51 protein-coding genes and 14 pseudogenes are annotated in these 57671 nt (G+C 39.4%); 32 read left to right on the top strand and 33 right to left on the bottom strand.

What is annotated here, in order from left to right:
• Window positions 1–278: 278 nt before the first annotated feature.
• Complete coding sequence (locus tag D2C78_00325; protein QEF34584.1) at window positions 279–710, top strand: DUF1104 domain-containing protein; 432 nt, start codon at window positions 279–281, stop codon at window positions 708–710.
• Window positions 711–713: 3 nt separating this feature from the next.
• Here the strand turns inward: D2C78_00325 and D2C78_00320 are convergent, their stop codons facing one another.
• Complete coding sequence (locus tag D2C78_00320; protein QEF34583.1) at window positions 714–905, bottom strand: hypothetical protein; 192 nt, start codon at window positions 903–905, stop codon at window positions 714–716.
• 100 nt (window positions 906–1005) lie between these two features.
• A pseudogene (locus D2C78_00315) lies at window positions 1006–1199 on the bottom strand (hypothetical protein).
• On the opposite strand from D2C78_00315, the gene D2C78_00310 reads away from it, so the two are divergent.
• Window positions 1123–1983: a hypothetical protein gene (locus tag D2C78_00310; protein QEF34582.1), complete on the top strand. Its 861-nt coding sequence runs from the start codon at window positions 1123–1125 to the stop codon at window positions 1981–1983. The pseudogene D2C78_00315 and the gene D2C78_00310 sit on opposite strands and share 77 nt — an antisense overlap.
• A 282-nt stretch (window positions 1984–2265) precedes the next feature.
• Here D2C78_00310 and D2C78_00305 read toward each other — a convergent pair.
• The 3 genes and pseudogenes from D2C78_00305 to D2C78_00295 all read right to left on the bottom strand — a co-directional run bounded on the left by D2C78_00305 (window position 2266) and on the right by D2C78_00295 (window position 5518).
• A pseudogene (locus tag D2C78_00305) lies at window positions 2266–2467 on the bottom strand (hypothetical protein).
• Window positions 2468–2909: 442 nt separating this feature from the next.
• On the bottom strand, window positions 2910–4277 hold the full coding sequence (locus D2C78_00300) for an L-serine ammonia-lyase (GenBank protein ID QEF34581.1): 1368 nt from the start codon (window positions 4275–4277) through the stop codon (window positions 2910–2912).
• Window positions 4277–5518, bottom strand: coding sequence for an HAAAP family serine/threonine permease (locus tag D2C78_00295; protein QEF34580.1), 1242 nt, complete (start codon window positions 5516–5518; stop codon window positions 4277–4279). The genes D2C78_00300 and D2C78_00295 overlap by 1 nt, the downstream gene beginning before the upstream one ends.
• Before the next feature lie 180 nt (window positions 5519–5698).
• On the opposite strand from D2C78_00295, the gene D2C78_00290 reads away from it, so the two are divergent.
• A complete protein-coding gene (locus D2C78_00290; protein QEF34579.1) occupies window positions 5699–7048 on the top strand; it encodes a 3-deoxy-7-phosphoheptulonate synthase class II in 1350 nt (449 codons plus the stop codon).
• Window positions 7049–7336: 288 nt separating this feature from the next.
• Complete coding sequence (locus D2C78_00285; protein ID QEF34578.1) at window positions 7337–7471, top strand: hypothetical protein; 135 nt, start codon at window positions 7337–7339, stop codon at window positions 7469–7471.
• A 225-nt stretch (window positions 7472–7696) separates the two neighbouring features.
• Here D2C78_00285 and D2C78_00280 read toward each other — a convergent pair whose 3' ends face one another.
• The 4 genes from D2C78_00280 to D2C78_00265 are packed head-to-tail and all read right to left on the bottom strand — an operon-like array spanning window position 7697 to window position 10995.
• Window positions 7697–8155, bottom strand: coding sequence for a peroxiredoxin (locus D2C78_00280; GenBank protein ID QEF34577.1), 459 nt, complete (start codon window positions 8153–8155; stop codon window positions 7697–7699).
• Between the two features lie 9 nt (window positions 8156–8164).
• Window positions 8165–8800: a lactate utilization protein C gene (locus tag D2C78_00275; GenBank protein ID QEF34576.1), complete on the bottom strand. Its 636-nt coding sequence runs from the start codon at window positions 8798–8800 to the stop codon at window positions 8165–8167.
• Window positions 8793–10238: an iron-sulfur cluster-binding protein gene (locus tag D2C78_00270; protein QEF34575.1), complete on the bottom strand. Its 1446-nt coding sequence runs from the start codon at window positions 10236–10238 to the stop codon at window positions 8793–8795. Before D2C78_00270 ends, D2C78_00275 begins: the two co-directional genes overlap by 8 nt.
• Before the next feature lie 28 nt (window positions 10239–10266).
• Entirely contained in the window at window positions 10267–10995 is a 729-nt protein-coding gene (locus D2C78_00265) for a (Fe-S)-binding protein (GenBank protein QEF35786.1), read from the bottom strand.
• On the opposite strand from D2C78_00265, the pseudogene D2C78_00260 reads away from it, so the two are divergent.
• From D2C78_00260 to D2C78_00250, 3 genes and pseudogenes are all read left to right on the top strand, one after another.
• Window positions 10925–11155, top strand: a pseudogene (locus D2C78_00260) (2-hydroxy-acid oxidase). The gene D2C78_00265 and the pseudogene D2C78_00260 overlap by 71 nt on opposite strands.
• Before the next feature lie 59 nt (window positions 11156–11214).
• On the top strand, window positions 11215–12864 hold the full coding sequence (locus tag D2C78_00255; protein QEF34574.1) for an L-lactate permease: 1650 nt from the start codon (window positions 11215–11217) through the stop codon (window positions 12862–12864).
• A gap of 56 nt (window positions 12865–12920) precedes the next feature.
• Window positions 12921–14576, top strand: coding sequence for an L-lactate permease (locus tag D2C78_00250; GenBank protein QEF34573.1), 1656 nt, complete (start codon window positions 12921–12923; stop codon window positions 14574–14576).
• 23 nt (window positions 14577–14599) lie between these two features.
• Here D2C78_00250 and D2C78_00245 read toward each other — a convergent pair whose 3' ends face one another.
• Window positions 14600–15586 (bottom strand): adenine-specific DNA glycosylase, encoded by a 987-nt coding sequence (locus tag D2C78_00245; GenBank protein ID QEF34572.1) that lies wholly within the window; start codon window positions 15584–15586, stop codon window positions 14600–14602.
• A complete protein-coding gene (locus D2C78_00240; GenBank protein QEF34571.1) occupies window positions 15587–17035 on the bottom strand; it encodes a DASS family sodium-coupled anion symporter in 1449 nt (482 codons plus the stop codon).
• Window positions 17036–17204: 169 nt separating this feature from the next.
• On the opposite strand from D2C78_00240, the gene ccoN reads away from it, so the two are divergent.
• From ccoN to D2C78_00200, 8 genes are all read left to right on the top strand, one after another.
• The gene (gene ccoN / locus D2C78_00235) at window positions 17205–18671 is read left to right on the top strand and encodes a cytochrome-c oxidase, cbb3-type subunit I (GenBank protein ID QEF34570.1); all 1467 of its coding nucleotides are present in this window, start codon (window positions 17205–17207) and stop codon (window positions 18669–18671) included.
• A 12-nt stretch (window positions 18672–18683) separates the two neighbouring features.
• On the top strand, window positions 18684–19382 hold the full coding sequence (ccoO, locus tag D2C78_00230) for a cytochrome-c oxidase, cbb3-type subunit II (GenBank protein QEF34569.1): 699 nt from the start codon (window positions 18684–18686) through the stop codon (window positions 19380–19382).
• Between the two features lie 7 nt (window positions 19383–19389).
• Window positions 19390–19611 (top strand): cytochrome c oxidase, cbb3-type, CcoQ subunit, encoded by a 222-nt coding sequence (locus D2C78_00225; protein ID QEF34568.1) that lies wholly within the window; start codon window positions 19390–19392, stop codon window positions 19609–19611.
• A gap of 1 nt (window position 19612) precedes the next feature.
• Entirely contained in the window at window positions 19613–20491 is an 879-nt protein-coding gene (gene ccoP / locus D2C78_00220) for a cytochrome-c oxidase, cbb3-type subunit III (protein ID QEF34567.1), read from the top strand.
• A gap of 10 nt (window positions 20492–20501) precedes the next feature.
• Window positions 20502–20708, top strand: a complete 207-nt coding sequence (locus D2C78_00215) for a DUF4006 family protein (GenBank protein ID QEF34566.1) — start codon at window positions 20502–20504, stop codon at window positions 20706–20708.
• A 100-nt stretch (window positions 20709–20808) separates the two neighbouring features.
• Entirely contained in the window at window positions 20809–21393 is a 585-nt protein-coding gene (locus tag D2C78_00210; protein QEF34565.1) for a hypothetical protein, read from the top strand.
• Between the two features lie 11 nt (window positions 21394–21404).
• Window positions 21405–21986, top strand: a complete 582-nt coding sequence (locus tag D2C78_00205; protein QEF34564.1) for a hypothetical protein — start codon at window positions 21405–21407, stop codon at window positions 21984–21986.
• 88 nt (window positions 21987–22074) lie between these two features.
• On the top strand, window positions 22075–22842 hold the full coding sequence (locus D2C78_00200) for a hypothetical protein (GenBank protein QEF34563.1): 768 nt from the start codon (window positions 22075–22077) through the stop codon (window positions 22840–22842).
• Here the strand turns inward: D2C78_00200 and D2C78_00195 are convergent.
• A complete protein-coding gene (locus D2C78_00195) occupies window positions 22839–23702 on the bottom strand; it encodes a succinate--CoA ligase (GenBank protein ID QEF34562.1) in 864 nt (287 codons plus the stop codon). The genes D2C78_00200 and D2C78_00195 overlap by 4 nt on opposite strands.
• A gap of 98 nt (window positions 23703–23800) precedes the next feature.
• Between D2C78_00195 and D2C78_00190 the strand changes: the two genes are divergently transcribed.
• The 6 genes and pseudogenes from D2C78_00190 to D2C78_00165 all read left to right on the top strand — a co-directional run bounded on the left by D2C78_00190 (window position 23801) and on the right by D2C78_00165 (window position 28485).
• A complete protein-coding gene (locus D2C78_00190) occupies window positions 23801–24844 on the top strand; it encodes a DNA recombination/repair protein RecA (protein QEF34561.1) in 1044 nt (347 codons plus the stop codon).
• Between the two features lie 11 nt (window positions 24845–24855).
• Window positions 24856–26135, top strand: a pseudogene (gene eno / locus D2C78_00185) (phosphopyruvate hydratase).
• A pseudogene (locus D2C78_00180) lies at window positions 26128–26402 on the top strand (hypothetical protein). The pseudogenes eno and D2C78_00180 overlap by 8 nt, the downstream one beginning before the upstream one ends.
• A 10-nt stretch (window positions 26403–26412) precedes the next feature.
• The gene (locus tag D2C78_00175) at window positions 26413–27015 is read left to right on the top strand and encodes an AMIN domain-containing protein (GenBank protein ID QEF34560.1); all 603 of its coding nucleotides are present in this window, start codon (window positions 26413–26415) and stop codon (window positions 27013–27015) included.
• Between the two features lie 4 nt (window positions 27016–27019).
• Complete coding sequence (locus D2C78_00170) at window positions 27020–27508, top strand: shikimate kinase (GenBank protein ID QEF34559.1); 489 nt, start codon at window positions 27020–27022, stop codon at window positions 27506–27508.
• Between the two features lie 21 nt (window positions 27509–27529).
• Window positions 27530–28485, top strand: a pseudogene (locus D2C78_00165) (hypothetical protein).
• Here the strand turns inward: D2C78_00165 and D2C78_00160 are convergent.
• Entirely contained in the window at window positions 28482–29594 is a 1113-nt protein-coding gene (locus tag D2C78_00160; protein ID QEF34558.1) for a glycosyltransferase family 8 protein, read from the bottom strand. The pseudogene D2C78_00165 and the gene D2C78_00160 sit on opposite strands and share 4 nt — an antisense overlap.
• Before the next feature lie 149 nt (window positions 29595–29743).
• On the opposite strand from D2C78_00160, the gene D2C78_00155 reads away from it, so the two are divergent.
• Complete coding sequence (locus D2C78_00155) at window positions 29744–30664, top strand: sel1 repeat family protein (protein QEF34557.1); 921 nt, start codon at window positions 29744–29746, stop codon at window positions 30662–30664.
• An 89-nt stretch (window positions 30665–30753) separates the two neighbouring features.
• Window positions 30754–30935: pseudogene (locus tag D2C78_00150) on the top strand (hypothetical protein).
• 481 nt (window positions 30936–31416) lie between these two features.
• Here the strand turns inward: D2C78_00150 and D2C78_00145 are convergent.
• From D2C78_00145 to D2C78_00085, 13 genes and pseudogenes are all read right to left on the bottom strand, one after another.
• A complete protein-coding gene (locus D2C78_00145; GenBank protein QEF34556.1) occupies window positions 31417–32139 on the bottom strand; it encodes a YebC/PmpR family DNA-binding transcriptional regulator in 723 nt (240 codons plus the stop codon).
• On the bottom strand, window positions 32140–33111 hold the full coding sequence (locus D2C78_00140) for a porphobilinogen synthase (GenBank protein ID QEF34555.1): 972 nt from the start codon (window positions 33109–33111) through the stop codon (window positions 32140–32142).
• A gap of 22 nt (window positions 33112–33133) precedes the next feature.
• Window positions 33134–34463: pseudogene (locus D2C78_00135) on the bottom strand (sensor histidine kinase).
• Window positions 34464–34486: 23 nt separating this feature from the next.
• Window positions 34487–35164 carry a DNA-binding response regulator gene (locus tag D2C78_00130; GenBank protein ID QEF34554.1) on the bottom strand — a complete coding sequence of 226 codons (678 nt, stop codon included), beginning with the start codon at window positions 35162–35164 and terminating at the stop codon, window positions 34487–34489.
• Between the two features lie 235 nt (window positions 35165–35399).
• Window positions 35400–35885 carry a hypothetical protein gene (locus D2C78_00125; GenBank protein QEF34553.1) on the bottom strand — a complete coding sequence of 162 codons (486 nt, stop codon included), beginning with the start codon at window positions 35883–35885 and terminating at the stop codon, window positions 35400–35402.
• Window positions 35864–36126, bottom strand: a pseudogene (locus D2C78_00120) (tetratricopeptide repeat-containing protein). The gene D2C78_00125 and the pseudogene D2C78_00120 overlap by 22 nt, the downstream one beginning before the upstream one ends.
• A gap of 33 nt (window positions 36127–36159) precedes the next feature.
• Entirely contained in the window at window positions 36160–37440 is a 1281-nt protein-coding gene (locus tag D2C78_00115) for a U32 family peptidase (protein ID QEF35785.1), read from the bottom strand.
• Window positions 37441–37442: 2 nt separating this feature from the next.
• Window positions 37443–38174, bottom strand: a complete 732-nt coding sequence (locus tag D2C78_00110) for a chemotaxis protein (GenBank protein QEF34552.1) — start codon at window positions 38172–38174, stop codon at window positions 37443–37445.
• Between the two features lie 69 nt (window positions 38175–38243).
• On the bottom strand, window positions 38244–39335 hold the full coding sequence (gene prfB, locus D2C78_00105) for a peptide chain release factor 2 (protein ID QEF34551.1): 1092 nt from the start codon (window positions 39333–39335) through the stop codon (window positions 38244–38246).
• Window positions 39336–39395: 60 nt separating this feature from the next.
• Window positions 39396–40571: a molybdopterin molybdenumtransferase MoeA gene (locus D2C78_00100; GenBank protein ID QEF34550.1), complete on the bottom strand. Its 1176-nt coding sequence runs from the start codon at window positions 40569–40571 to the stop codon at window positions 39396–39398.
• A 9-nt stretch (window positions 40572–40580) separates the two neighbouring features.
• Entirely contained in the window at window positions 40581–41348 is a 768-nt protein-coding gene (gene fliR / locus D2C78_00095) for a flagellar type III secretion system protein FliR (protein QEF34549.1), read from the bottom strand.
• The gene (locus tag D2C78_00090; protein QEF34548.1) at window positions 41342–42118 is read right to left on the bottom strand and encodes a peptidase; all 777 of its coding nucleotides are present in this window, start codon (window positions 42116–42118) and stop codon (window positions 41342–41344) included. Before D2C78_00090 ends, fliR begins: the two co-directional genes overlap by 7 nt.
• A 62-nt stretch (window positions 42119–42180) precedes the next feature.
• Window positions 42181–42399: a hypothetical protein gene (locus D2C78_00085; protein QEF34547.1), complete on the bottom strand. Its 219-nt coding sequence runs from the start codon at window positions 42397–42399 to the stop codon at window positions 42181–42183.
• 148 nt (window positions 42400–42547) lie between these two features.
• On the opposite strand from D2C78_00085, the gene cbf2 reads away from it, so the two are divergent.
• Genes cbf2 through efp form a run of 3 tightly spaced genes read left to right on the top strand, consistent with a single transcriptional unit; the run spans window position 42548 to window position 44972 of the window.
• A complete protein-coding gene (gene cbf2 / locus D2C78_00080) occupies window positions 42548–43447 on the top strand; it encodes a peptidylprolyl isomerase CBF2 (protein ID QEF34546.1) in 900 nt (299 codons plus the stop codon).
• 16 nt (window positions 43448–43463) lie between these two features.
• Window positions 43464–44387, top strand: a complete 924-nt coding sequence (locus D2C78_00075) for a fructose-bisphosphate aldolase (GenBank protein QEF34545.1) — start codon at window positions 43464–43466, stop codon at window positions 44385–44387.
• A 21-nt stretch (window positions 44388–44408) separates the two neighbouring features.
• Complete coding sequence (gene efp / locus D2C78_00070) at window positions 44409–44972, top strand: elongation factor P (protein ID QEF34544.1); 564 nt, start codon at window positions 44409–44411, stop codon at window positions 44970–44972.
• A 538-nt stretch (window positions 44973–45510) separates the two neighbouring features.
• Here efp and pseI read toward each other — a convergent pair.
• Genes pseI through D2C78_00055 form a run of 3 tightly spaced genes read right to left on the bottom strand, consistent with a single transcriptional unit; the run spans window position 45511 to window position 48451 of the window.
• The gene (gene pseI / locus D2C78_00065) at window positions 45511–46533 is read right to left on the bottom strand and encodes a pseudaminic acid synthase (protein ID QEF34543.1); all 1023 of its coding nucleotides are present in this window, start codon (window positions 46531–46533) and stop codon (window positions 45511–45513) included.
• Between the two features lie 2 nt (window positions 46534–46535).
• The gene (locus tag D2C78_00060; protein ID QEF34542.1) at window positions 46536–47177 is read right to left on the bottom strand and encodes an ABC transporter ATP-binding protein; all 642 of its coding nucleotides are present in this window, start codon (window positions 47175–47177) and stop codon (window positions 46536–46538) included.
• On the bottom strand, window positions 47174–48451 hold the full coding sequence (locus D2C78_00055; GenBank protein ID QEF34541.1) for an apolipoprotein N-acyltransferase: 1278 nt from the start codon (window positions 48449–48451) through the stop codon (window positions 47174–47176). Before D2C78_00055 ends, D2C78_00060 begins: the two co-directional genes overlap by 4 nt.
• A gap of 224 nt (window positions 48452–48675) precedes the next feature.
• On the opposite strand from D2C78_00055, the gene D2C78_00050 reads away from it, so the two are divergent.
• The 5 genes and pseudogenes from D2C78_00050 (at window position 48676) to D2C78_00030 (ending at window position 53525) form a co-directional block, all read left to right on the top strand.
• On the top strand, window positions 48676–49377 hold the full coding sequence (locus D2C78_00050; GenBank protein ID QEF34540.1) for a CvpA family protein: 702 nt from the start codon (window positions 48676–48678) through the stop codon (window positions 49375–49377).
• A 9-nt stretch (window positions 49378–49386) separates the two neighbouring features.
• The gene (lysS, locus tag D2C78_00045) at window positions 49387–50892 is read left to right on the top strand and encodes a lysine--tRNA ligase (protein QEF34539.1); all 1506 of its coding nucleotides are present in this window, start codon (window positions 49387–49389) and stop codon (window positions 50890–50892) included.
• Complete coding sequence (locus tag D2C78_00040) at window positions 50892–52142, top strand: serine hydroxymethyltransferase (GenBank protein ID QEF34538.1); 1251 nt, start codon at window positions 50892–50894, stop codon at window positions 52140–52142. The genes lysS and D2C78_00040 overlap by 1 nt, the downstream gene beginning before the upstream one ends.
• Before the next feature lie 10 nt (window positions 52143–52152).
• Window positions 52153–52695, top strand: coding sequence for a DUF1882 domain-containing protein (locus D2C78_00035; protein ID QEF34537.1), 543 nt, complete (start codon window positions 52153–52155; stop codon window positions 52693–52695).
• A gap of 21 nt (window positions 52696–52716) precedes the next feature.
• A pseudogene (locus D2C78_00030) lies at window positions 52717–53525 on the top strand (SPOR domain-containing protein).
• A gap of 396 nt (window positions 53526–53921) precedes the next feature.
• Here D2C78_00030 and D2C78_00025 read toward each other — a convergent pair.
• Window positions 53922–55137: pseudogene (locus D2C78_00025) on the bottom strand (DUF262 domain-containing protein).
• A 26-nt stretch (window positions 55138–55163) separates the two neighbouring features.
• Window positions 55164–55448: pseudogene (locus D2C78_00020) on the bottom strand (DUF262 domain-containing protein).
• Window positions 55449–55810: 362 nt separating this feature from the next.
• On the opposite strand from D2C78_00020, the pseudogene D2C78_00015 reads away from it, so the two are divergent.
• Window positions 55811–56298 (top strand): annotated as a pseudogene (locus tag D2C78_00015) (TIGR00645 family protein).
• Between the two features lie 278 nt (window positions 56299–56576).
• Here D2C78_00015 and D2C78_00010 read toward each other — a convergent pair.
• Both D2C78_00010 and D2C78_00005 read right to left on the bottom strand, forming a co-directional pair.
• Window positions 56577–56813, bottom strand: coding sequence for a hypothetical protein (locus tag D2C78_00010; protein ID QEF34536.1), 237 nt, complete (start codon window positions 56811–56813; stop codon window positions 56577–56579).
• Between the two features lie 174 nt (window positions 56814–56987).
• Window positions 56988–57605, bottom strand: a pseudogene (locus D2C78_00005) (phospholipase).
• Window positions 57606–57671: the final 66 nt, after the last annotated feature.

Genomic DNA, 57671 nt, shown 5'->3' with positions numbered 1-57671 from the left:
CTTACGCCAAAGCCGTTGCTTAATCAATACGGCCACTCAGTAAAAATGAAATCGCAATCCTTACAAGCAATTGAACTCACTAACAACCGCACACAAACAAGTCTTTGAAAAATCAAAAATGAGTTCATTATTTTTAAAAATAAGGGATATAGGTTAGCTGTTTTAATAGAGCACTGATCATAAAATCTAAAAATCAATTGGCTATTAAAGTGCTATAAGTTATCTTTAATCAATCAAATGATAGAATTTATTCTTTATTTTTGAATTGGGAGCATTTGATGAAAAAATTAGCGGTTTCTTTATTATTTACAGGGACTTTTTTGGGGCTTTTTTTGAATGCGAGTGATTTTAAGAGCATGGATAATAAGCAACTATTAGAGCAAGCAGGGAAAGTCGCTCCTAGCGAAGTCCCGGAGTTTCGTGCGGAAGTCAATAAACGATTAGCAGCGATGAAAGAAGAAGAGCGTAAAAGTTATAAAGCGGATTTTAAAAGAGCGATGGATAAGAATTTAGCTTCTTTAAGCCAAGAAGATCGCAACAAGCGTAAAAAAGAAATTCTTGAAGTGATTGCTAACAAAAAGAAAACAATGACCATGAAAGAATATCGTGAAGAGGGGTTAGATTTGCATGATTGTGCATGCGAAGGCCCTTTTCACGATCATGAAAAAAAGGGAAAAAAAGGGAAAAAACCAAGCCATCATAAGCATTAGCGCTTAGGGTGTGCTAACTTTTTTTGATTTTTGTAAAACCACGCCGTAAATCCCTAGCTTTTGGCTGTGGGGATTAGGGCGTTTTCGTGTTATAATTGTCATGGCGTTTGGGCATTGACTTTTAAAATAGAGACTACTTGCTTGGTGGGTGGGCTTTGCTACTCTTAAATCCTCTAGCTGTAAAGAGTGTCTCAATTTTTTAGGGTTAAAGTTTTTGGAGTGTTTGTATTTTTTGGATATTTATAGTATCATACCCAATAGTAAAGACCCTTTGAAAGTCTGTATTTTAAGACGGCTAAAACAGCTTGAATTCTAGGTGGTTTTTTATCAATAGAAGAAGATTTCAAAAGAGAGCTTTTATGAAGAACGGTATCTATTTTTGTTGCGGTTATTATTTAATTAGGAGTTTGGTGTGAAACGGATTTTATTTTTTTTAGCGGCTACGACTTTTTTGTTGAGAGCAGAAACGGATTCTGCCACTATTAACACTACAGTTGATCCCAATGTTATGTTTTCTGAAAGCTCCACGGGGAATGTGAAAAAAGACCGCAAGAGGGTTTTAAAGAGCATGGTTAATTTGGAAAAAGAGCGCGTGAAGAATTTTAACCAGTATTCTGAAACCAAGATGAGTAAGGGCGACTTATCCGCTTTTGGAGCTTTCTTTAAGGGGAGTTTGGAAAGCTGTGTGGAGCAAAAGGTCTGTTATTATGAGCATAAAGATGGTAAGGTTTCTTTTGTGGTGAATGACAGGGAGAAGTTTTATAAACATGTGCTTAAAGACTTAGGGACAGAGCTTTCGCTCCCTTTGTTCAATTGGCTTTACAAAGGCTCGGATTTTGGGGCTTTGCATGAGCAGTTTGGGGATATGTATGATGGGTATATCAAATATTTGATCAGCATGGTTAGGGTGAGCCAAAAAGAAAAGGCTAGAAAACTGGATGCAGCCACTTTTAAGAAAATGGAAGAGCAAGCTGAGAAAGACACCAAAGCAGCGTTTCAAAAGAGGAGCAGTGGGGAGCTTGAAAGCCATACTGATAGCCCTGAATTTATAAGCTCTTCTAAGAGGACACAGAACGCTTCTAATTCGGATCTAGATTCTACGACCAATGCTAACGCACTCAAAGAAACAGCTTCAAAAGAGCCAGAGGCTTCTTCAAAAAAAGAGAAAAAGTCTAAGAAAAAACGCCGCCTTTCAAAGAAAGAAAAACAACAACAAGCCTTGCAACAAGAGTTTGAAAAACAAATTAGCGACTCTAGTAAGTCTGAAAAATAGTAAAATAGCCCTAGCTTACTTTTTTGGCTAGGGGGCTTTAAATAAGTCTCTTAAGCACTCCTTTTTAGGCTTTATATTTAGGCTTTTAGCTCCCTATCACTCTATCCTATGTTTTAGGCTATCTTTTTAAAAACCACCGCTTTTTTAAAATCTTTAGACTTCAAGCTTTTTGGTTTTCTTTTGTGGTAACGATTGGTAACAATTAGCTTAAGGTTTTGTTACGCAAAAATCTTTGAAATATAGCGATTGATAGAGTTAAAAATAATCTCCTTTTAAAACTCCTTAGCAGAAATCCCAATCGTCTTTAGCGTTTGGAATGAATGCCACTTAATTCATAGTAATATCCCCATTCGTATCTAGTATAGGAAGTGTGAAAAGTTACGCCTTTGGAGATGTGATGTGTGAGAGAGAATGCGTTGGAGCTTAAACTCTGTAAAATCTCTACGATAGGGATACAGAGTGAGAACCAAACTCTCCCTAACATCAGTCTAGGAAGCCCAAAGCGTCTTTGGCGATTGGGCACTTCACGATATTTCAACGCATTTTATGAAAGCGTGTAAAAATTTTTGGTTTTATTTTAATGGAATATTAGTAATCAAATTTAAAAAATACCTTTGAGTATTTTTACAATCAAAATAAAAAATCTTGTGTAAGCAAGAGATCGTTTTTCATGATGCGCTCTTAGGGGATTTTAAAAAAGGGGGTTGTAGGGGAATGATTTCAAAATGCCCTATTCTCTTATGAGTTTAAATAAACTTAATGAGTTTTATTATTAAATGGAATTTAAAAACGATGAAACAAAATTTTAAAACCCTATGCTTAAAAATTTTTGAAGGATATTAAAGTTGGATAAAGCTTATTTGTATTTGTTAAAAACAAAGCCTTTTTATTTTGAATTTAAAGCCCTAAAAGTTGAGGGCTATCCCTTAGCATTTTAAGGTTTTGGCTAACCCCCCTAACGAAGTCTCTTTGTATTTTTCATTCATGTCTTTTCCGGTCGCATACATCGTAGCAATCACTTCATCTAGGCTCACTTTAGGCTTGTATTCATCTTCTAAGGCTAATTTAGAAGCGCTGATCGCTTTAATCGCCCCTAAAACATTGCGTTCAATGCAAGGGATTTGCACCAAGCCCCCCACCGGATCGCATGTCAATCCTAAATGGTGCTCCATAGCGATTTCACTAGCGATCAAAACCTGTTGCGTGGTCGCTTGGCACAAATAGGCTAACCCTCCTGCAGCCATAGAGCTTGCCACGCCAATTTCAGCCTGACACCCCGCTTCTGCGCCGCTCAAGGAAGCGTTTTTCTTGTAAAGATAGCCAATCGCCGCACTAGTGAGTAAAAAATCATTGATAGACTTTTGCGATAAATTTTCAAACAAATGGTTTTTGGCGTATAAAAGCACGCTTGGCACCACCGCACACGCCCCATTAGTAGGGGCGGTTACCACCTTGCCTCCGCTAGCGTTTTCTTCAGCAATGGCGCGAGCGTAAAGCGAAATGTAATCAATCAACGCTAAAGGGTCTTTCCCGCTTGTGGGGTGCTTTTCTAGGCGCGTTTTAATGCTTGGAGCTAATCGTGTTACTCTCAAAGAACCAGGCAGATACCTTTCTTTAGAATTAACCCCATTACAATAACACTCAAGCATCGCATGATAAATTTTAGTCATCGTTGCATCAGGGCAGTTTTTCAGGGCATTTTCTCTCAAACGCACGATTCCAGCGATGCTTTTTTGGTGTTTTTGGCATAATTCTAGCAACTCCTTAGCGCTTGAAAAATCATAGGCGACGCTTTCATTCCCGCCTTCTTTAGATAAGTTGTCTAATTCTTTTTCAGTATAAACAAACCCTCCACCAACAGAATAATAAGTCTCTTCTTTTAAAACCTCATTTTTAGCGTTAAAAGCTTTTAGAATGAGAGCGTTTTGGTGTCTGGCTAAAGGCTTATGGTCAAAAATCAAATCTTTAGCATAATCAAAATGAATGCGATGTTGGTTAGCGAGTTTTAAAACTTTATTCTCAAGCACTTCATGCAATAAGGCTTTTTTGGTTGTTACCTCTAATTCGTTAGCGTAAATGCCATGCAAGCCAATTAAAACCGCCTCATCGCTCAAATGCCCTTTACCGGTTAAAGCCAATGAGCCATGCAAGGTGATTTGAACGCGTTTAACCTGCTCTAAAATGCCTTTTAACGACTCGCAAAATCTCGCCCCAGCTTCCATAGGCCCTATGGTGTGTGAAGAGCTAGGCCCCACGCCGATTTTAAAAATGGATAAAATGGAAAAACTAGCCATTAAAATAGTCCTAAAAACACGCTCAAAGCCGTTAAGCTCCCAAAGACAAACACAAAAATATCCACTTTGAAGTTTCTAAAACGCTTCAAACTAGAAACGCTATAAAAAGCTATCATGGGCATCACAAACAGAATGAGTGCGATAATGGGGCCGCCTAAATTTTCAATAAAATCCAAGATATTGGGGTTAATATAAGCCACCAGCGTGATAGTCAGCCATAAAAAAATCGTTACGCTCACGCTCAAGGTTTTAGAAGCTTTTTTCAATTTTAAACTTTGAATGATAATGCCTTCTAAACCCTCTTTAGCCCCATAATAATGCCCAAAAAAAGATGAAAAAATCGCTAAAAAGGCCACCACAGGCCCCGCATAATTGATTAAAGAGTTGTTTAGGGTGTTAGCAAAATAGCTTAAAATGGGGATATTTTGTTCCCTTGCTTTCACAAAATCATCAGCATTCAAGCACATGACGCATGAAAACACAAAAAACATCACAAACCCTAAAAGCATCAGCGATGTCCCTAATTCAATTTGATTGAGTTTATACTCTTTGAAAGCGCCGTATTCTTTTCCCACATTTTGAGTGAAGGTTGAAATGATGGGGCTATGGTTGAATGAAAACACAAGCACCGGTAAGGTTAGCCAAATAGCTAACACAAATTCTTTAAAACTCGGCACCACAAAAAGGTTAGCGCCTTGCCAATAAGGGATAAGATACAAAGAAAAAAGCAATAAGATCAAGCATAAAGGATACACTAAAGCGTTACAAATGCGTGTAACAATCGTAGCGTTAAAAACCATCACCAACATCATTGAAGAAACTAACGCTACAGCCAATAAGCCCCGATTAAAAGGCGCTAAATGCAACTGGTTAGTGAAAAAATGATCAAACACATTAGTGATACCCACCCCATAAGCCAAACAAATAGGATAAATCGCAAAGAAATAAAGCAAAGTGATAAGAAAACCCCATTGAGCACCAAAATGAGAGCGAACGACCATGGTAATGTCTTCTTTATCTTTAGATCCTATGAAATAAGCTAAAGCTCTATGCCCTAGATAAGTTAAAGGGAAAATAATCGCGCTCATCACCACAATAGCCCATACCCCATGCCCACCGGCTCTAATAGGCAAGAATAAAATCCCAGCCCCCACCGCCGTGCCAAATAAGGACACCATCCAACGCAAATCAAACGCATTGAGTTTTTTAGGATCTCTTATGACCGCTTTTTCTTGTGCCATGCTATTAAACCGCCCTTTTATTGTGTTAAAGAGCTTTCATTGTAGCATAAAGCTTTTTATGATTGGGGTTTTTTGAGATTAAGGGGTGGTTTTGGGCGTGCATTTATTCCCTAAAATCCACGATTTAACCCGCACAAGCTATAATAACGCTTAAAAAAAGATTAATAAAGGATTATAGAAATGTCAAACACAACTTGGTCGCCCACTTCATGGCATTCTTTTAAGATAGAGCAACACCCCACTTACAAAGATAAGCAAGAATTAGAAAGGGTCAAAAAAGAATTGCACTCCTACCCTCCCTTAGTGTTTGCTGGCGAAGCGAGGAACTTGCAAGAGCGCTTAGCCCAAGTCATTGACAATAAGGCGTTTTTGTTGCAAGGGGGCGATTGCGCGGAGTCGTTTTCTCAATTTAGCGCTAACCGGATTAAAGACATGTTTAAAGTGGTGATGCAAATGGCGATTGTCTTAACTTTTGCTGGCTCTATACCGATCGTGAAAGTGGGGCGCATTGCCGGGCAATTTGCCAAGCCTCGCTCCAATGCGACTGAAATGCTGGATAATGAAGAAGTGTTGAGTTACAGAGGGGATATTATCAATGGGATTTCCAAAAAAGAAAGAGAGCCAAAGCCTGAGAGAATGCTTAAAGCCTACCATCAAAGCGTAGCGACTTTAAACCTTATCAGAGCCTTTGCCCAAGGCGGGTTAGCCAATTTGGAACAAGTGCATCGTTTCAATTTGGATTTTGTCAAAAACAACGACTTTGGGCAAAAATACCAGCAAATCGCTGATCGGATCACGCAAGCTTTAGGGTTTATGCGAGCATGCGGAGTGGAGATAGAAAAAACGCCTATTCTTAGGGAAGTGGAATTTTACACCAGTCACGAAGCGTTACTGCTCCATTATGAAGAGCCTTTGGTGCGTAAGGATAGTTTGACTAACCAGTTTTATGATTGTTCCGCGCACATGCTATGGATTGGCGAAAGGACAAGAGATCCTAAGGGCGCGCATGTGGAGTTTTTAAGGGGGGTTTGTAACCCTATTGGCGTGAAAATCGGGCCTAATGCGAGCGTGAGCGAAGTGTTAGAATTGTGCGATGTTTTAAACCCGCATAACATTAAGGGGCGTTTGAATTTGATCGTGCGCATGGGTTCTAAGATGATTAAAGAGCGTTTGCCTAAGCTTTTACAAGGGGTGTTGGAAGAAAAACGCCATATTTTATGGAGCATTGATCCCATGCATGGCAACACGGTTAAAACCAGCTTGGGGGTTAAAACAAGGGCTTTTGATAGCGTGTTAGATGAAGTGAAAAGCTTTTTTGAAATCCATAGGGCTGAAGGGAGTTTGGCTTCAGGGGTTCATTTGGAAATGACGGGTGAAAATGTTACAGAATGTATCGGTGGATCGCAAGCGATCACCGAAGAGGGTTTGAGCTGCCATTACTATACGCAATGCGATCCAAGACTAAACGCCACTCAAGCCCTAGAGCTCGCTTTTTTAATTGCTGACATGCTTAAAAAACAACGATCTTGATTGAAATCAAGATAATAAGAGGCTTTAGTCAAGCGATCGTTTCTTGTAATGCGTTCTATAGGGGGATTTAGTTGGGGGTTGTAGGGGGGGAGTTATTTCAAAATACCCCAGTTATCCCCTTAAGAGAATGAGTTTTGTGTAAAATAAAGTTTTAAAAATTAAAGGATAATAAGGTTAATAAGGTTTTGAGTGCCGACATTTAATGAAAACAGAGCCAAATATTAATCTATCTTTAACTCTTTTACTTTATAATTATCATTAGCATTTTAATATTCAAAGGAGCTTGAAATGAGAATTTCTCTTTTAGCTGTAATTTTAGCGTTATTGTTTGTGGCTTGCCATGAAACTAAAAAACAAATCTTACAAAACGAAGCCGATAGCACCCCTTCAGAAAAAACCATTTGGCAGCCTGAACAAAAATAAAAATTGTAAAAATACTCAAAAGCGTTTTTAAAATAACACAATCAAAAAGCTAGTGGGTGATAGTTTTTTTGTAAAGCGATCTTAGGGTTGTAGGGGAATGATTTCAAAACACCCCCTATCCCTTATGAGTTTTATTATCAAACGAAGTTTAAAAAACAAGTTTTTAAAAGCAAGAGAATGGTCAAAAAGCTTAAAATTAAAACGAGCGAAAGCTTGAGAGCTAAACTACAAACTCTCTAAAACCTTTTGAGCATGGCCTTTCGCTTTGACATTGTAGAAGCATTTTTCTAAAACGCCTTGCGTGTTGATAATGAAAGTGGAGCGGATAATCCCCAAATGCTCCTTCCCATAAAGCATGCGTTTGCCATAAGCTTTGTAAAGATTGGCGGCTTTTTTATCTTCATCGCAGAGCAAAATCACATTCAAAGAGCATTGGCTGATAAATTTTTGATGCGATTGCGCGTTATCAGGGCTTACGCCTACGACAACAGCGTTTTTCTTTTCAAATTCACTAAACAGAGTGCTAAAGTCTTTGGCTTCTAGAGTGCATCCGGGAGTGTTGTCTTTAGGGTAGAAATACAGCACCACTTTTTTATGGAGCAAATCTTTTAAAGAAATTTCTACGCCATCGCTGTTTTTCAATCTGAAATCAGGGGCTAATTGCCCTACTTCTAATTTTTCCATTCTTATCCTTTAATAGAGAATGATAGCGACTTTTTGAGGCCCATGCACCCCAAAAACGGTTTTTAATTCAATATCGGCTGTCCGGCTAGGCCCGCCAATAAGGAGCATGTTTGTGGGCAATACGCCGTTTTTACTCTGGTTTTTTAAAGCTTGCACGCCTTCGCTCAAGTTGCGCACAATGGATTCTTTTTTCAATAAGATAATGCAATTAAGGGTGATGAGCGAAAGCAACCGTGGGCTTGCATGCGAAGAAACCGCCCCAATCATGCCCAAGCTTGAAATCCCACAAACCCCATGCAATAAAGCCGTATCAATCTCAAACAATTCTTCACGCATCGCTTCAATTTCTTTATCATAGGGCTGTAAAGTGAAATCCTTAAACGCTTCAAAATTCAAATTTAAATCCGTAGAGTGTAAGACTTTTTTGCTTTGAAAATTTTCTAAAGCCTTTAAAATGGCTTGCTCTAAATTCTCTTTAGCGCTTTCAATGACTTCAGCTTTATTCAACACCTGGAAATGCTTGTATTCTTCCACCAAGTCTTCAAACTCCACTTTAATGATATTTCTATAAATAGGGTTTGCTCCCTGAATGGCATGCTTGGCTCTGGCTTCTTTAATGCACTTTAAAATAAGCTCTTTACTCATAAATCACCCCTTCTAAGTGTTGGACTTTGGCATGCAAGCTCGTGTCCATATTGGGTAAGGTCCTAACACTTGCCCACTCTTTGACTAAAGGCAGCATAGGTGCTAAAAGCTTGCCTAAAGGCGAGAAAAATTGAGCCATTTTCAATTGAAAACGCCACTTAGCCCCATCGCTTGCCATTTTGGCAAACATTTTCATAGAGAATTTTTCCATCCCGCTGTGTTGGGTGCTTTTAGCCCCCCTAACTACACCCCTACCCTCGCCCACTTTATCGGCTCGTAAATCCCTAATGAGTTCGGCTAAAGGGATTTCTACGGGGCACACTTCAGTGCAACGCCCGCAAAGACTGCACAAATTAGGGATATGCCCGTAATTATTCAAGCCAAAGAGTTGGGGGGATACCACCACGCCTATGGGGCCAGGATAAGTGGAAAGATAGGCATGCCCACCGATTTTATCATACACAGGGCAGTGGTTCAAACAAGTCCCGCAACGGATGCATGAAAGGGCGCGATAATACTTTTCATCAGCCAAAATATTAGAGCGGTTGTTGTCTAATAAAATGATATGGGCTTCTTTAGGGCCGTCTAAATCATCGTTTTTTCTGGGGCCTGTGATGATGTTTTGATAACAAGTGATAGGCACGCCCACCGCACTTGGGGCGAGCAAATTGTTTAAAATCGCTGCATCATCAAAGCTTTCTACTAATTTTTCAATCCCGCAAATAGCGACATGCACATCGCATGCGGTGGTGCTCATTCTGCCATTGCCTTCATTTTCCACTAACCAAATCGCCCCCTCATTAGCGATAGCGAAATTCACCCCACTGATCCCCATTTTAAAGCTTTCAAATTCTTTGCGCATGTGTTTTCTGGCGATCGCATTGAGCTTTTCAGGCTCTTCTTCATAAGCGGCGTTGAGTTTTTCTTCAAAAATCTTACCGATTTGCTTGCGGTTTTTATGGATAGCCGGCACGACAATATGCACAGGGTGTTCATTGATGAGCTGGATAATCAATTCGCCCAAATCCGTTTCTTGCGCTTGAATGCCCTTTTCTTTCAAGTAATGGTTCAAGCCAATTTCTTCGCTCGCCATGGATTTTTGCTTTAAAATGTGCTTGATATTCTTTTCTTTAGCGAGGTTGTAAATGATTTCATTAGCTTCATCGCCGTCTTTAGCGTAGTGGATTTTAAAGCCGTTTTGAGTGGCGTTTTTTTCAAACAATTCCAAATACTCATCAAGCCTAGATAAAATTTTAAGCTTGACTTCTTTGCCTAATTCCCTTAAATTTTCCCACTCGCTGTAACGATTTTTAAGGAGATTCTTACGATTAGCCCGTAAGGTATCCATTGCAGAACGCAAATTTTCCCTTAATTGCATATCGCCTAATTGGTCGGTGATGATTTCTTCGTATTCCTGGTCGCTATGATATTTTTCCATGATCATTCCTTAAAACAATTCTTTAATGTTAAAGCCCAAGCCTTGAGGCTAAAAAGTCATAAAAATGCATGGGTTTTGTGGGTGAGCCCATTTTTTGCATAGCGGTGCTGATATTCATCAAACACCCCGCATCCGCTGAAACAATCACATCCACTTGACGGCTTTCTATGTCTTTAATCTTTTCTTTAACCATAACCGCTGAAATTTCAGGCTCTTTAACCGAAAAAGTCCCCCCAAACCCGCAGCATTCTTCTTCTTTTTCCAATTCAATGAGTTCCACATTTTTAAGCTGTCTGATGAGGTTTTTCGCCGAGTCAATCACTTTAGCCACCCTTAAGGCATGGCAATTAGAATGCCATGTGATTTTAAGGGGTTCGCCCTTATCTTCATATTTGACTTGCAATTTTTTATCCAAAAATTCGCTCAATTCATACACCCTAGAGCAAAAATCTTTAACCATGTTAAATTCCGCATGCCCTTCAAACAATTCCAAATAATCATGCCGCATCATCCCTGTGCATGAACCGCTAGGCAAAATAATAGGGTAGTCGTTATTGGAATAAAGTTTGATATTGTATAAAACGACTTTTTTTGTCTCTTCATAGTATCCTGAGTTATAGCTTGGCTGGCCGCAACATGTCTGGTCTTTTTTAAAAACCACTTCCAAATTTTCCTTGCGGAGTAATTTGATAGCGTTAAGCGATGCGTTGCTGTATATGGCTGCTCCTAGACAAGTAGCAAAGAAATTGACTTTCAAAGAAGGCTCCTTAAATTCCAAATTAAGAGTTTCAAACACAATATAATACTCAAAATTAGTAAGATTGTAACCACAAGTTGATAAACCCACTCGCTCAAATATTGTTACTAAAATAAACCACAAACCCATTAAATTTGACTTAATATTAAATGCTACTTAAAATTAGTTTTTTCTTTTAAGTAAGATAAAAAAATACTTTTAATTATTCAAGGAAAATTTATGGAATTTTATCAAGTCTATGACCCATTAGGCCATATTTGGCTGAGCGCTTTAGTCGCACTTTCGCCCATTGCACTCTTTTTTATCTCTCTTATTGTCTTTAAACTTAAAGGGTATAGCGCTGGGTTTTTAAGCTTAGCGCTTTCAATCCTTATTGCGTTATTTGTGTATAAAATGCCTGTTCAAATGGTGAGCGCGAGTTTTTTCTATGGTTTTCTTTATGGCTTGTGGCCGATCGCATGGATTGTGATCGCTGCGATTTTTCTTTACAACCTTTCCGTGAAATCCGGGTATTTTGAGATTTTAAAAGAAAGCATTTTAACCCTAACGCCGGATCACCGCATTTTAGTGATTTTGATTGGCTTTTGTTTTGGCTCGTTCTTAGAAGGAGCGATTGGTTTTGGAGGCCCGGTAGCGATCACAGCAGCGATTTTAGTCGGCCTTGGGCTAAACCCCTTATACGCTGCCGGATTGTGCTTAATCGCTAACACCGCTCCTGTAGCTTTTGGCGCGGTGGGCATTCCTATTACGGCAATGGCTAGCGTGGTGGGTATCCCTGAGTTAGAGATTTCTCAAATGGTGGGCAGAGTGTTACCCATTTTTTCCATTGGTATTCCTTTTTTCATCGTGTTCTTAATGGATGGTTTTAGAGGGATTAGAGAGACTTTTCCTGCAGTGGCCGTTACCGGGTTTAGTTTCGCTATCGCGCAATTTTTAAGCTCTAATTATCTAGGGCCGCAACTCCCGGATATTATTTCAGCTTTAGTGTCATTGATTGCTACCACTTTGTTTTTAAAATTTTGGCAACCCAAACACATTTTCACGAGCAATGGCAAAGAGCCTACGATCAGCACAGAAAAACACCATATTTGTAAGGTGGTTGTGGCGTGGATGCCTTTTGTGTTGCTCACGATTACGATTATCATATGGACGCAACCCTGGTTTAAAGCGCTCTTTAAAGAAGGTGGGGCTTTGGCGTTTTCTAGCTTTGCTTTTGAATTTAATTCTATCAGTCAAAAGATTTTTAAAACCGTTCCCATTGTTACTGAAGCGACCAATTTTCCTGTGGTGTTCAAACTCCCTTTGATTTTAACGACAGGCACTTCCATTTTTTTAGCCGCCATTTTGAGCGTGTTTTTGTTGCGCGTGAAAATCAGCGATGCGATAGGGGTGTTTGGGGCCACTTTAAAAGAAATGCGTTTGCCGATTTTAACCATTGGCGTGGTTTTAGCGTTTGCGTATGTGGCTAATTATAGCGGCATGAGTGCTACGCTCGCTTTAGCGTTAGCGGATACTGGGCATGTTTTCACTTTCTTTTCGCCTGTTGTAGGCTGGCTTGGGGTGTTTTTAACCGGAAGCGATACGAGCTCTAATCTTTTATTTGGCTCTTTGCAAATGCTCATCGCTACACAGCTTGGCTTGCCTGAAGTGCTTTTCTTAGCAGCCAACACTTCAGGGGGCGTTGTGGGTAAAATGATAAGCCCTCAAAGCATCGCTATCGCTTGCGCAGCGGTGGGGTTAGTGGGGAAAGAGAGCGAATTGTTCAGATTTACAGTAAAATACTCTATCGCTTTGGCGATCATTATGGGGATTGTCTTCACTCTTATTGCTTATGTCTTCCCCTTTATTATCCCCATCATTCCTAAATAAGGGGGTTTTTAAAGAGAACTAGCACTAAGAGAATATTTTTAAAAAGGGATTTTTTAGTGCTAGAATTTCATCAAGTTTATGACCCTTTGGGTAATATTTGGCTGAGCGCTCTTGTAGCTTTATTGCCGATTTTGTTATTTTTCTTATCTTTAATGGTTTTTAAACTCAAAGGTTATACAGCGGCCTTTTTGAGCGTGGCTCTGTCAGCCATTATTGCGGTTTTAGTGTATAAAATGCCTGTTAGCATGGTGGGTTCAAGCTTTCTTTATGGCTTTCTCTATGGCCTATGGCCGATCGCTTGGATTATTATTGCGGCGATTTTTTTATACAAACTCAGCGTTAAATCCGGCTATTTTGAAATCTTAAAAGAAAGCGTCCAGTCCATCACTTTAGATCACCGGATTTTAGTGATTTTGATTGGCTTTTGTTTTGGCTCGTTTTTAGAAGGAGCGATCGGTTTTGGAGGGCCTATTGCTATTACCGCAGCGATTTTAGTGGGCTTAGGGTTAAGCCCCTTATATTCTGCCGGATTGTGCCTAATCGCTAACACCGCTCCTGTAGCCTTTGGCGCGGTGGGTATCCCTATAAGCGCTATGGCGAGCGCGGTAGGGGTGCCAGCGATTTTAATTTCAGCCATGACGGGTAAAATCCTCTTTTTTGTGAGCTTGTTAGTGCCGTTTTTCATTGTGTTTTTAATGGATGGCTTTAAGGGGATTAAAGAGACTTTTCCGGCCGTTTTTATCGCGGCTTTTTCTTTCGCTGGTGCGCAATTTTTAAGCTCTAATTATTTAGGGCCAGAATTGCCTGGTATTATTTCAGCCCTTGTTTCACTCGTTGCAACAGCGCTCTTTTTGAAATTCTGGCAGCCTAAAGCGATTTTTAGAAGCGACGGCAAAGCGGCCTCATTCACTAAGAGTAACCATCATATTTGTAAGGTTTATGTCGCTTGGTCTCCTTTTGTGATTTTGGTTTTAGTGATTGTGCTATGGATACAGCCTTTTTTTAAGGCTTTATTTGAAAAAGACGGCTTGTTAGCTTTTTCTAATTTTTATTTTGAATTCAATAACATCAGCAACCATATCTTTAAAAGCCCGCCCTTTGTAGAAGCCAATCAAAGCGTGAGTTTTCCGGTGGTGTTTAAATTTCTCTTAATCAACACCGTAGGCACTTCCATTTTTTTAGCCGCTCTTGTTAGCATGCTCGTTTTAAGGGTGCGAGTGAGCGATGCGCTGAGCGTCTTTGGCGAGACTTTAAAAGAAATGCGCTATCCCATTCTCACCATTGGTTTAGTCTTAAGCTTTGCCTATGTGTCTAATTACAGCGGGATTTCTTCCACTCTAGCCTTAGCGCTCACGCATACGGGTTTGGCTTTTACTTTTTTCTCGCCTTTGATCGGGTGGGTGGGCGTGTTTTTAACCGGGAGCGATACGAGTTCTAATCTTTTATTTGGCTCTTTACAGCAACTCACCGCCCAACGATTGCACCTCCCTGAGGTTTTAACCCTAACGGCTAATACCGTGGGAGGCACTTTGGGCAAGATGATAAGCCCTCAAAGTATCGCTATCGCTTGCGCGGCGGTGGGGTTAGCCGGGAAAGAGAGCGATTTGTTCAAATTCACGGTTAAATACTCCCTTATTTTTGTAGCGATCATGGGAGTCGTGATCAGTGCGATTGCGTATTTGATCCCTGAAGTGGTGCCTGCGATAAAGTAGAGCCATTTTAGATTTGGCAGGGTTTAACCCCCAAATAAATTTTTTTGTTTTAAAAAATGCAAGATTTTAAGCGTCATAGAGCTTATGGGTAAGGTTTCTAAGTCTTTAAGACTATAAAAACGAACGGGGTTTTTTAGATCCTTTATTGTGGCTGAATAGAGGTTTAAATTGAGCTTGAATTTAGTGTGGCTGTGTTTGATGGCGCCTAAAAAGGGGAGTTTGCATTCTAAATTTTCTTTTAAATTAGGGAAATGGTGCATCCCCAAATAGAGTTTTTGCTCTATTTTTTCTAAAGCGATTTGGTTATTTTGGATCACAACGCCCAAGTAACGCTCTTCTTGAACGATTTCTTGTTTTTTCTTAAGCGTGTGTTTTTCTAGGTGGTTTTTTCCTAAACAATAAGGATTGAAAGGGCAAATCGCGCATTTGGGTTTAGGGGAGCAGATTAAAGCCCCTAGATCAATTAGGGCTTGGTTATGATTAAAGCTTTCATTAGGATTAAGAAAGTCATTCGCCTTAATTTGTAAGTCTTTAGCGTGGATATTAGGATCCAAACCAAAGAGCCTTAAAAGCACGCGCTTGATATTGGTATCCACGCATGCGCTCTTTTCTCTAAAGCCAAAACATAAAATCGCATTAGCCGTGTATGCGCCAATCCCGGGGAGTTTCAACAGGCTTTGATAGTCATTGGGTAGTTGTGAGTGGTGTTCTTTAACGCAAATTTCAGCGCTTTTTTTTAAATTTTTAGCCCTTGAATAATAGCCAAGCCCTCTCCAAAGCAATAAAACCTCTTCTAATTGAGCGTTCGCTAAGTCTTTTAAAGTGGGGAAAGCTTCTAAAAAAGGGGAATAAAAACGCTCAACCACCGTGTTGATTTGGGTTTGTTGGCTCATCACTTCACTGATATAGACTTCATAAGGAGCGTTAATGCCCTTTAAATTCCTAAAAGGTAAATCCTTTCGCCCACATTCTTCATACCATTCTAAAAGGGCGTTGTGTAAAGTTTCCAACTACAACCACCTATAAGCGATGAATTTGACCCAAGGTATGCACACGCTTAAAAACACGATCAAATACAAAAAGCCAAAAATAAACCCCCATTTCCAAAAATCCTTGCTTTGAATATACCCGCTCCCGTAATAAATGGTGGATGGGCCTGTGCCATAGGGCGTTAAAATCCCCATAATCCCTAAAGAAAGCATTAAAAACAAGCTCAATTCTTGCAAATTGACCCCTTGAATATGCGAACCAATCCCTACAAAAAGCGCGAATAACGCGCTCACATGAGCGGTGATGCTAGCGAAAAAATAGTGCGACAGATAGAATAAGGCTACAATAAACAATACCGCTATTAACGGATCCAAGTTAGCATGCTCTAAAAAATTTTGAGCCGCATTGCCGATAAAATTTAAAAACCCTACATTTTTAAGCCCGCCAGCCATCGTGAGCAGCGATCCCAGCAATAAAAAAATGTTAAACGCGCTCTTGTTTTTAATGATGTCTTCATAGCTTACAATCTTACAAAACACCATTAAAACCATGACAATCAAAGCCGTTGCGCTCGCATGCAAACCTAAAGGTTTGCCAAAAATCCAACCCAATAAAGCCAATAAAGTGAGGCTGAGCATTAAAATTTCTTTTAAAGAAAACCTCCCCATGCCCTCTAATTCTTTTTTGGCCCACAAACTCACTTCTTTTGAGCCTTTTAAGGTGGGTTTGCAGGTTTTATACGCCAATAAAGGCACAAGCAAGATCAAAACCACCCCACAAGGCAAGAACGCTAAAAACCACGAAAACCATGAGATTTCATTCACGCCCATTTTGGCAGCGATTTCCATTGCTAGGGGGTTAGGAGCGAGCGCGGTTAAAAACATGGACGAAGTGATGCAAGTTGAAGCCAAAGCGACCCACATCAAATACGCGCCGATTTTGTCAGGGTTATTATTAGGAGTAGAACCCATTAAAGGCGGGATAGAAGAAACGATGGGATAGAGTATGCCCCCACTTCTAGCGGAATTGCTAGGGATAAAGGGGGCTAGACACAATTCGCTCAAACCAATCGCATAGCCTAAACCTAAAGGGGTTTGCCCTAAAAACCTAATGAGTAAAAGAGCGATCCGTTTCCCTAACAAGCTTTTTTCATACCCTAAACCCAAAATAAAAGCGACAAACACAAGCCACACCGTTTTATTCGCATACCCGCTCAAACCCCACGAAATGGCCTTATTAGCGCTCGCTACCTCATCGCTCGCCCCAATTTTTAACGCTATACACAGCACTAACGCGCTTAATGCTATCAAACCTGATGGCACCGGCTCTAAAACTAGCCCTATAATCATGCCTATGAAAATACAAAAATAAAGCCATGCGTTAGGGTTTAGCCCGTCCGGTGCGCCTAAAAAATACAACAGCGTTGCGATAAAAAAAGGGGCAAGAATGGTGAGAGTTTGTTTAATCATGTTTAACCTTTAGCCAAAGATAGTAATAATTTGGCTTAAAAATGCCATTCAAATGGGATTAAGTTATTACAATGTTACAGAAAAAGATTAAAAATTAAGCTTTTTGAAAAAGATAAAATTTTATAATTACATTTGTCTTTGTTGAATTTACTACAAATAGGAGTATTGCATGCAAGAAAATGTGCCTTTGAGTTATGATTATTCCATTAGCAAATTGTTTCTTTATGCGATGGTTGGCTTTGGGATAATAGGCATGTTAATAGGGATCGTGTTAGCTTTTGAATTGTCTTTCCCTAACTTGAATTACATTGCAGGGGAGTATGGCGTTTTTGGCCGCTTACGCCCTTTACACACGAATGCGGTGATCTATGGTTTCACTCTTGGAGGGATTTGGGCGAGTTGGTATTATATCGGTCAAAGGGTGCTTAAAATCACTTATTACCAACACCCTTTTTTGAAAATTGTAGGGTTATTGCATTTTTGGCTCTGGATTCTTCTTTTAATTCTAGGGGTTATTAGCCTGTTTGCTGGTCTTACTCAATCTAAAGAATACGCCGAATTGATGTGGCCTTTAGATATTATCGTGGTTGTGGCATGGGTGCTATGGGGGGTTAATATGTTTGGGAGCATGAGCGTTAGGAGGGAAAATACCATTTATGTGTCTTTATGGTATTACATCGCTACTTATGTGGGTATAGCGGTGATGTATATCTTCAATAACCTTTCTGTCCCCACCTATTTTGTCGCTGATATGGGGAGTGTTTGGCATTCTATTTCTATGTATTCAGGCAGTAATGATGCGCTCATTCAATGGTGGTGGGGGCATAATGCGGTCGCTTTTGTCTTTACGAGTGGGGTGATTGGCACGATTTATTATTTCTTGCCTAAAGAGAGCGGTCAGCCTATCTTTTCTTACAAACTCACTTTGTTTTCTTTCTGGAGCTTGATGTTTGTTTATATTTGGGCGGGCGGGCACCATTTGATTTATTCCACCGTGCCTGATTGGGTGCAAACCCTTTCTAGCGTGTTTTCAGTGGTGTTGATCTTGCCTTCGTGGGGGACAGCCATTAACATGCTTTTAACGATGAGGGGCCAGTGGCACCAGCTCAAAGAAAGCCCTTTGATCAAATTCTTAGTTTTAGCTTCAACTTTCTACATGCTTTCCACTTTAGAAGGCTCTATTCAAGCCATTAAGAGCGTGAACGCTTTAGCACACTTCACCGATTGGATTATAGGGCATGTGCATGACGGCGTGCTTGGGTGGGTAGGCTTCACTTTGATTGCAAGCATGTATCACATGACGCCTAGGCTTTTTAAAAGAGAGATTTATTCAGGCAGGCTTGTGGATTTCCAATTTTGGATCATGACTTTAGGGATTGTGCTTTACTTTTCGTCCATGTGGATTGCAGGGATCACGCAAGGGATGATGTGGAGGGATGTGGATCAGTATGGGAATCTTACTTACCAGTTCATTGACACGGTTAAGGTGCTAATCCCTTATTACAATATTAGAGGCGTTGGGGGTCTTATGTATTTTATTGGATTTATTATTTTTGCCTACAATATTTTTATGACCATCACAGCAGGCAAAAAATTAGAGCGTGAGCCCAATTACGCCACGCCTATGTCTAGATAGGGGAGGTTGGAGATGTTTAGTTTTTTAGAGAAGAATCCGTTCTTTTTCACTCTTGCGTTTATTTTTGTGTTTGCGATCGCGGGCTTGGTGGAGATTTTGCCCAATTTCTTCAAATCCGCTCGCCCGATTGAAGGCTTACGGCCTTATACGGTTTTAGAGACAGCGGGGAGGCAAATTTATATCCAAGAAGGTTGTTATCATTGCCATTCCCAGCTTATTCGCCCTTTTCAAGCTGAGGTGGATCGATATGGCGCGTATAGTTTGAGTGGGGAATATGCGTATGACAGGCCATTTTTGTGGGGTTCTAAAAGGATTGGCCCTGATTTGCACAGGGTGGGGGATTATCGCACAACCGATTGGCATGAAAAGCACATGCTAGATCCTAAAAGCGTTGTGCCGCACAGCATCATGCCCGCCTATAAGCATTTATTCATCAAAAAGAGCGATTTTGACACCGCTTATGCAGAAGCTTTGACGCAAAAAAAGGTTTTTGGCGTGCCTTATGACACAGAAAACGGCGTGAAATTAGGGAATGTAGAAGAAGCGAAAAAAGCCTATTTAGAAGAAGCGAAAAAAATCACAGCCGACATGAAAGATAAGAGGGTGCTAGACGCTATTCAAAGAGGTGAAGTGTTAGAAATTGTGGCTTTGATCGCTTATTTGAATAGCTTGGGTAATTCCAGAATCAACGCTAATCAAAACGCTAAATAAGGGGTGAATGATGGATTTAGAAAGTTTGAGAGGTTTTGCGTATGCGTTTTTCACTATTCTTTTTACGCTCTTTTTGTACGCTTATATTTTTAGCATGTATAGAAAGCAAAAAAAGGGTGTCGTGGATTATGAGCGATACGGGTATTTAGCGTTAAATGATGCTTTAGAAGATGAGTTGATTGAACCACGCCATAAAGAAGTTCATGATAAGGGCATAAAGGAAAGTTGAAATGGATTTTTTAAACGACCATATAAATGTTTTTGGCTTGATTGCAGCGCTTGTGATTTTAGTTTTAACCATCTATGAATCCAGTTCGCTCATTAAAGAAATGCGCGACAGCAAATCCCAAGGTGAGCTTGTAGAAAATGGGCATTTGATTGATGGGATAGGGGAGTTTGCCAATAATGTGCCTGTAGGCTGGATCGCAAGCTTTATGTGCACGATTGTATGGGCTTTTTGGTATTTCTTCTTTGGGTATCCGCTGAATAGCTTTTCTCAAATCGGGCAATATAATGAAGAGGTTAAAGTGCACAACCAAAAATTTGAAGCCAAATGGAAGCATTTGGGTCAAAAGGAATTGGTGGATATGGGGCAAGGCATCTTTTTAGTCCATTGTTCGCAATGCCATGGCATCACCGCTGAAGGCTTGCATGGGAGTGCTCAAAATCTGGTGCGCTGGGGTAAAGAAGAGGGCATTATGGACACCATTAAGCATGGCTCTAAAGGCATGGATTATCTCGCTGGGGAAATGCCCGCTATGGAATTGGACGAAAAAGACGCTAAAGCGATCGCAAGCTATGTGATGGCAGAAATTTCTAGCGTTAAAAAAACCGAAAACCCTCAACTCATTGATAAGGGCAAGGAGCTGTTTGAAAGCATGGGTTGCACAGGCTGTCATGGCAATGATGGTAAGGGCTTGCAAGAAAATCAAGTGTTTGCGGCCGATTTGACCGCTTACGGCACAGAGAATTTTTTGAGAAATATCTTAACGCATGGCAAAAAGGGCAATATAGGGCATATGCCATCGTTCAAATATAAAAACTTTAGCGATTTGCAAGTTAAAGCGTTAGCCGAATTTATCCAATCGCTAAAACCCTTAGAAGATTAAAGGAAAAGAGATGAAATTTTTAAACGGATTAGCAGGGAATTTACTGATTGTGGTTATTTTATTGTGTGTGGCCGTTTTTTTTACGCTCAAAGCGATCCATATCCAAAAAGAGCAAGCCACCAATTATTACCGCTATAAGGATATTAACGCTTTAGAGGCAAAAAGCACCCAAAACCACGCTAATTATGAATTAGTCAATCAAGGGAGTAAAAAATGAAATTCACGACTTTAGAAAAAATCTTAGCCTTAATGGTAGTAGCGACCATTTTAATGACAATTGTTATTTCTTTTGTGCCTAACTTGTTTTTGTTTAGCACATGAGGATCTTATGGCTTGTAATAGCCTTTGTTTGTTGTTTGGGGGCTGATGATTATGTTTTTAATAATTCTAAGGGGCGTTTGGTAGAAAAAAGCGTTGTGTTTGTGGAGGGCGTTTCTAAAGAGCTTTATCTTAAAACAGGCGTGCGTTTTGCGATTGATATGACGGATTTTGAAAAAAATCCTATCGCTTTGGCGGATAAAAATAAACGCCAAAAGTATCAAGAGAGCTTTTTAAAGCAGCTCAAACCCCCTTTTGTGGTATTCTTTTTCTACCATGACGCTCAAAAAATAGAATTAGTGGCTAACCCTAAAGATTTGTTAGACACTGATAAAATCTTTTTTGAAAAAATAGCTCCCTTACTCCCCACAAACGCTAAAGAATACACGCCCCAAAGGATTTCAGCCATGCTCATTAACGGCTATTCGGTCGCAGTAGATTCTTTAGCGGAAAAATATCATGTGAATATCGTGCAGAATTTTAACGCTCCTAAGGGAGTAACTTTTGTAAAGGTGATCATTTATATTTTGTTATTGACGCTTTTGGGCGCGTTTTTGGGGCTTTATTTTTTTAAAAAATCTTAAGAGAGAAACCAATGAAAGAAAAAAACTTTTGGCCTTTAGGGATCATGAGCGTGCTTATTCTTGGGCTTGGGATCGTGGTGTTTTTGGTGGTGTTTGCCCTAAAAAATTCGCCTAAAAACGATTTAGTGTATTTCAAAGGGCATAACGAAGTGGATTTAAACTTTAACGCTATGCTTAAAACTTATGAAAATTTTAAGTCTAATTATCGTTTTTTAGTGGGTTTAAAACCCCTTATTAAAAGCCCTAAAACCCCCATTTTGCCCTATTTTTCTAAAGGCACGCATGGGGATAAAAAACTCCAAGAAAACCTTTTAAACAACGCTTTGATTTTGGAAAAATCCAACACGCTTTATGCGCAATTGCAACCGCTCAAACCCGCTTTAGATCCGCCAAACATTCAAGTGTATTTAGCGTTTTACCCCAGCCCATCACAGCCCAGATGGTTAGGAACGCTTGATTGTAGAAGCGCATGCGAGCCTTTAAAATTTGATTTGTTAGAGAGCGATAAAAGGGGGCGTTATAAGATCCTTTTTAAATTTGTTTTTAAAAATAAAGAAGAATTGATTTTGGAGCAACTGGCTTTTTTAAAGTAGCGCGTTTAAAAAATGCCTTTAGCGTTTTTATTAACACTCAATCATTAAAAAAGCCTGAATTTTCTATCCAAACGGGTATAATAAGGCTATGGGTTTTTTAAAAGTTTTTAAACATGATGCTTTGGGGCAATTAGGGAATGTTGTTGTGGGGAATTTTTTAATAACGCTCACTATTTTAGCGGTTTGTTTTTCCTCTCAAGGCGCTGAAGAAACGACCATGCTCACCCTAAGCTACACGCTCTTTTTTGTCTTGGGGGCGTTTTTACTGATTGCAATCAGTGTGGGAGCGATCAAAAACCTCAATGCGCTTTTTTCTAAAAGGGGGGTTTTAAGCTTTTCTTTACCTATTAGTTTAGAGTCTTTATTGCTCCCTAAGATCTTGCTCCCCATGGTGTTTTTTATCTTCAGTTTGTTCTGGTTTGTGGCGAGCGTGCGTTTGGGCTATTACCTTTTTAATGCGCAATCCAGCGTGCTGTTTATCTTGCACACCGCTTTAAAAACCTTTGCGTTAAAACCCACTAAAACTATAGGCGTTGCGCTGTTTTTAGGGCTTGTTTTAATGAAATTTTTATTTGTTTTGAGCGCTTTAAACGCTACTAGGATCAAAAAAGCGCGTTTTTTACTCGGAGGGCTGTTATTCATTTTGGTGGGGGTTGTTTTGGAATTAGCGTTCAATTCGTTATTGCCCTTAATGAGTTCTAGTTTAAGCATCAATGAGGGATTTTATTATTTCTTGCAACAACAAGAATTACAAGAAAAACAATACTATCTTTTATGGGGGGTGGATTTTTTAAAAATCCTTTTATTGTATGGGGTGATCCGTTACTTGCTTATGCATAAACTAGAATTGGATTAAGAAAAACGGTATTTTAAATATTCATCAGTGAGCAAGCAATCTTTAGTCTTTAACAAACTGGCATAAAACCCATGCTGATAGCCCAATTCAAAAAGCTTGTCTATGGCGAGAATTTGAACCTCACTTAAGCGCGTTGAAGTTTCATTCGCATACAAGCTTAAATAAGTTCGTAAGCGCTCTTTATTGACACGAATGAGCGAACGCTCTAACAGCATGCTAGAGAGCAAATTTTGGTGTTTTAAAGCGATTTCAACCGCTTTAATCAAAGCCTTTTTAATCAAAATCGCGCGATACAAAGGGATGGATCGCCTAATCGCCATGCCCCCTAAAGGCAGGGGTAAATCCACTTCAATGAGTTCTTTCCAAACATCCCACAATTCTTTTTCCACTTCTAATTCGTTATGAAAATCCAAGATACTCTCATGAATCAATACGCCCGCATGCACTTTTTCTTCCAAAACCGCTTTTTCAATGTCTAAAAAATTCATATAAGTGATGCGCGCATGTTTGTAATAGATCTTAAACAAGAGAGCGTTGGTGGTGTGCTCCCCACTTAATGCGACTCTAAAATCTTTTTTCAATTTCACGCCCTTTTTTTTCACTAATTTAGGCCCATAGCCATTCCCAAAACTTGTCGCTGTAGGGAGCAAAGCGTAATCGTTCGCAATTTTAGGGTATAGCCCAAAGCTTATCGCACTCACATCATAAGTGTTTTTTAGGGCTTCTTGGTTTAGGGTTTCAATATCCAGGGCAATGTTGTGGAATGTTTTATTTTTAATAGGGCAATCTATCCAGCCAAACTTAATCGCATAATACATGAAAATATCATCAGCATCAGGGCTATGAGCGACACTAATCAAAGTAAAATCCTTTTGTGATAGGGTAAGTCCTTTTATTATAATAGATTTTAGGCTAGGATTTGATAGAATAAACAAATCAAATTCAATAAGGTGATTTAATGGCAATAGATGAAGACAAACAAAAAGCGATTTCTTTAGCGATCAAACAAATTGATAAGGTTTTTGGTAAGGGGGCGTTGGTGCGCCTTGGGGATAAGCAAGTAGAAAAGATTGACGCTATTTCTACAGGCTCGTTAGGATTGGATCTGGCTTTAGGGATTGGGGGCGTTCCAAAGGGTAGGATCATTGAAATTTATGGGCCAGAGTCAAGCGGGAAGACCACTTTAAGCTTGCACATTATTGCAGAATGCCAAAAAAATGGTGGCGTGTGTGCATTCATTGACGCTGAACATGCCCTAGACGTGTATTATGCTAAGAGGTTGGGCGTGGATACGGAAAATCTACTCGTTTCCCAACCAAGCACAGGCGAAGAAGCTTTAGAGATTTTAGAAACGATCACCAGAAGCGGAGGGATTGATTTAGTGGTGGTGGATTCGGTGGCGGCCCTTACGCCTAAAGCAGAGATTGATGGGGATATGGGCGATCAGCATGTGGGCTTGCAAGCAAGGCTTATGAGCCATGCGTTAAGAAAAATCACCGGTGTTTTGCACAAAATGAACACTACTCTCATTTTCATCAATCAAATCAGGATGAAGATTGGCATGACGGGCTATGGGAGTCCAGAGACTACAACTGGGGGTAATGCCTTAAAATTCTATGCGAGCGTTAGGATTGATATTAGGAGAATTGCGGCTTTAAAACAAAACGAACAGCATATCGGTAATAGGGCTAAAGCCAAAGTGGTTAAAAATAAAGTCGCTCCGCCTTTTAGAGAAGCGGAATTTGACATCATGTTTGGGGAAGGGATTTCTAAAGAGGGCGAAATCATTGACTATGGCGTGAAATTAGACATTGTGGATAAGAGTGGGGCATGGCTTAGCTACCAAGATAAAAAGCTAGGGCAAGGCAGAGAAAACGCTAAAGCCTTACTGAAAGAAGACAAAGCCCTAGCGGATGAAATCACTCTTAAGATTAAAGAGAGCATCGGCTCTAATGAAGAGATCATGCCCTTACCCGATGAGCCTTTAGAAGAAATGGAATAAAAAGGATTTTGATGCTAACCATTAAAGATATTCATGCTTTAGAAGTGATGGATAGTAGGGGCAATCCTACCATTCAAGCCAGCGTGGTTTTGAGCGATAACACTAAGGCGAGCGCGATTGTGCCTAGCGGGGCGAGCACCGGTAAAAGAGAAGCGTTAGAGTTAAGGGATAATGACAAAACCCGTTTTTTGGGTAAAGGGGTTTTAAGGGCATGCGAGAATGTCAATAGTGTGATCAAACACCATTTAATAGGGCTTGAAGCGATTAATCAAGCCTTTGTGGATGAGAGGTTAAGGGCTTTGGATGGCACGCCTAATTACGCTAATTTAGGGGCGAACGCTGTTTTGGGCGTTTCTATGGCGTTAGCAAGGGCTAGCGCGAAGGCTTTAAATCTGCCATTATACCGCTATTTAGGGGGGCTAACGCTCTGACTTTGCCGGTGCCGATGCTCAATATCATCAACGGCGGATCGCATGCGAATAATTCCATAGACTTTCAAGAATACATGATCATGCCTTTAGGGTTTGAAAGCTTTAAAGAAGCCTTAAGAGCGAGCACAGAAGTCTATCACACGCTTAAAAAACTTTTAGATGAAAAGAATCAGCTCACAAGCGTGGGCGATGAGGGGGGTTTTGCGCCTAATTTTAACAACAATGTAGAACCCCTTGAAATCATTTCTCAAGCCATTGAAAAAGCCGGCTATAAATTAGGCGAAGAAATCGCACTCGCTTTAGATGTAGCGAGCAGTGAGTTAGTGGATGAACATTTCAATTACCATTTAAAGGGTGAAAATAAGATTCTAGATTCGCATGAATTAGTGGCTTATTACAAAGAATTGGTGGCAAAATACCCGATCGTGTCCATTGAAGATGGTTTGAGCGAAGACGATTGGGAGGGTTGGGCGTTTTTAAGCAAGGAATTAGGGCGTCAAATCCAGTTAGTGGGCGATGATTTGTTTGTAACGAACGCAAGCATTTTGCAAAAAGGCATTGAAAAAAACATTGCGAACGCCATTTTGATCAAACCCAATCAAATCGGCACCATTAGTGAAACTTTAGAAACCATAAGATTGGCCAAACACCATGCCTATCAATGCGTGATGAGCCATAGAAGCGGGGAGAGTGAAGACAGCTTTATCGCCGATTTTGCTGTCGCATTGAATACGGGAGAGATTAAAACCGGATCCACCGCAAGGAGTGAAAGGATCGCTAAATACAACCGCCTTTTAGAGATTGAGCATGAATTAAAAGGGGGGATTTATATCGGTAAAGAGTTGTTTAAGCATGGCTAGTGGCCTTTTTGAAAACGATGAAATCAAAGGCAACAAAGCACGAGATTTTTTTATAGCCATAGCTCCCTTATTGTCTTTTTCCTTTTACTGCTTGGGTTTGGGTATTATTTAGGGAAGTTGCTTTTTGGGGGTTCTTCTTTAGAGGTTTATTTGGATTTAAGAGACAAGCATGAACGATTGCAGCAAGAAATCACCGAATTGCAAAGCAAGAACGTGCGCTTGCAAAAGCGTTTGTTTGAATTGAGGGAATTACGGCCTAGAGATTAGATTTAAGGAAATGGCAGTGTTAAAAAAGATGATAGGTTTGGTGGCGGTTTTAAGCGTTTTATTAGCTAGAGACAACCCTTTTGAGCCTGAAATCAATTCCAAGAATTTGCAAGGGGGCTTTAATGGGATCTATGATAGCTATTTTAAAGAAATCCATGTGGATTTGCCCACGAGCGCTAGGATTTTAAAACAAATCACGCTCACTTACCAAGATATTGATGGCTCTATCCATTCTAAAGTCGTGGGTATTGATAAAAGCATTGATTGGCATTACCCCTTAAAACTCTCCCAACACACCCTTAATCAAGCCGCTTTTGAAAAACGCTACCAGATTCAAGATTTTGATTTTTTAATGGCAAACAACACGATGATTTTGCGCTCCCCTTATAAAATTTTGCGCTCTTTTGTGCTAGTCAATCCTTATAGAATCGTGTTAGACACGCAAAAAGGCCCGTTGGATATTTATCAAAACATGGATTTAAACCAGAAGTTTTTTTCTCACATTAAAGTCGGTACGCACAAAGATTATTACCGCATCACGCTCATTTTAGACGGGAAATACCGCTATCTTTTGGAAGAAAAAAACGGGGCGTATGAATTAAAATTGAAATAAAAGCATGCAGCATTTAGTCTTAATCGGTTTTATGGGGAGCGGTAAAAGCTCCTTAGCGCAAGAATTGGGGTTGGCTTTGAAATTAGAAGTGTTGGATACGGATATGATCATTAGCGAGAGGGTGGGCTTGAGCGTGAGAGGGATTTTTGAAGAGCTTGGCGAAGACAATTTCAGGATGTTTGAAAAAAATTTGATTGATGAATTAAAAACGCTCAAAACCCCCCATATTATTTCTACCGGTGGGGGCATTGTGATGCATGATAACCTTAAGGGTTTAGGCACAACTTTTTATCTCAAAATAGATTTTGAGACCTTGATTAAGCGTTTGAATCAAAAAGAAAGGGAAAAACGCCCCCTTTTGAATGATCTCACTCAAGCCAAAGAGCTTTTTGAAAAACGCCAAGCTCTCTATGAAAAAAACGCCTCTTTTATCGTTGATGCAAGGGGTGGTTTAAATAATTCTTTAAAACAAGTGCTACAATTCATCGCATAAATTTTTTTTAAAGGCCTTTTGATGTTAAGTAGAGACATTGTCCAATATTCCAAGATCCGCACCGAGCTATACGCTTATCTTACCTATTTGTTTTCGCACAATATCCGCAACCACCTCCCTGAAATCACTTTGGATTATTTAAACAAACAGATCAAAAAAATGCATGCTGAAATCAAAATGGCAAAAAATTTTTTGTGTTAGACGCTAAGGGCATGCTAATTCTTAAGCCAAGCCAGCTTAAAGAGCAGGGGCATAAGGAAGGGATATTAGAGCATGATTTAACAGAAGGGGTTGAATTAGAATCGCATGTCAGTTTTAGTGATAAATATTATTTTTATCAAGCCGTGAGTGAAAAGCGTTGCATTTTAACAGACCCCTATCCTTCTAAAAAAGGAAACCATTTGGTGGTGAGCGCGTCTTACCCGGTGTATGATCAAAATAATGATCTAGCGTTTGTGGTGTGCTTGCAAATCCCTTTGAGGGTGGCGATTGAAATCAGCTCGCCTTCAAAGTATTTCAGAACCTTTAGCGAAGGGAGCATGGTCATGTATTTTATGATTTCTATCATGCTCACTTTGGTGTCGTTGCTTTTATTTGTGAAATGCATTTCTAGCTTTTGGACAGCGATTGTCAATTTTAGCAGTTTTGACATTAAAGAAGTGTTCCACCCTATCGTGCTTTTAACCCTAGCCTTAGCCACCTTTGATTTGGTCAAGGCGATTTTTGAAGAAGAAGTGTTGGGTAAAAATAGCGGGGATAACCACCATGCGATCCATCGCACGATGATCAGGTTTTTAGGCTCTATCATTATCGCATTAGCCATTGAAGCGTTAATGCTCGTGTTTAAATTCAGCGTGAGCGAACCGGATAAAATCACTTATGCGGTGTATTTGGCTGTTGGCGTGGCGGTGCTTTTGATCAGTTTGGCGATTTATGTTAAATTCGCCTATAGCGTGTTGCCCAAACGAGAACGCTAAGAGTTAAAAAATTTTTCTTTTAAGCGTTTGAAAATCCTATTCAATCTAAAAAAGACATATTCTAAAAGGGTTTTTGGGTTGAGTAGGGGGGCAAGAAATTCAAAGGTTTTTTGTTTGTCTTTAAGGCTTAAACATTCTGTCATTTGTTTAAGGAATTTCACGGAATATTCAGCATAAAAAGGGGTTTTTAAAAGAATCTCATGCCATTCTTTAGAATATAAAGCAGTGGGTGAAATCCAAGGTTTTCCTACAAAATAAAAATGCAGCATGACGATTTCTTTTTTGTCAGGGATGAAGCGTTTTTGATTGGCCATGAAAGGGTGGGTGTTATAAATATAGGGTAAGATTAAAACTTTTTGATAGCATGCGAGCGTTAAAAGATCCTGTTCAGGGTAAAACACGCATTGGCCTTTTTGATGGGCTAAATCCAATAAGCGTTCTTCTAAATGATCAGCACGCCACAGCTTTGAATTTACGATTAAAAACCCGGCGTTATAATTGCTTTCATAGATGATTTGCATATCGCTTTCATTAAGGTAATGCTCATAAAGGGAAAAGGCTTGACGAGGGTCTTTTTCTCGCGCTATTTGAAAATGTTTAGGGCTTTTATCGGAAGCAAAATCTTTAGCCGCTCCAAAATAATAACCATCTAGCGGGATAAAAAAACTTCCGCTCACATCGTTTAAAAACAAAGTGTCCGCATCAAACATGATGATTTTGTCGTATTGCGGGAATAAAGAAGCCAAAAACAAGCGGCACATGACCATTTTAGAAAAGCGCGTTTTAGCGTAAATATTGAGTTGCAAAAAAGCTTCATTGATTTTATCCATCGCAGAGGGTTCTATTGAAGAAAGATTGGGGGTTGAAATGTCTAAAAATTCTAGGCTCATAAAAGCGCTAAAGGGGGCTAGAGTCTCTTTTAATTTGCGCTGGTTTTCAAAGCTCAAGTTATCCACCAGGCAGTGGATTTTATAAAAAAGTTTTTCACTATCATTTTGTGATTGAGGATTTTCTACTTTAGCACAAGCTAGCATGGAATACAAGCTCACGCCAGCTGGGATCACATAGTTGTTGTCAAAAGCGATGACAATAGGAATAATAATACTCATTTTAAGTTGTTTTCCTAAAACAGGTTTTTAATTAAATTTAATCCAAAGTTGAATTTATTTTTTGAATATTATACTATAATAACCAATTAGATTGGGGTTTTACTGATTTTTCTTTGTGTGAGCTTTGGCTTAGTTTTGTAAGGAATGAGATGATAAAGAGTTGGACTAAAAAATGGGTTTTTATTTGGTTGGTGGTGGCGGGCTGTTTCAGTCATTTGATGGCTACAACCGGTGAGACATATTTTAAAATGGCTACTCAAGCCTTTAAGAGAGGGGATTACCATAAAGCGGTGGCTTTTTATAAGAGGAGCTGTAATTTAAGGGTGGGGGTGAGTTGCACGAGTTTGGGCTCTATGTATGAAGATGGCGATAGCGTGGATCAGAATATTCCAAAAGCCGTTTTTTATTACAGAAGAGGGTGCAATTTGAGGAATCATTTGGCTTGCGCGAGTTTAGGCTCTATGTATGAAGATGGCGATGGCGTTCAAAAAAACCTTCCAAAGGCTCTCTATTATTATAGGAGAGGGTGCCACTTAAAGGGTGGGGTGAGTTGCGGTAGTTTAGGTTTTATGTATTTTAATGGCACGGGCGTTAAGCAAAATTATGCCAAAGCCCTTTCTCTTTCTAAATACGCTTGCAGTTTGAATTATGGTATTAGTTGTAACTTTACAGGGTATATGTATAGGAACGCAAAAGGCGTGGAGAAGGATTTGAAAAAAGCCCTTACGAATTTTAAAAGAGGGTGCCATTTAAAAGACGGAGCGAGCTGTGTGAGTTTAGGCTATATGTATGAAGCCGGTCTTTATGTCAGACAAAATGAAGAGCAGGCCTTGAATCTTTATAAAAAGGGGTGTTCTTTAAAAGAAGGGAGCGGTTGTCATAATGTGGCGGTGATGTATTACACGGGTAAGGGCACTCCAAAGGATTTGGATAAAGCCATTTCGTATTATAAGAAAGGTTGCACTTTAGGCTTTAGCGGTAGTTGTAAAGTGTTAGAAGAAGTGATTGGCAAGAATTCTGATAATTTGCAAGATGACGCGCAAAACGACACGCAAGATGATACGCAATAAGCCAGAGTTTAGGGGCTATGATTAATCTTATAGAAATCTTTCCGCTTTCGCGCTATCAAATGGGGATTAAGTGCCTCTATTGGTGGGTATTGAGATTAAAAATCCACAAATCTAGGGTTTGGATTCGCTCTTATATTGATAATAAAAACACTCAAAGGCGTTTTAAAACAAATATAAAAGAGCTTACAAGCGATAATTTTTTAAAGCGCTCGGATTTAATGGAGTTAAAGGGGGCGTTATTTCAAAATCCCCTATCCGCTTTAAAAAATAACTTACAAAATAAAAATTAACTATAAAAAGCTTAAAAACAAGTTTTTTAAAAAAGAATATTGAAAAAGCTATTCATATTTGATCAAAACAAAAACCTTTATTCAATCAAAATAAGGTTAAAATCCAATAAAAATGAGTTTTATAAATCTTTATAGGATTTTACAAGCTTATAGCAACAAAACTTTTTGTCGGTTTTCATTGGCGAAGCGCCCAAACGCTAAAGACGATTGGGCTTCCTGATGTTGGGGGAGAGTTTCTCGCTCTGTGTCCCTAAGGGATTTTACAGAGTTTGAGCCTCAACGCATCCCCTACAGCTTTCACGCATCATATCTTATAAAGGCGTAACTTTGTGCGCTTCCTGCGCTAGATGCAAATGCATGGAGGTGTTATACTAAAATTAGCGGCATTCATCCCAAACGCTAAAGATGTTTAGGATTTCTTGCTTGGGTGGTTTTAAAAAATACTTTGAGCCTTTTTGCATTTCACTCAATATTCGTATAAAGCGCGACCACATCATCATCGTCTTCAATCCTGTCTAGTAATTTTTCGGTAAGCTCCATTTGTTCGTCATTCAATTCAATGGGCGTTGTAGCGATGCGTTGCAAACTCGCTTTTAAAATGGGCAACCTCAAGCTTTCAAACCCCTCATTTAAGAGCTTGAAGCTGTTATAATCCCCCCTAATAATAATCTTTTCTTCCACTTCTTCTAATTCTTCCAAGCCATAATCAATGAGAGCGAATTCCAAATCTTCTAGGCTGAGTTTTAAATTTTCCACTTCACTTTTCAAGCATTCAAACACGCTTTTTCGGTTAAACATAAACTCTAAAGAGCCATTAGGCACGATGCTCGCCCCTTGCGTTTTATTGAAATAGCTTTTAAGGTTAGCAATGGTTCTAGTGGGGTTATCAGTCATGCATTCCATAATGATTAGCACGCCAAAATTCGCCTTACCCTCATAAGTGATTTCACTCAAATTCCCCTCTTTACTGCTCGCTCTTTTAATCGCTGCATCAATATTGTCTTTAGGCATGTTTTGCGCTTTAGCGTTTAAAATCGCCGTTCGTAGTTTGGCGTTCGTGTCCGGCTCGCTCCCGCCCTCTTTTGCCGCTAGAGTGATCGCTTTGGCGAGCTTGGGGAAAACCTTACTCATCTTATCCCATCGTTTTTCTTTAGCCGCTCTTCTGTATTCAAACGCTCGTCCCATTCAATTCCTTTGTAATAAGTTAGCCACTTCTTTAGCATGATAGCTAATAATCATATCCGCTCCCGCTCTTTTAAAACAAGTCATCGTTTCTAATAAAACGCTTTCATAGTTGATCAGGTTGTGTTTTTGAGCGAGTTTGAGCATGGCGTATTCCCCGCTCACATTATAGAGCGCTAAAGGGAGCAAAGTGTGATCTCTGATTTCTTTAACAATATCCAAATACGCCAAAGCCGGTTTCACCATTAAAATATCCGCACCCTGTTTTTCATCTTCTAAACTTTCTAAAAGCGCTTCTTTTTTATTAGCGTAATCCATTTGATAGCTTTTGCGATCGCCAAAACTCGGCGCAGAGTTTGCCGCATCTCTAAAAGGCCCATAGTAATTGCTCGCAAATTTGGTGGAATAGCTCATGATGGGCGTGTGGGTATAGCCGGCGTTATCTAGCGTTTTTCTCAAGCTCAAAACATTCCCATCCATCATGTTGCTTGGGGCTAGAATATCCACGCCGCTTTCAGCCAAAATAAGCCCTTGAAGATTTAAAATCTCTAGCGTTTTATCGTTAGACACAGAATCGTTTTCTAAAATCCCGCAATGCCCATGGTCGGTGTATTCACAAAAACACAAATCCGCTATAACGATCAAATCCTTGAATCGTTTTTTAATTTCTCTCGTAGCTTTTGCGACAATGTGATCCTTATTTAACGCATGGCTTCCTGTAGCGTCCTTATGTTTAGGAATGCCAAACAATAAAACGGCTTTGACGCCTAAACCCACTAATTCTTCGCATTCTTTTAAAAGAGGCTCCATGCTCATTTGATAAACGCCAGGCATGGAACTGATTTCATTTTTAATATAACTATCGCTTTCTATGACAAATAAGGGAGCGATGAAATCATCAGTATTTAGACGCGTTTCTCTCACCATCGCCCTTAAATTTTCGCTGCTTCGTAATCTTCTCAATCGTTTGAACATGTTCTCTCTTTATTGTTTTTCTTTAACCCCACAATTGGCTTTTTCTGTCCCCTCCATTGCGCTCACCTCTCTCAAATTTTCGGGGGGGGGGGGTAGCTCTTCATCATCTTCTTCTAAATCGTAAAAACTATTAAAAACGCAATCATGGATAGTGAAACAAATTCTTCCATTGCTGTAATGATAGCTCAAATTCAATCCCATAGCCTCTAAAGCGTTTTTAATGATATACATGCCTAACCCAAAACCATGGGCTTGGCTGGGGTTAGAAGATTTAAAGTAGGGTTGCAAATATTTTTCAAAATCTTCTTTTAAAGGTTTGCTTTTATTGGACACCACCAAATCATTGCCGATGAAATCCAAAAACACCTGTTTGTCATCGCTGTATTTGATCGCATTATCTACCATGTTTTTTAACGCTATAGAAAACAATTCAAAGTCCGCTTCAATGATGTAATTTGAAGAGGATACATGGATAGGGCTTTTTTTATCCTCATCAATTAAAAGCATTTTTTCAATCTTGTCTATCAAATCGCTCATTAAAAATTTTTCTTTATTGCTCCCATAGTTTTTGGAAGCGAGCTGCTCAATGCGGGCAAATTGCTCAATCAGCGTGTTTAGGTGATCAAAAATGGAAATGAAGCGTTTTTGTGGCAATTCTTCTTTGAGTATAGAGCTTAATATCTTGCCCTTAGTGATAGGGGTGCGCAATTCATGCATGATAGAGCGCAAAAATAAAACCCGAGATTCATTCATCGCATTGATTTTTGGATGCAATTGTCAAATTCGTTAGCCAGATCCCCTATTTCATCTTTTTGCTTGCTTTTACAACTCACGCTTTTGTCCCCTTGAGCGAAGCGTTTCACTTGAGATCTTAACTCTCTTAAGGGCAACAAGCTCTGCAAAACAAATAAAAAGAGGAACAAAATCAACAATAAACCCACCGTAATCGCTAAGAAATAATTCCTATAAGAAACCGAATGCAAATCTTTATAAAGCACAAAATGCTCATCTTTTTTTAAAAGGATAAAAACCATATCGCTGAATTTGAACACTTCCGCATACCCAATATTCCTATGGTGCAACTGGTGGCGTCTTTTGGTTAAAACCTTTTCTAAATTTTCTATCGTGGTTTCTCTAAAACCGATTTTATAGAGATAATCTTCTATGGCTCTATAATCAGGGTAGTTATTTAAAATTTCATTGATAGTGGTAACAAACTGGTAATGGCGCATTTCGTTTTGATAGTTTTCGTGACTGATTTGAGAAGACACGAAATAATAAGCGAACGCTCCAAAACTAAAGAGCGTTATCATAAACAAAGCGACAACCTTAAAAAAGATAGAGAAACGCAAAATCCCTTAACTCCTTATTAGAATCAGTATTCTAATTTATAACCAATCCCTCTAACAGAGATGATGTATTGCGGTTGCTTAGGATTTTTTTCAATCTTAGATCGCAAACGGCCAATGATCACGTCAATGCTTTTATTAGAGCTTTCAGGGTTGATGCTCTCGCTCTCAATCGCAATGCTTTCACGGCTAAACACATAACCTTTTTTGCTAATGAGAAGCGAAAGGATTTCATATTCAGCCCTAGTTAAGTCTAGCTTTTTTTCATGCATATACACTTCTCGGCTATCCTTATCTACCCTAAAGATATTCGCATCGCCTGGCTCACTCACTTCTTCTTTTTTATGAGAACGCCTGAGTAAGGATTGGATGCGAGCTAGTAATTCTTTAGGATCATAGGGTTTAGGGAGGTAATCATCAGCCCCATAATCTAGCGCTTTAATCTTATCTTCCACATCGCTTCTTGCTGAAGAAATAATAATAGGGATATGTTTTTGTTTGGAGATGCGCTTACACACTTCAAGCCCGTCTAAATTAGGCAAAGTTAAATCCAACAACAACAAATCATAATTTTGTGTGTTAGCCGCACTAAGACCGGTATATGGCTCATCGTAATTGGTTACATGAATGCCATGTTGGAGCAAAAACTCGCTCAAAAACTCGGCTAGTTCTATATCATCTTCTATCATTAAAACTTCTATCATACTTCAATTAACTCCTTCAATGATTTTTACAACTTTAAAAACGATTAACTCTGTTAATGTTTTAAGGGACTAATTCTAGCATTTTATTACTAAAGATACCTTAAAGATGTCTTAAAAATAAAAATTCAAAACATTATCATAGTTATTAATGGAAATTTAAGGCTTTGTTTTCATGGAATATTGAAAATTAAAGCCTTATTTTTTAATGTTTTTAAAAAATTCCTTTGCTCATTTTTCACTCTGTGTTTTCTCGCTCCAAAGATTCCAACCGTTTTTCAAGCACGCTCAATTGGTATTGCAAGAAACGCACCACTAAATCCAAACGCTTCAGTGCGTCTTTTTCTTCTAAAGCTTGCATGCCTTTCAATAACACTAAGGTCCTCTCTAGTAAATTTTTTAAAAAAACCCTCTCGTTTGAAATTGGCACTTGCTTAGGGGTTTGTGGCGTGATTTCTTCTATAATGATTTCTTGTGCTTCTTCTTTTTCTTCTGTATTTTCTTCTGTGATTTTTTCTTGCGTTTCTATTTTAGCAGCGTTTTTTGGCTCTAAAGGGGTGTTAGCATTTTTAGGGTCTGGGGTGTTTTGCAAATGAGAGGGCGTTTTGAAAAAAGAGAGCGTTTTTTGCGCCGTATTAAAACCATCATCAATGGTTTTAGCCATTTTTTCAATTTCATTAAGGGTTTCTGAAATAATGTTTTTCAATTCCATTCTACCAGCCATTGTTCTAAATTCTCAACGCTCAAAAAATCCCCTTTGATAAAATTTAAATAGTGCCGCTCTAACAATGCATCGTGTTTGAAAGGAGCGCCATTTTTTTGGATTTTTTCCAAACGCTTCATTTGTTTTAACGCCTCTGCATGGTCAGGGGTTTTTTTAAAATATTAGTATAAATTTGCAACGCTTCTTCAAAAAACCCTTGTTCTTCATAAATACGAGCGAGCGTGATAGTTTCTAATGGCATGCGTTTCTCTTAATCGTTTGTAATCCCTAATCTCTAAATGCCATTTTTAGACTCTACTTGGGTGCGTAAAAAACTAAAAGCCGGTAAGGGTGCGGGCAGTCGCACTAAATTCACGTTCCCGCTATGGATAGTTTCTAACTCGGTGTTATTTTCTAAAAGGATTTTATACAGCACTAAATAAGAGCGTTTTTCAAAGGTGTAAATCTTGCCAATTTCATTGACTATGGGCGTGATAGCCGCATTTTTGGGGGCGATGATTTCATAAGCGGTGTTAGTGGTAGTGGTGAATTTGCATGCAAAAAAACGCCCGTCTTCAGTTATTTCGCCATTGACTTGAAAATCCCCTTCGCTAATGGCTGTTTGGTGGTTTTGAGTGTCTAGCCTTTCAAAAGGCCTTCGCATCAAATAGCCGTCCGTAAAACCCCTGTTTTTAAGCGTGTTCAATTCGCTAGCATAAAAACTCGGTTTTAAGGTGTTATGGTAAAAATCATCAACCGCTAAACGATAGATGCGTGTGGTTTGCGCGGCGTAATAACTGGACTTGGTGCGCCCTTCAATCTTGAGCGCGCTAATGGCGTTGGAGCTTAAAATTTCAGCGATATGGCCAGAGAGGTTCAAATCTTTAGCGTTAAAAATATGCGTGCCTACGCCCTCTTCTTCAACTAATCGCATCATCACGCCGTTATCAGGGTTTTTCACGTAATACTCATAATCAAACCGGCAATCATTCGCGCAACTCCCTCTATTAGGCACGCGCCCCTTTTGTAAGGCCGAAATCAAGCAGCGCCCTGAAAAGGCAAAGCACATGCTCCCATGCACAAAGATTTCTAATTCTAAATCGGGTAAGGCTTTTTTAATTTCAATCGCATCATTCAAGCTCAATTCCCTAGCGCACACAATGCGTTTAACCCCTAGATCATAAAACACTTGCGCATCCAGCAAATTCAAGACATTCGCTTGCGTGGATAAATGGATAGGGATATGCGGGGCGATTTTTAAAGCGAGCTTGATGACACCAGGCGCAGCGATAATAAAAGCGTCTGGCTCTAATTCTGCCATTTTATCAATATGTTCTTCTAAAAGTTTGAGCTGTGAATTGAAAGGGAAACCATTGATGGTCGCATAGACTTTTTTATTCAAGGCATGGGCGTAGTCAATCCCTTCTTTAAAGGTCTCTAAAGTAAATTCCTTGCTGGCGCGATTGCGTAAAGAAAAATGGCTCACCCCCCCATAAACCGCATCAGCCCCATAGTTGAGAGCGATTTTAAGTTTTTTTAAATTACCGGCTGGAGAGAGTAATTCAACTTGATTCAAAATCACTTGGCTCCAAAAGAAGCGATCAAGGCTTCAATATCGTCCGCACTGGCTAAATCTTTATCGTCATCGCCGGTGATAAAAGTCGCTGAACTCACGCGCTTAGAATCATCAATTTTGCCTTCAAAAAGCGAATTCATGTATTGGCTGAGCGCTCGCATGACATTGACCACTCGTTCAATTTTTTGGCGGTGGATGTCTTGAAACTGCATAATATCCATCGCTTGCATGGAGCTATCAGAGCAATTAGCGGCTTCTTCTTCAATGCTTTTAAGGGCGTTTAGGATTTCTTGTTGCTCATTGAGCGCGGTTTTAAAAGATTCAACATGGGGGAAATGCGCATGCAAATTGTCAAAAATTTCTTGGTGTTTTTGCAAAGGTTCTTGGATTTTTTTAACCATTTTAGCGATTTTTTCAGCACTAGCCCCGATCAAATCCAATTGATCAAAAATTTGCGTGGCTTTCACTTCAGAATCTCTTGTAACATCATCTAATTGATGCACGACTTTATGCTCTTCAGTGGGGGGAGGAGGAGGCCATTCATTAGGGCTAATCTTGCCGTATTTTTCAGCGTCTTCTTTTTTGACGGTCATTTTTTGGCTAGAGCTTTCTTTGGATTCTTTAACCTCTTCTTTCTCTTTAGTTGGCTCTTTAGCCTCTTCTTTAGCCTCTAAGGCTTCCAAATTTTCCAAATCGCCACCATTCACCAAAGCGTCTAATTCTTCTTGTGTCATTGTTGTTCCTTGCCAATTGGTTTTAAAAAGCGTTTTTAACTATAATTCCTAGCCGTCATTTTAGCGCACTTAAGCTTTAGCAATCAAAACGCCCTCTAAAATCGCATCAATATCGCCGTCTAAAATCGCTTCCACATTGCTATAAGCAATATTGGAGCGCGCGTCTTTGACTTGCTGGTAGGGGGCTAGGACATAGCTTCTTATTTGATGCCCCCAACCGATCTCGCTTTTTTCTTCATTTTTGGCGCTGCTTTGCTGCTTTTCTAATTCCAATTCATAAAGCTTGGATTTAAGCATTTTTAACGCGCTCGCTTTGTTTTTATGCTGGCTCCTGTCGTTTTGGCATTGCACCACAATGCCGGTAGGGAAATGCGTGATCCTAACCGCACTTTCTGTTTTATTGACATGCTGACCGCCTGCCCCACTGGCTCTATAATAATCATAACGGACATCTTTTTCATCAATTTCTATATCAATATCATCGTCCAATTCAGGGCTAATTTGCACGCTCGCAAAACTCGTGTGCCGTTTGGCGTTCGCATCAAAGGGCGAAATCCTTACAAGCCTATGCACCCCGTTTTCATTTTTCAAATAGCCATAAGCGTTTTCGCCCTTAATGATAAAGGCGACCCCTTTAATGCCCGCTTCTTCGCCATCTTGATAATCTAAAATCTCGCTTTTAAAGCCCCTTCTTTCCGCCCACCTCAAATACATGCGATACAAAATGCTCGCCCAATCCTGACTTTCAGTCCCCCCCGCTCCAGGCTGAATGGTGATAATAGCGTTTGAAGCGTCGTTTTCACCGCTTAGCATGATTTCAATTTCCACTTTTTGCACGCTGTGTTCTAAAATGGGAGCCTCTTCATAGAGCAAGGATAAAGTAACCTCATCGTTATCGTTTTGAGCGAGTTCAAACAATTCCACGCTTTCATCTAAAGAATTTTTCGTTTTTTGATAGGTTTCTAGCAAGCGGTTCAAGCGCACTTTTTCTTTATTGGTGTCTCTAGCTTTTAAGACATCTTGCCAAAAATTAGGGTCTTCTTGCTCTTTTTCAATGCGTTCTAATTCTTGCTTGATCTTTTCAGGCTTGATGATTAAGGCGATATTATCGCATTTGTTTTGCAAGCTTTTTAACAATTCGCTATAGGTGTAGTTATCCACAAACAGAACCTTTATGAGTGGGGTTTTAAACTCATCATTATAGCATTGTTAAAAGCCATTTTAATTTTCAAACCTTAAAATTTCAATTTCGCCCTGAACTAATCCCACTCCTTCATCAATTAGAGCGATAGAATCCACTTGCGCAAGGGCTTGAATCGCTCCTGATTCATAGCGGTTGTTGTTGTAAGGAATGAATTGGTGGTTTGAATAGTTGCCTAAAATCAAATGCGTGCGTTTGTCTTTAAGCTTTAAGGGGGCATTGATTTGAGCCTTAAAGGGTTTTAATTTAAAATCTTTATTCAAGGATAAGCGCTCCAATAAGGGTAGAATCAAAACTCGTAAGACCAGTAAGCAACTTAAAGGATTACCCGGTAAGCCTATAATAATGCTTTGATTGAGTTGGGCTAAAGTTACCGGTTTTCCAGGTTTGAGATTGACTTTTTCGTAATAAAAAAGGGCGTTTTTTTCTTTCAAGGCGTCTTTAAAAAAGTCTTTATCCCCTACGCTCACCCCCGCGCTTGAAAGGATGACATCATAGTCTTGCAATTCAAGTATTTTAAGCTGTAAATTTTTATCATCTTTTAAAACCCCTAGAAAATGCGTGTTGTAGTTTTTAAGCATGTTAAAAACACCCACTGAATTCACATCATAAACCTGGCATTCTAGGGCGTTTTGCCCTAAAGGCACTAATTCATCGCCGCTGCTAAAGAGAGCGATTTTTAATTTTCTAAACGCTTTGATTTCTTTGAACCCTTGAGAGGCAATGAGCGCGATATGCCCATAATTCAAACGGGTATTTTTAGGGACTAACACGCTGTTTAAAGAAGCGTTTTCGCCCTTTTGACGGATATTAGCGTGAATTTTAAAATCTTTAGGAGCTAGGGCGAAATTTGTATGGCTTTCTAGCATGCATTCTATGGGAACGATCGTTTCTATTCCCTTTGGCACCATCGCTCCAGTCATGATTTTAACGCATTCATTTTCTTTGACTTCTAAAGCGCTCACATCATCTCCGGCAAAGATGTGTTGAACGATTTGAGTTTTTTGGCCCAAATCTTGCATTTTAAACCCATAGCCGTCCATAGCGCTTTGATTGAATTTAGGCAAAGTGTGAACGCAAATAATATCCTCTGCTAAAATGCGCCCTGCGCTTTCAAACAAAGAGACAACTTCTACTTCTAAGGGTTTTAGGGGAATGTTAGAATGGATTTTTAGAGCCTCTTTAAAACTAATCATGTTCATCCTTTAAAAGATTTTACTAATAACGCTAAAGGCCAGGCTGATTTCATCTTTAAAACGCCCCATGATAGCCGAAGCGATTAAAATAATGCCCACAAACCCAATCGCAATTTTAACCGGAAATCCGATAGCGAGCAGGTTGAATTGAGGGTGGGTTTTCATGATCATGCCAAAAATAATATCGCTCAATAACACCAAGCATAAAATAGGGAACGCCATAGAAAACCCTATGACAAACAAGTGCGAAAAGGCTTTGACAATGTTTTTAGCTAATTCTGGCTCAAAGACAAATCGCCCTAAAGGGACGGCTTTTAAGCTGTGATCCACAAATAAAATGATTTGATGGTGGAACGATAAATCCAATAAAATTAAAATCGCTAACAATAAAAGGGCTTGCCCCACGATGGGTTTTTGCGATCCTGAAATGGGATCATAAGCACTCGCCATGGTAAGCCCCATAGAAAAGCTAATGCTGTCAGTGGCAAACACCAAGCTCGCAAAGACGATCTGTAAAAAGACAGACGCGCACACCCCTAAAAACAGCTCGCATAAACAAGCGATGATAAAACCCTCTGGCGTGTAAGTGGCGTTTGAAAACTCTAAAGTGGGGTAAAAAATCGCGCTCACATACAAACTCAAAGCCCCACGTACCGATAAAGGCACTAAATGGTTTTCAAAAAAAGGGAAAAAAGATAACACCCCACTAACCCTTAAAAACAACAAGAAAAAATCCCCAACATGGGGGGTGCTAAGCTCTTGGAGGAAATCTAGCATTCTTTTTCTTTAAGGATAAAAAAGTAGTGCGTTAGCATTAGGGTTTGTAATAAAGTAGCAAAAAAATTAAAAAAAGGGATTAAGGAAAAAAGATAGCAAAAAAACGAGAAACGATAGTGCTTTAATCGGTGCTGTTTGAGTAAATTTTGATAGCTTTGATGATTAAAAATCATGCTGGCTATATCCAAACTCATGGTGTTTTTGAAAAAAAGGAAATGCACGATTATAGAAAAAAAGACCCCAAAGACCCCTATAAAGGGAATGAAATAAAGGGGCGTTAAAACCGCTAAGAATATAAGCATAAAAGCGAGCGCTTTTAAAAAATACTTAATAGAAAAAAGGATAGAGCCAAATTCTTCTAAAACAACATGAGGATAATATTTTTGGTGCAAATAAGAAACCACCAAAGGGGTGTAAAAAACAGACGCAAAAATATTGATGACTAAACTCAAAAGAATCGCAATCCAAAAAATAAGAAAATACACTAACGCTTTAAAAACCCATGCGAACATGCCAGCAAAAAAGCCTTGAGAATGGGAATAGTCATTCAAAGATTGCGGTAATAAGGTTTGGCAATAACCCACAATATTTGCGCCATTGTAGTAAAAAACAGCTCCAAAAAACGCCAAACTCAAAAGGATAGGGCCAAGATTGATTAAAAGCATTCTAGCACTTAAAAAATCATTAAAGCTTTTTTTAAGGATAGATAAAGACAAAACCATAACTTGAAATCCTTCTTCACTCACTTTGCTAGGGTAATTTAAGCGCAAAGTCCCTTAATCTTACATAGCAAGCTTATCAATATGAGATTGACTAAAGGTATAGAAATTACTTAATATGGAATAACATGCAGTAATAAATACATTATGGGGTAAAACAATACCATCAGTATCCAAGGACACAAAACGATTACAACGGCAATGGTAAATATAATATTCATTATTGTCTTATGAAATTTTGAATCTTCTTTAACATTCTTTTTCTTTCCAAAAAGAATAAAACTAACACCAAAAAAGATAATAAATATTATTACAACATCTGAGGCGAACACTTTTTACCCACTTTGAATGGAATGAACAACTTTAAGCATTTCTTACCCCTCAATGTGAGTTTTCTATAATCATGATAGCTGATTTTGTTTTAAATTTGCTATAATGTGAATTTAATGATGAAAATTAGTTTAAAGTGGAGAACACACAATGAAAAAAAATATCTTGAATTTAGCGTTAGTGGGTGCGTTGAGCGCGTCGTTTTTGATGGCCAAGCCGGCTCATAATGCGAATAACGCTATGCATAACACGAAAGAAACGACCGATGCTTCAGCAGGCGTGTTAGCGACAGTGGATGGCAGACCCATCACCAAAAGCGATTTTGATATGATTAAGCAACGAAATCCTAATTTTGATTTTGACAAGCTTAAAGAGAAAGAAAAAGAAGCCTTGATTGAGCAAGCTATCCGCACCGCGCTTGTAGAAAATGAAGCTAAGGCAGAAAAGCTTAATCAGACTCCAGAATTTAAAGCGATGATGGAAGCGGTTAAAAAACAGGCTTTAGTGGAATTTTGGGCTAAAAAACAGGCTGAAGAAGTGAAAAAAATCCAAATCCCAGAAAAAGAAATGCAGGATTTTTACAACGCCAATAAAGATCAGCTTTTTGTCAAGCAAGAAGCCCACGCTAGGCATATTTTAGTGAAAACCGAAGATGAAGCTAAACGGATTATTTCTGAGATTGACAAACAGCCAAAGACCAAAAAAGAAGCCAAATTCATTGAGTTAGCCAATCGTGATACGATTGATCCTAACAGTAAGAACGCGCAAAATGGCGGTGATTTAGGGAAATTCCAGAAAAACCAAATGGCTCCGGATTTTTCTAAAGCCGCTTTCGCTCTAACTCCTGGGAATTACACTAAAACCCCTGTTAAAACAGAGTTTGGTTATCATATTATCTATTTGATTTCTAAAGATAGCCCTGTAACTTATACTTATGAGCAAGCTAAACCCACCATTAAGGGGATGTTACAAGAAAAGCTTTTCCAAGAACGCATGAATCAACGAATCGAGGAACTAAGAAAGCATGCTAAAATTGTTATCAACAAGTAATTGATGAGGTGTTATCATGTTAGTTAAAGGCAATGAAATCTTATTGAAAGCCCATAAAGAAGGTTATGGGGTGGGGGCGTTTAATTTCGTGAATTTTGAAATGCTAAACGCTATTTTTGAAGCAGGAAACGAAGAAAATTCCCCGCTTTTCATTCAAGCGAGTGAAGGAGCGATCAAATACATGGGGATTGATATGGCGGTGGGCATGGTGAAAATCATGTGCGAACGCTACCCGCACATTCCTGTAGCCTTACACCTAGATCATGGCACGACTTTTGAAAGCTGCGAAAAAGCCGTGAAAGCGGGTTTCACTTCTGTGATGATTGACGCGTCTCATCATGCGTTTGAAGAAAATTTGGAATTGACTTCTAAAGTGGTCAAAATGGCGCATAACGCTGGAGTGAGCGTGGAAGCGGAGTTGGGGCGTTTAATGGGGATTGAAGACAATATTTCAGTAGATGAAAAAGATGCGGTGTTAGTGAATCCTAAAGAAGCGGAGCGGTTTGTCAAAGAATCTCAAGTGGATTACTTAGCCCCAGCCATTGGGACAAGCCATGGAGCGTTTAAGTTTAAGGGTGAGCCAAAATTGGATTTTGAACGCTTGCAAGAAGTCAAAAGGCTCACTAATATCCCTTTAGTTTTGCATGGAGCGAGCGCGATACCAGATGATGTGAGGAAATCTTATTTGGACGCTGGAGGCGATTTGAAAGGCTCTAAGGGCGTGCCTTTTGAATTTTTACAAGAATCTATAAAAGGGGGGATCAATAAAGTCAATACCGACACGGACTTAAGGATCGCTTTCATCGCAGAAGTGCGCAAGGTGGCTAACGAAGATAAGAGCCAATTTGATTTGAGGAAGTTTTTTTCTCCGGCCCAATTAGCACTTAAAAATGTGGTCAAAGAGCGCATGAAACTTTTGGGTAGTGCTAATAAAATTTAATCAACAAGGAAAGAGTGTAACATGGCAATTGGGATGAGCGAGCTCAAAAAGGGCTTGAAAATTGAATTGGGCGGTGTGCCTTATAGGATCGTAGAATACCAGCATGTCAAGCCCGGCAAGGGTGCGGCTTTTGTGCGTGCGAAAATCAAATCGTTTTTAGATGGCAAGGTGATTGAGAAGACTTTCCATGCGGGGGATAAGTGCGAAGAGCCTAATTTGGTTGAAAAAACGATGCAATACCTTTATCACGATGGCGATACATACCAATTCATGGACATAGAGAGCTATGAGCAAATCGCTTTGAACGACTCTCAAGTGGGTGATGCTTCTAAATGGATGCTAGACGGCATGCAAGTGCAGGTTTTATTGCATAATGACAAGGCGATTTCAGTGGATGTGCCGCAAGTTGTGGCTTTAAAGATTGTAGAAACAGCCCCTAATTTTAAGGGCGATACTTCAAGCGCGAGCAAAAAACCAGCGACTTTAGAAACCGGTGCGGTCGTGCAAGTGCCTTTCCATGTTTTAGAGGGTGAAGTGATTAAAGTCAATACGGAAACAGAAGAGTATCTTGAAAAGGTGAAGTGAGATTATTTTTATTGATCTAGTGCTTTAGAAACAGCCTTTTTGTCATAAGGGGTATTATCAGCCCCCTTATTTGAGCTTTGTTTAATGAGCTTTATTTAGAGCGTGTGTGGAATCTGTGATTAAAAATTATTTAAAATGGATTGACTTTTTTCATTGAGTGCCAATAAAAATGTTCAAAGGCATTTTTTAAGATTAAACATAAGAGATTGATATAAGAGCTTGATTTAATCAAGCGGATAATCTCTTAAAAAGCTGTCTTTAGGGGTTAGGGAATTTGATTGGGGGTTATGGGGTATTAAGTGCAAAATATTTCCCTAAAAAATGGGATTTATTATAAGGTTTAAAACGATAACAACAAAGTAATCTTGTTTTTATTAAAAAATTGAAGTTAATTGGAATTTAAATAAGGCTCTAGTTGCAATATGTGATGAGAGTGATATTCCCTATCCCCTTAAGAGTTTATAAAATAAAGAAAATGAGTTTAAAATCAAATCTAAAACCACAAAACAAATTTGAAAATCCCATTTTTTAATCAAATCTACAGTGAGCGTTCTATATCATCAGCGCTTAAAGGGGTGTTGGCTTTTAAAAATTTTGATGCCTTTTGACCTAAAATTTCTTTATAAAATTTAGGGTGTAAGCCAAGGTTGGGGCGTAAGGCTTTGATATTATCGCTAGTCAATGCTTCGCCTTTTTGAATATCCTTAATGACAAATAAAGAGCGCGCAAAAAATCTTCGCTTCTCTAAAGTCTTTGGATTGATTTTAGGCTCTTCTTCGCCTAAGGCTAAAACGCTTTGCTTGATGGCTTCAACCATGCTTTTAAATTCGTTAAAATCCATGCTAAAAGCGCTGTCTGGGGTTTGTAAGGATTTGTTTAAAATGAAATGCTTTTCTATCATGCTCGCTCCTAAAGTGGTGGCTAAAATGGGACAAAGAGAACCAATCGTGTGATCGCTCAAGCCAAATTTAACGCCAAAGGTTTCGCCTAATTTAACCATGCTTAATAGGTTAGCATCTTCTATTTTACTGGGATAAGCGCTCACGCATTTTAAAAGGGTGATGTCAAAATTGCCCACTCCTTTGCACAACGAGATAGCGTCTTGCAATTCGGTGTGTGTGGCGATACCGCTAGAAAGGATAATGGGCTTTTGTGTGCGAGCGGCCTTTTCAATCAAGTCCAAATCAACGATTTCAAAACTAGCGATTTTATACATGGGGCAATCTAGGCTCTCTAAAAGCTCTAAAGCTTTTGAGCTAAAGGGCGAGCTAAAAATGCCTAAATCAAGCTTTTTAGCCAACTCAAACAATTCAGCATGCCATTCTAGGGGGGTAGAAGCCTTTTGATATAATCCATACAGATTTTCTTTATCCCATAAAGTGCCTTGAATGATGAAAGGATCTTCTTTAGAATCTAAAGTCATGCAGCTTGGCGTGTAAGTTTGGAGCTTGACAAAATCCGCACCGCTTTCCTTAATGGCATGAAGGCTTTCTTTAGCTAGGTTTAAATCCTGGTTATGATTAGCGCTCAATTCGGCGACAATTTTAGGGCGTTGCAACATTTTTATTTTTCCTTAATTAAAGATTCTTTTTCTAAGCGATAGACTTGAGAGCAAGTGAAAGCCAAATGCTCATCATGCGTGGCTAAGACTAACGCCCCTTCGTTTTCTATAATGTAATTTTGCAGCATGCTAATGACCTGATTAGCGCTAGTGGTGTCTAAATTCCCGGTGGGTTCATCAGCGATAATGATTTTAGGTTTTTTAGAAAGCACTCTGGCGATGCTTAAGCGTTGTTGCTGGCCGCCGCTCAATTCACCCACGCCTTGCTTTAGGGTGTGGGCTATGCCTAATTGTTCTAAAAGGGAATGATTTATTTCTTGCTTGGCTAGGATGGAAGCGACTTGCAAGTTTTCTAAAGCGCTAAAACCCTTAAAAAGGTAATGCGATTGGAAGATTATGCCCACTTTTAAGCGCCGTAATTCCAAAAGCTTTTTGGAATTTAAGGCATAAATATCCTGGTGTTCTAACAAACCGATCGTCCCACTATTGGGTTTTAGCATGGTGGCTAAATGGCTTAAAAGCGTGCTTTTACCGCTCCCACTCACGCCTAAAATCGCTAGGCTTTCTTTGGGCTTGATGTGCAAATTCACGCCATTATAAAGAGGCTTTTCAAAAGCATGAGAAATATTAATCGCTTTAATCATGATCGTTTCCTAAAAAGAATATCGCCTAATAAACTAGGGTTTAGAATGTAAGAAGTTGAAAAATTCGCGCTGTGCAAGATGATCTTATCATAACGCCTTGCGTAGTATTTTAAAAGCGTTCTTTGTAAGGTGGGTTCAATGCTTGGGCTAAACCATGCGTTATTGCTCATCACGATAAAAATTTTTGAAGGGCTGTTTGAATAAGCGGCTTTGGAAGTGCCTTCATAGCAAATCAGGGGGCGGAAAGTAAAATCATCTAATGTGAAATCGCTGAAATGGGGAGCGTTGCGGTATAAATAAGCGCTCTCGCCAAAAAAGAGCTTTTCAAGGGGTTTTTGAAGAAATTCCGGTAAAGGCATTGTTTCGCCAAAGGGGGCTAAGATCACTTTATCAGCGATCTGAACGCTTTCTTTAGAAAATAAAAACGAGCTGTTATAAAGGCTATAGCCTTGAGTGCGTAATGTCCCTATTAAAATAGCAATATTATCGCTTAAATCTTCTAGCTTCGCTTTAAAGGGGGAGTTTTCTAAAGCGATGGGGTAGGCGGTCTCTGGAAAAACAATCAGGGTTTTTTGCTTGCTTTGAGCGAGCTTGATTTCTTTAAGAATGTTGTTTTCAATATCATTAAGGTAATTTGAGTCAAATTTCACATCTTGGGGCGTTTTTGTAGAGACTAATTCAATATTTCCAACCTTTTTTAAATCGCTTGTTTTGAAACCATTAAAATCCAACGCGCCAAGCAACAATAAAACCCCTATGATCCTGTATTTTTTAAGATTTTGAGCACTCAAAAAAACGCAAGCCAAAAAAACAAGCCCTAGCGATAACTTATCCACCCTAAACACGCTATAAGAAAAAAAGCTATCCGGGACTAACCAATCAAATCCAAAGGGGTGGATAAAACTAGAGCCTAAAAAACTCAAAAGCCTGAAGTAGGGGTTTTCAAAATAGAGCAACAAATAAAATAAAACCCCATAAACTAACGCTATTAAAACAATGATTAAGGGTAATAAATAAGTGAAATCCGAATAGCGGAAGCTTAAAGCACACCAGTAAAATAATAACGCCCCCACGAAAAAACCCAAAGCAAAAGCGCTATTCTTTGGGGTTTTTAAAAACGCTAGCATGCTTAAAGGGGCTAATAGGCTTGTGAGTGTGATAGAAATATAGGGGTTTTCAATCGCATAAGCGTCCAAAACAGCGTTCACATACACGCTTGAAACAAACATGCACGCCAATAAAAAAGCGTTTTGATTGAATAGAAGAAGGCGCATGGCTAAATTGTGAAACCTTGAGATTGTTTTAGTGTATTATAGCTATATTTTAATTTAAGAATTTTAGATTGATTTTTTTAAGGGTAGTTTTTTTTAAGTTGTGTTATTATTTTCAAATTTCAAGTCTAAAGAGTGTGAATTGGCATGATTTAAGAGTAATGGGCGTTTTTGAGCGCTCACTATCTTTATGCGAGATATATGAGAGAAAGGTTTGGGTTTAGGGTTTGAATTATATTGATTTGGCGTTACTTGTGGTGGTGGTAGCCTTTGGGATTAGAGGATTTTATCATGGCTTCGTGAGTGAAGTGGCGGGGACTTTAGGGATTGTGCTTGGCGTGTATTTAGCGTCTCGCTATTCTGTGGCTGTTGGGAATTTATTTTCAGAGCATTTGTATGATTTAAGAAATGAAACCATGACGAATCTCATCGGTTTTTTATTGGTGTTAGCGTCTATTTGGGTGTTTTTTTTAGCTTTTGGAGTGTTGCTAGGCAAGGTGTTAGTCTTTAGCGGGTTAGGCATTATAGACAAAGCGTTAGGGTTTATTTTTTCATGCTTGAAGACTTTTTTAGTGCTTTCTTTCATTCTCTATGCACTCTCTAAAATGGAAGTGATGAAAGACGCTAACGCCTACTTGCAAGAAAAAAGTGCTTTTTTTTCTACCATGAAAAGCGTCGCCAGTAAGATCATGCGCCTTGATGGCGTCAAACATGTGGAGCAAAACCTTAAAGACAATCTTGAAGAAATGAGCGATGAAGTCAAAAATAAAGAATCTTTCAATAAAAATAAAGAGTCTTTTAATAAAGCGATGGATAATGGCGTGGAATCTTTAAAAGAAAAGGCTAAAGACTTGCCTAAAAACATGCTAGATCCAAAAGCTAACCAAACCCCACCAAACCCCACCCCATCTAATAAAGAACCCCTATAAAGGCATCACATGTTTTCTAACCAATACATCCAACAACGCATCCATAAAGCCAATAGCTTGAGAGAAGAAGGGAAAAACCCTTATCAAAATGGCTTGAAACGAAGCCTCACCAACGCCGCTTTTTTAGAAAAATACGCTTATGTTAAGGATTTAGAAGAGCCTAAAGACAAAGAAAAATGCGAGAGCGTTGTAGGGAGGGTCAAGCTCTTGCGTTTAATGGGTAAGGCATGTTTTATTAAAATTGAAGATGAAAGCGCGATTTTACAAGCTTATGTTTCGCAAAATGAATTGAACGATGAGTTTAAAAGCTTGAAAAAGCATTTAGAAGTGGGCGATATTGTGTTGGTGAAAGGCTTCCCTTTTGCTACCAAAACCGGTGAATTGAGCGTTCATGCCCTAGAATTTCATATTTTAAGCAAAACCATTGTGCCTTTACCTGAAAAGTTTCATGGATTAAGCGATATAGAATTGCGTTACCGCCAGCGCTACTTGGATTTGATCGTCAATCCTGGCGTTAAAGATGTGTTTAAAAAACGCAGTTTGATTGTCTCTAGCGTGCGGAAATTTTTTGAAATGGAAGGGTTTTTAGAAGTGGAAACCCCCATGATGCACCCCATTCCTGGCGGGGCGAACGCAAGGCCTTTTATCACTTACCATAACGCTTTGGAGGTGGAGAGGTATTTGAGAATCGCCCCAGAATTATACCTCAAACGCTTGATTGTAGGGGGGTTTGAAGCGGTGTTTGAAATCAATCGTAATTTCAGGAATGAGGGCATGGATCACAGCCATAACCCCGAATTCACGATGATTGAATTTTATTGGGCGTATCACACTTATGAAGATTTGATTGAACTCAGTAAGAGATTGTTTGACTACTTGCTAAAGACTTTAAATTTAGATTCAAAAATCATTTATAACGATATGGAAGTGGATTTCAACCAAACGAGCGTGATTTCCTATTTGGACGCTTTAGAGACAATAGGGGGCATTAGTAAGGATATTTTGGAAAAAGAAGACAGGCTTTTGGCTTATTTGTTAGAGCAAGGCATCAAAGTAGAGCCCAATCTCACTCATGGCAAATTGCTCGCTGAAGCGTTTGATCATTTTGTAGAGCACCAACTCATTAACCCCACTTTTGTAACCCAATACCCTATTGAAATTAGTCCCTTAGCCAGACGCAACGATAGTAACCCTAATATTGCTGACAGGTTTGAATTGTTCATTGCAGGGAAAGAAATCGCTAATGGCTTTAGCGAGTTGAACGACCCTTTAGATCAATTAGAACGCTTTAAAAATCAAGTGGCTGAAAAAGAAAAAGGCGATGAAGAAGCCCAATACATGGATGAAGATTACGTGTGGGCCCTAGCCCATGGAATGCCCCCCACTGCAGGGCAAGGCATAGGCATTGACCGATTAGTGATGCTACTCACTGGAGCTAAAAGCATTAAAGATGTGATTTTATTCCCAGCGATGCGTCCTGTTAAAAACGATTTTAATATTGAGAGTAAAGAATAATGGCGTATTTTTTAGAACAAACGGATAGTGAAATTTTTGAATTGATCTTTGAAGAATACAAGCGGCAAAATGAGCATTTAGAAATGATAGCGAGCGAGAATTACACTTTTCCTAGTGTTATGGAAGCTATGGGGAGCATTTTAACGAATAAATACGCTGAGGGCTATCCTAACAAGCGCTATTATGGAGGCTGTGAAGTGGTGGATAAAATAGAAAGCCTAGCCATAGAAAGGGCTAAAAAGCTTTTTAATTGCCAGTTCGCTAACGTGCAAGCGCATTCAGGCTCACAAGCTAATAACGCTGTCTATCACGCTCTTTTAAAGCCTTATGACAAGATTTTAGGCATGGATTTAAGTTGTGGAGGGCATTTAACGCATGGCGCTAAAGTGAGCTTGACCGGCAAGCATTACCAGAGCTTTTCTTATGGCGTGAATTTGGATGGCTATATTGATTATGAAGAAGCGCTAAAAATCGCTCAAAGCGTTAAGCCAGAAATCATTGTGTGCGGGTTTTCAGCCTATCCAAGGGAAATTGATTTTAAGAAATTTAGAGAAATCGCTGATGAAGTGGGGGCGTTACTACTAGGCGATATAGCCCATGTGGCAGGGCTTGTGGTCGCTAATGAGCATGCCCATCCTTTCCCGCATTGCCATGTGGTTTCAAGCACCACTCATAAGACCTTAAGAGGGCCTAGAGGGGGGCTTATTTTAACCAATGATGAAGAGATAGCGGCTAAGATTGATAAAGCGATTTTCCCAGGGACTCAAGGCGGGCCTTTGATGCATGCGATTGCTGCTAAAGCGGTGGGGTTTAAAGAGAATCTAAAACCAGAATTTAAAGCTTACGCGAAATTGGTGAAATCTAACATGCAAGTTTTGGCTAAAGCGTTAAAAGAAAAAAACCATAAATTAGTGAGTGGTGGCACTTCTAACCATTTGCTTTTAATGGATTTCTTGGATAAGCCTTATAGCGGGAAAGACGCTGATATTGCATTAGGGAATGCCGGAATCACCGTGAATAAAAACACCATTCCTGGCGAAACGCGCAGCCCTTTTGTAACGAGCGGGATAAGGATTGGCTCAGCGGCATTGAGTGCAAGAGGCATGGGAGCTAAGGAATTTGAAATCATAGGGAATAAAATATCAGATATTTTGAATGATATTAATAATGTTAGTTTGCAATTGCATGTGAAAGAAGAATTGAAGGCCATGGCTAATCAATTCCCTGTGTACCAGCAACCTATTTTTTAAGGGAGTCAAGATGACAGAAATGGAATTAAAGCTCATTAAGATAGACACAAGCCATTATTTTGAAAAAAAACCAGGCTTGGGGGAGAGAGTGGATTATGCGGGGCGTTGCTATTATAATAAATTCCAAAGAGTGAATGCCATGCTCACAAGCTCGCTCATTCAAAAGCATTTGAAAAAAGAAATAGAAATCGCGCACAACCTCATCTTGCGTAACGATAAGGTGGAAAACATTGTGTTTGATTATAACGGGAGGAATCCGGAGCGTTTTTACCATAAGGCGCAGTTATTGCTTCGTGAGGAAGGTTTTATGAATTTTACCGCTTATAACACCAAAACGCCAGGGCATTTGCATTTATATGTGCATAAGGGGCATACGGAGTTAGGCGAGGGTGAAAGGTTGGTTAAAACTTTGTCCATGAAATTAGCGCAAGGGTTGCCTAAAGAATGGAAGGTTTTCCCTAGCAATGAATGGCCTAAGGAATTTAATATTTTAGCCTTACCTTATGAAGTGTTTGCAAAAGAGCGTGGGAGCTCTTGGGCGAAGCATTTATAACCATTTTTGAAAGGATTTTTGATGTCAGAAAAAGAAAGACTGAATGAAGTGATCTTAGAAGAAGAAAATAATGGGGGCGGCACTAAAAAGGTGTTTTTGATCGTGGCTATAGCCATTATCATTTTAGCGGTGCTTTTAATGGTGTTTTGGAAAAGCACGAGAGTCGCTCCTAAAGAGACTTTTTTACAAACCGATAGCGGGATGCAAAAAATAGGCAACACTAAAGATGAGAAAAAAGACGATGAGTTTGAAAGCTTGAATATGGATTCTCCCAAACAAGAAGACAAGCTAGACAAAGTGGCGGATAATGTTAAAAAACAAGAAAATGATGCGTTTAACATGCCCACTCAAACCGATCAAACTCAAATGGAGATGAAAACAACAGAAGAAAAACAAGAATCTCAAAAAGAATTAAAAGCTGTTGAGTCTATTCCCATGAGCGCTCAAAAAGAATTTCAGGCTATGGCTAAAAAAGAAACCCCCATAAAAAGCCTAAAGCAACCCCTAAAGATAAGGAAGCCCATAAAGATAAAGATAAGCATGCGGTTAAAGAGCTAAAAGTCAAAAAAGAAGCTCATAAAGAAGTCCCTAAAAAAGCCAATTCTAAAACCACTCTTACTAAAGGGCATTATTTGCAAGTGGGGGTTTTTGCGCACACGCCTAATAAAGCCTTTTTGCAAGCGTTTAACCAATTCCCCCATAAGATTGAAGATAGGGGAGCGACGAAGCGTTACCTCATAGGCCCTTATAAGAGCAAGCAAGAAGCCTTAATGCATGCCGATGAAGTCAGCAAAAAAATGACTAAACCGGTTGTCATAGAAGTGCGGTAGGGGTTTGAGCTAAAAATTCTTATTTTTTTCTTGGGCGTTTTTAGCGGATCGCCCAAGTGCTAAAACGATGGGGTAGCTTTACTCCATCGGCTCGGATAATTTTAACAGAGAATGAAGATAAACAGATTTTTTTGATCAATATACCTATTTGGTCTTTGAGGAATTCAGATAATTCTTGCGTTTAAATTCAGCCTTAAAGAGCATTCATTCGTTAAAAGTATTTGTTTGTTGTTTGAAAACTACGGAGCGTTTAAATTTTATGAAGTTATTGTTTGTTGTTTAATCCCCCTCTAACCCTCCAAAGAAGAGAGCGTTTTGGAACTAGCTTTATGGGTGTGGTTGTGGGGCTAGAAGCAAGAGAGTGAGCGCGATCACTCTCTTTTAATCTCACGCTCTTTAGTGGGCGGCGAAATCCTTAAAGAAGGTGTTGATCAGCCATTCTCGCATTTCATCATTCCTTTCTATCAAAACATTTTGTTGAAACCTTTTACATTAAAGCGCCTGTTGAAAGGGATCTCACTACTTTTATAGATTTCATCTTTTTCATACAGATCCTTATCTTTTCCTTTACTATTGAGCGGTTTTTCTAGGGAGATGAGGTTGCCGTATGTGTCAATGTAGTTTTCAAGATCTTTCTTGTCTTCAAAACCAAGTTTTTGGATCTCAATTTCATTATCCAATTCTAATAAATTGATGGGGATGATGTGCTCTTTTTCTTGGGAGAATTGCTTCCCAGGGATCAATTTTTTGAGATCGGCAAGACCCATCTCCTGGCAGTTCTTTTCAAAGAAGATATAGTGGAAGCATGATGAGTTGGATGCGTTGTTTACAGACTGCAAAAAAGCCAGCCCTATATCATTTCTGCATTGAGCAATCATCTCGCTCTTCAATCCCTCTTTGCCCTTTTTAAGATACGCATTAATCAGGTTGTAGGCCTTTGATTCTAAATTTCTAGTAGCTTTGAAAAACACAATATCAGTTTTGGCAAAGAGTTTCAGCGTTTCATCGTCTAGTTCGTTGTTGATTTTCAGGCGGATGAGCGAATTGAAAAAAAGCGGGTTGATCTTGTTGATGAGCATGACCTTAAGGGTGGTTGGGTTGGTGTCAATCTCGCTCAATAGATCAAGGAAAGCCTGATAGAAATTTTTCAAATCGCTGACATAGGATTGGATGAAACTTTTCAATTTGCTTTTTTTGATTTCTTTTAGTTCATCTTTGAATTTCTCGTAGGTTTTGTCCGTGCTTGCTTCGTAGTGCCCTAAAAACTCGATTCCATCAAATCTTTGACTCCCTGCGTGGTAGCGGAAGATGTCGCCTTCATCAAAGCCTCCAACGCTGGAGATGTGGTCGCTCTTTTTGATCTTGGCAAAGATCTTAAAAATTTCTCCAAAATGATCGTTGATGAATTGGTCTAACCCCCTTTTCCCATCGCAAAAGTGTTGGAGTAATAGATGAGAAGGGATTTTAGTTTGTCCAACAAGAGGAGAGGCACGCCTCTGTCATTCACGCTTTGAAAGGTTCTGATGGCCCTTCCAGGATCGGGCTCTTCAAGCCGCATCAAAACCATTTTCAACAGCGCCTCCAAACGCTCATTCGCTTCTTCTTTATTCAACTTGCTGACCTTATCTAAGATAGCCTTCAAAACTTCAAAAGATTTTGCTTGCCCTTCGGTGTCTGCATCTTTTTCTGGCTGATATTCCCTTTTCTGCCGCTTCCAAGAGCGTTTTGAAGAAGCTTTGGTTTTGAGAGGCGACTTCTAATTTTAATTCCCCTTTTGGTATAGATATTTTCTTGTCTCTTGCTTGTCTTTCTCATTTGCTCGTTCGCCAAGACAATGCAAGAGCATGAAGATGGTAGTCGTTCGCTGCTGGCCGTCAATGATGTCATACAAATTTTGTTGTCTTCATTCTTAGCGACAACCATGGTGCCTATAAAATGCCTATGACCCTTTTTGTTGTATTCTATCGCTTCTTCTAGATCTTCCCACAGATCCCAAAAATTCTTGTCCTTCCAAGCGTAATCTCTCTGATAGTTGGGGATGCTGTATCCTTCCTCTTGAAAGATCTCTCTAATAGTGGTTTTCATTCACTTCTCCTTTGTTGCATGCAGTAGTCAAATTTATACCATAAATACCATAAGAATGGCTTGAGATTTCACTCCATCAAAGGCGTTCTGTTAGCCACTCGGGCGTTTTATTAGCTATAATCAAGGCTTCAAAAAGCCATAATTAAAAGAGTTGAGATGCTAGAAAAATTGATTGAAAGAGTGTTGTTGCCACTCGTTGGTTGCTAGCCCCTTTATGCATTGCCATGTCGTTAGTGCTGGTGGTTTTAGGCTATGTGTTCATGAAAGAGTTGTGGCACATGCTCAGCCATTTAGACACCATTAGTGAAACGGATTTGGTTTTATCAGCCTTAGGTTTAGTGGATTTGTTGTTTATGGCCGGGCTTGTTTTAATGGTGCTGCTCGCCAGTTATGAAAGCTTTGTTTCCAAATTAGACAAGGTGGATGCTAGTGAAATCACCTGGCTAAAGCACACGGATTTTAACGCTTTAAAATTAAAGGTTTCACTCTCCATTGTAGCGATTTCGGCGATTTTCTTGCTCAAACGCTACATGAGTTTAGAAGACGTTCTATCCAGTATCCCTAAGGACACGCCCCTATCGCATAACCCCATTTTTGGCAAGTGGTGATCCATTTGGTATTTGTGTGTTCAGCGCTTTTAGCCGCTGTTACCAATAACATCGCTTTTTCGCAAAATAAAGTGCATTAAAAGTTTTAAAGCTCTCTTTCAGGAAGGACTTTAGACCATTCTTTAATCAAGCGCAAAAAGAAGGAAGTGTCAGGCGAAGTTTTTTCATGGATTAAAATCCCTTCTTCCACCGCTTCCCAAATCACTCTATGCCGATACACCACAAATGCCATGATTGTTGGGCATGATCTTTAAGCGACAAACGCACCCTTTTAGCAAAAGACGGGTTGTCAAACAAACCGCGCTTTCAGTGTTGATGTATGCAGAGCGCGGATCAATATTAAAACTCCCTAGAAGCGTTAAATTGTCATCAAAACAATCGTCTTGCCGTGTAAGGAATGTTTGGTGCTAAAGCGCCCTTTAATCTGGCGGTTGAAAAAATCGTTTCGTATTTCATAGACATTCGCGCCCATTCGCACTAATTGGTTGCGATACCTTTCCAGCCCATAGACTACGATAGCGTCCGTTGATGAAAGGGAATTGGTAAGAATATTCAATTCAATCCCCTTAGAAATTTGATTTTTAAAGATTTTCATCATCTTTTGCCTGGAATAAATACGATGAAGCGATAAAAACGGAGTCCTTAGCGTTTTTAAGGGCTTTCTCAAAAGCGATTTTGATGGGCGAATACAAGGGGTGTCAATTTTTTGGGTGATCGGCTAAAAAAATGGCATTCCCATAATAATGGGTATTGGTATTTTTGGATCGTTCTATAAATCATTGACTTTTTTTTCAAACTGGTTTTTGTCTTCAGCGCTGATAGGATTTTTTCATGGAGTTTAGCATTTCTTTAGCGTTGTTTTTGAGTCTTTATGGTTTTAGTAATGAAACAGGGATAGAGCGGTGGAACCTCCAATAGCGTTCAAAGCTTTCTTGGCTTTTGAAGCAACCCCCAAAAACAAAGCGTCTAAATCTAAAAAATTCGTGTCTAAATCGTTATCAAATAATTGTCCCCAATATGCGCCCTCCTATAATGACAGCGAAATTATCCACGATGAAAAGCTTGTTGTGCATGCGTTTTTAATGCGCTCATAATCCGCAGCATTTCAAATAACGCAGCCTTTATGCGGATATAGTAGGGGTTAAAATTTTCACTTCAATGTTTTTATGGAAATTAAAAGCATAATATCTGAAAAATCTGAATCCACCGTTGTCATCTAAAAGGATGCGCACTTTCACCCACGATTGGCGCATTAAAAGTTCTTAGCGATCACTTGAGAAGAAAGATCGTTCTTATAGATATAAGTTTGCATGTCAATGCTTTTTTGGCTCATTCTAATAAGACCCACTCTGTGCAATAAAGCGTCAAAGCCGTCTTCTAAAAGAATGGCTGTGCTATGGTTAGGGTTTTTTTTAAATTTTTGGCGTACAAACTCCCAATGGTGGTAGTGTAG

Origin of the sequence: Helicobacter pylori, from assembly GCA_008032935.1 — a bacterium.
Lineage (GTDB): Bacteria > Campylobacterota > Campylobacteria > Campylobacterales > Helicobacteraceae > Helicobacter > Helicobacter pylori_CX.
The sequence above is the reverse complement of the archived record's forward strand: the minus strand, read 5'-3'. Positions and strand labels throughout refer to the sequence as shown.

What these genes read in the sequence shown, in the direction of transcription:
- D2C78_00325 (QEF34584.1), top strand. Translation starts at nt 279, where the DNA reads ATGAAAAAATTAGCGGTTTCTTTATTATTTACAGGGACTTTTTTGGGG.
- D2C78_00300 (QEF34581.1), bottom strand. Translation starts at nt 4,277, where the DNA reads ATGGCTAGTTTTTCCATTTTATCCATTTTTAAAATCGGCGTGGGGCCT.
- D2C78_00295 (QEF34580.1), bottom strand. Translation starts at nt 5,518, where the DNA reads ATGGCACAAGAAAAAGCGGTCATAAGAGATCCTAAAAAACTCAATGCG.
- D2C78_00290 (QEF34579.1), top strand. Translation starts at nt 5,699, where the DNA reads ATGTCAAACACAACTTGGTCGCCCACTTCATGGCATTCTTTTAAGATA.
- D2C78_00285 (QEF34578.1), top strand. Translation starts at nt 7,337, where the DNA reads ATGAGAATTTCTCTTTTAGCTGTAATTTTAGCGTTATTGTTTGTGGCT.
- D2C78_00280 (QEF34577.1), bottom strand. Translation starts at nt 8,155, where the DNA reads ATGGAAAAATTAGAAGTAGGGCAATTAGCCCCTGATTTCAGATTGAAA.
- D2C78_00275 (QEF34576.1), bottom strand. Translation starts at nt 8,800, where the DNA reads ATGAGTAAAGAGCTTATTTTAAAGTGCATTAAAGAAGCCAGAGCCAAG.
- D2C78_00270 (QEF34575.1), bottom strand. Translation starts at nt 10,238, where the DNA reads ATGGAAAAATATCATAGCGACCAGGAATACGAAGAAATCATCACCGAC.
- D2C78_00255 (QEF34574.1), top strand. Translation starts at nt 11,215, where the DNA reads ATGGAATTTTATCAAGTCTATGACCCATTAGGCCATATTTGGCTGAGC.
- D2C78_00240 (QEF34571.1), bottom strand. Translation starts at nt 17,035, where the DNA reads ATGATTAAACAAACTCTCACCATTCTTGCCCCTTTTTTTATCGCAACG.
- ccoN (QEF34570.1), top strand. Translation starts at nt 17,205, where the DNA reads ATGCAAGAAAATGTGCCTTTGAGTTATGATTATTCCATTAGCAAATTG.
- ccoO (QEF34569.1), top strand. Translation starts at nt 18,684, where the DNA reads ATGTTTAGTTTTTTAGAGAAGAATCCGTTCTTTTTCACTCTTGCGTTT.
- D2C78_00225 (QEF34568.1), top strand. Translation starts at nt 19,390, where the DNA reads ATGATGGATTTAGAAAGTTTGAGAGGTTTTGCGTATGCGTTTTTCACT.
- ccoP (QEF34567.1), top strand. Translation starts at nt 19,613, where the DNA reads ATGGATTTTTTAAACGACCATATAAATGTTTTTGGCTTGATTGCAGCG.
- D2C78_00215 (QEF34566.1), top strand. Translation starts at nt 20,502, where the DNA reads ATGAAATTTTTAAACGGATTAGCAGGGAATTTACTGATTGTGGTTATT.
- D2C78_00210 (QEF34565.1), top strand. Translation starts at nt 20,809, where the DNA reads ATGAGGATCTTATGGCTTGTAATAGCCTTTGTTTGTTGTTTGGGGGCT.
- D2C78_00205 (QEF34564.1), top strand. Translation starts at nt 21,405, where the DNA reads ATGAAAGAAAAAAACTTTTGGCCTTTAGGGATCATGAGCGTGCTTATT.
- D2C78_00200 (QEF34563.1), top strand. Translation starts at nt 22,075, where the DNA reads ATGGGTTTTTTAAAAGTTTTTAAACATGATGCTTTGGGGCAATTAGGG.
- D2C78_00190 (QEF34561.1), top strand. Translation starts at nt 23,801, where the DNA reads ATGGCAATAGATGAAGACAAACAAAAAGCGATTTCTTTAGCGATCAAA.
- D2C78_00175 (QEF34560.1), top strand. Translation starts at nt 26,413, where the DNA reads ATGGCAGTGTTAAAAAAGATGATAGGTTTGGTGGCGGTTTTAAGCGTT.
- D2C78_00170 (QEF34559.1), top strand. Translation starts at nt 27,020, where the DNA reads ATGCAGCATTTAGTCTTAATCGGTTTTATGGGGAGCGGTAAAAGCTCC.
- D2C78_00160 (QEF34558.1), bottom strand. Translation starts at nt 29,594, where the DNA reads ATGAGTATTATTATTCCTATTGTCATCGCTTTTGACAACAACTATGTG.
- D2C78_00155 (QEF34557.1), top strand. Translation starts at nt 29,744, where the DNA reads ATGATAAAGAGTTGGACTAAAAAATGGGTTTTTATTTGGTTGGTGGTG.
- D2C78_00145 (QEF34556.1), bottom strand. Translation starts at nt 32,139, where the DNA reads ATGGGACGAGCGTTTGAATACAGAAGAGCGGCTAAAGAAAAACGATGG.
- D2C78_00140 (QEF34555.1), bottom strand. Translation starts at nt 33,111, where the DNA reads ATGTTCAAACGATTGAGAAGATTACGAAGCAGCGAAAATTTAAGGGCG.
- D2C78_00130 (QEF34554.1), bottom strand. Translation starts at nt 35,164, where the DNA reads ATGATAGAAGTTTTAATGATAGAAGATGATATAGAACTAGCCGAGTTT.
- D2C78_00125 (QEF34553.1), bottom strand. Translation starts at nt 35,885, where the DNA reads ATGGCTGGTAGAATGGAATTGAAAAACATTATTTCAGAAACCCTTAAT.
- D2C78_00110 (QEF34552.1), bottom strand. Translation starts at nt 38,174, where the DNA reads ATGACACAAGAAGAATTAGACGCTTTGGTGAATGGTGGCGATTTGGAA.
- D2C78_00100 (QEF34550.1), bottom strand. Translation starts at nt 40,571, where the DNA reads ATGATTAGTTTTAAAGAGGCTCTAAAAATCCATTCTAACATTCCCCTA.
- fliR (QEF34549.1), bottom strand. Translation starts at nt 41,348, where the DNA reads ATGCTAGATTTCCTCCAAGAGCTTAGCACCCCCCATGTTGGGGATTTT.
- cbf2 (QEF34546.1), top strand. Translation starts at nt 42,548, where the DNA reads ATGAAAAAAAATATCTTGAATTTAGCGTTAGTGGGTGCGTTGAGCGCG.
- D2C78_00075 (QEF34545.1), top strand. Translation starts at nt 43,464, where the DNA reads ATGTTAGTTAAAGGCAATGAAATCTTATTGAAAGCCCATAAAGAAGGT.
- efp (QEF34544.1), top strand. Translation starts at nt 44,409, where the DNA reads ATGGCAATTGGGATGAGCGAGCTCAAAAAGGGCTTGAAAATTGAATTG.
- pseI (QEF34543.1), bottom strand. Translation starts at nt 46,533, where the DNA reads ATGTTGCAACGCCCTAAAATTGTCGCCGAATTGAGCGCTAATCATAAC.
- D2C78_00060 (QEF34542.1), bottom strand. Translation starts at nt 47,177, where the DNA reads ATGATTAAAGCGATTAATATTTCTCATGCTTTTGAAAAGCCTCTTTAT.
- D2C78_00055 (QEF34541.1), bottom strand. Translation starts at nt 48,451, where the DNA reads ATGCGCCTTCTTCTATTCAATCAAAACGCTTTTTTATTGGCGTGCATG.
- lysS (QEF34539.1), top strand. Translation starts at nt 49,387, where the DNA reads ATGTTTTCTAACCAATACATCCAACAACGCATCCATAAAGCCAATAGC.
- D2C78_00040 (QEF34538.1), top strand. Translation starts at nt 50,892, where the DNA reads ATGGCGTATTTTTTAGAACAAACGGATAGTGAAATTTTTGAATTGATC.
- D2C78_00035 (QEF34537.1), top strand. Translation starts at nt 52,153, where the DNA reads ATGACAGAAATGGAATTAAAGCTCATTAAGATAGACACAAGCCATTAT.
- D2C78_00010 (QEF34536.1), bottom strand. Translation starts at nt 56,813, where the DNA reads ATGAAAATCTTTAAAAATCAAATTTCTAAGGGGATTGAATTGAATATT.